General features: G+C 66.2%; 40 protein-coding genes and 1 tRNA gene (2 of these 41 running past the window's edge). 23 read left to right on the top strand and 18 right to left on the bottom strand.

Annotated features, from left to right (window positions below; translation table 11 throughout):
* The 3 genes from BMX37_RS09515 to BMX37_RS09505 all read right to left on the bottom strand — a co-directional run.
* Positions 1-1,289, bottom strand: partial view of a TonB-dependent siderophore receptor gene (locus BMX37_RS09515; RefSeq protein WP_244501507.1) — the 5' portion only. 880 nt of this gene lie to the left of the window's left edge; only the first 1,289 of its 2,169 coding nucleotides appear in the window; it begins with the start codon at positions 1,287-1,289; its stop codon lies beyond the left edge, outside the window.
* Positions 1,290-1,510: 221 nt separating this feature from the next.
* The gene (locus BMX37_RS09510) at positions 1,511-2,518 is read right to left on the bottom strand and encodes a cupin-like domain-containing protein (protein ID WP_244501506.1); all 1,008 of its coding nucleotides are present in this window, start codon (positions 2,516-2,518) and stop codon (positions 1,511-1,513) included.
* Positions 2,515-3,201, bottom strand: a complete 687-nt coding sequence (locus BMX37_RS09505) for a SapC family protein (RefSeq protein ID WP_093665500.1) — start codon at positions 3,199-3,201, stop codon at positions 2,515-2,517. The genes BMX37_RS09510 and BMX37_RS09505 overlap by 4 nt, the downstream gene beginning before the upstream one ends.
* A 236-nt stretch (positions 3,202-3,437) precedes the next feature.
* Here BMX37_RS09505 and BMX37_RS09500 point away from each other — a divergent pair, with 236 nt between their 5' ends.
* The 5 genes from BMX37_RS09500 (at position 3,438) to BMX37_RS09480 (ending at position 14,670) form a co-directional block, all read left to right on the top strand.
* Positions 3,438-6,482 carry a TonB-dependent receptor gene (locus tag BMX37_RS09500; RefSeq protein WP_093665499.1) on the top strand — a complete coding sequence of 1,015 codons (3,045 nt, stop codon included), beginning with the start codon at positions 3,438-3,440 and terminating at the stop codon, positions 6,480-6,482.
* Between the two features lie 68 nt (positions 6,483-6,550).
* Positions 6,551-8,092, top strand: a complete 1,542-nt coding sequence (locus BMX37_RS09495; protein ID WP_093665498.1) for a tryptophan halogenase family protein — start codon at positions 6,551-6,553, stop codon at positions 8,090-8,092.
* Between the two features lie 20 nt (positions 8,093-8,112).
* Positions 8,113-10,059, top strand: coding sequence for a sialate O-acetylesterase (locus tag BMX37_RS09490; RefSeq protein WP_093665497.1), 1,947 nt, complete (start codon positions 8,113-8,115; stop codon positions 10,057-10,059).
* 46 nt (positions 10,060-10,105) lie between these two features.
* On the top strand, positions 10,106-12,778 hold the full coding sequence (locus BMX37_RS09485; protein WP_093665496.1) for a glycoside hydrolase family 3 C-terminal domain-containing protein: 2,673 nt from the start codon (positions 10,106-10,108) through the stop codon (positions 12,776-12,778).
* Positions 12,779-12,792: 14 nt separating this feature from the next.
* Positions 12,793-14,670 (top strand): NPCBM/NEW2 domain-containing protein, encoded by a 1,878-nt coding sequence (locus BMX37_RS09480; protein ID WP_093665495.1) that lies wholly within the window; start codon positions 12,793-12,795, stop codon positions 14,668-14,670.
* A 14-nt stretch (positions 14,671-14,684) separates the two neighbouring features.
* Here BMX37_RS09480 and BMX37_RS09475 read toward each other — a convergent pair whose 3' ends face one another.
* The 5 genes from BMX37_RS09475 to BMX37_RS09455 all read right to left on the bottom strand — a co-directional run bounded on the left by BMX37_RS09475 (position 14,685) and on the right by BMX37_RS09455 (position 21,307).
* Complete coding sequence (locus BMX37_RS09475) at positions 14,685-16,256, bottom strand: glycoside hydrolase family 43 protein (RefSeq protein ID WP_244501505.1); 1,572 nt, start codon at positions 16,254-16,256, stop codon at positions 14,685-14,687.
* On the bottom strand, positions 16,253-17,287 hold the full coding sequence (locus BMX37_RS09470; RefSeq protein WP_244501527.1) for an alpha/beta hydrolase: 1,035 nt from the start codon (positions 17,285-17,287) through the stop codon (positions 16,253-16,255). The genes BMX37_RS09475 and BMX37_RS09470 overlap by 4 nt, the downstream gene beginning before the upstream one ends.
* 137 nt (positions 17,288-17,424) lie before the next feature.
* Positions 17,425-18,948, bottom strand: a complete 1,524-nt coding sequence (locus tag BMX37_RS09465) for an alpha-N-arabinofuranosidase (protein ID WP_244501526.1) — start codon at positions 18,946-18,948, stop codon at positions 17,425-17,427.
* 204 nt (positions 18,949-19,152) lie between these two features.
* The gene (locus tag BMX37_RS09460) at positions 19,153-20,589 is read right to left on the bottom strand and encodes a family 43 glycosylhydrolase (RefSeq protein WP_093665656.1); all 1,437 of its coding nucleotides are present in this window, start codon (positions 20,587-20,589) and stop codon (positions 19,153-19,155) included.
* A 37-nt stretch (positions 20,590-20,626) separates the two neighbouring features.
* Positions 20,627-21,307 carry an acetylxylan esterase gene (locus BMX37_RS09455; protein ID WP_244501504.1) on the bottom strand — a complete coding sequence of 227 codons (681 nt, stop codon included), beginning with the start codon at positions 21,305-21,307 and terminating at the stop codon, positions 20,627-20,629.
* A 398-nt stretch (positions 21,308-21,705) separates the two neighbouring features.
* On the opposite strand from BMX37_RS09455, the gene BMX37_RS09450 reads away from it, so the two are divergent.
* Together BMX37_RS09450 and BMX37_RS09445 are read left to right on the top strand one after the other, a co-directional pair.
* Positions 21,706-24,279: a glycoside hydrolase family 9 protein gene (locus BMX37_RS09450; protein ID WP_244501503.1), complete on the top strand. Its 2,574-nt coding sequence runs from the start codon at positions 21,706-21,708 to the stop codon at positions 24,277-24,279.
* The gene (locus tag BMX37_RS09445) at positions 24,276-25,922 is read left to right on the top strand and encodes a glycoside hydrolase family 43 protein (protein WP_425288450.1); all 1,647 of its coding nucleotides are present in this window, start codon (positions 24,276-24,278) and stop codon (positions 25,920-25,922) included. Before BMX37_RS09450 ends, BMX37_RS09445 begins: the two co-directional genes overlap by 4 nt.
* Positions 25,923-26,008: 86 nt before the next feature.
* On the opposite strand, the gene BMX37_RS09440 is transcribed toward BMX37_RS09445, so the two are convergent.
* Complete coding sequence (locus BMX37_RS09440; protein ID WP_093665492.1) at positions 26,009-27,433, bottom strand: sugar porter family MFS transporter; 1,425 nt, start codon at positions 27,431-27,433, stop codon at positions 26,009-26,011.
* Between the two features lie 293 nt (positions 27,434-27,726).
* A complete protein-coding gene (locus BMX37_RS09435) occupies positions 27,727-28,812 on the bottom strand; it encodes a LacI family DNA-binding transcriptional regulator (RefSeq protein ID WP_093665491.1) in 1,086 nt (361 codons plus the stop codon).
* 190 nt (positions 28,813-29,002) lie between these two features.
* Between BMX37_RS09435 and BMX37_RS09430 the strand changes: the two genes are divergently transcribed.
* Positions 29,003-30,133, top strand: a complete 1,131-nt coding sequence (locus tag BMX37_RS09430) for a glycoside hydrolase family 43 protein (protein WP_093665490.1) — start codon at positions 29,003-29,005, stop codon at positions 30,131-30,133.
* A gap of 166 nt (positions 30,134-30,299) precedes the next feature.
* The gene (locus BMX37_RS09425) at positions 30,300-32,387 is read left to right on the top strand and encodes a right-handed parallel beta-helix repeat-containing protein (RefSeq protein WP_212611424.1); all 2,088 of its coding nucleotides are present in this window, start codon (positions 30,300-30,302) and stop codon (positions 32,385-32,387) included.
* A gap of 109 nt (positions 32,388-32,496) precedes the next feature.
* Here the strand turns inward: BMX37_RS09425 and BMX37_RS09420 are convergent, their stop codons facing one another.
* Together BMX37_RS09420 and BMX37_RS09415 are read right to left on the bottom strand one after the other, a co-directional pair.
* A complete protein-coding gene (locus BMX37_RS09420; protein ID WP_244501502.1) occupies positions 32,497-33,642 on the bottom strand; it encodes an endo-1,4-beta-xylanase in 1,146 nt (381 codons plus the stop codon).
* Positions 33,643-33,751: 109 nt separating this feature from the next.
* Positions 33,752-37,276, bottom strand: a complete 3,525-nt coding sequence (locus tag BMX37_RS09415) for a TonB-dependent receptor (RefSeq protein WP_342027852.1) — start codon at positions 37,274-37,276, stop codon at positions 33,752-33,754.
* 229 nt (positions 37,277-37,505) lie between these two features.
* Between BMX37_RS09415 and BMX37_RS09410 the strand changes: the two genes are divergently transcribed.
* From BMX37_RS09410 to BMX37_RS09390, 5 genes are read left to right on the top strand one after another with little or no spacing between them, the layout of a single operon-like run.
* On the top strand, positions 37,506-39,020 hold the full coding sequence (locus BMX37_RS09410; protein WP_093665489.1) for a tryptophan halogenase family protein: 1,515 nt from the start codon (positions 37,506-37,508) through the stop codon (positions 39,018-39,020).
* Positions 39,021-39,022: 2 nt separating this feature from the next.
* Positions 39,023-40,510, top strand: a complete 1,488-nt coding sequence (locus BMX37_RS09405) for a tryptophan halogenase family protein (RefSeq protein ID WP_093665651.1) — start codon at positions 39,023-39,025, stop codon at positions 40,508-40,510.
* Positions 40,507-42,111 (top strand): tryptophan halogenase family protein, encoded by a 1,605-nt coding sequence (locus BMX37_RS09400; protein WP_093665488.1) that lies wholly within the window; start codon positions 40,507-40,509, stop codon positions 42,109-42,111. The genes BMX37_RS09405 and BMX37_RS09400 overlap by 4 nt, the downstream gene beginning before the upstream one ends.
* On the top strand, positions 42,108-43,640 hold the full coding sequence (locus BMX37_RS09395) for a tryptophan halogenase family protein (protein ID WP_093665487.1): 1,533 nt from the start codon (positions 42,108-42,110) through the stop codon (positions 43,638-43,640). The genes BMX37_RS09400 and BMX37_RS09395 overlap by 4 nt, the downstream gene beginning before the upstream one ends.
* Entirely contained in the window at positions 43,637-44,647 is a 1,011-nt protein-coding gene (locus tag BMX37_RS09390) for a cupin-like domain-containing protein (RefSeq protein WP_093665486.1), read from the top strand. The genes BMX37_RS09395 and BMX37_RS09390 overlap by 4 nt, the downstream gene beginning before the upstream one ends.
* 19 nt (positions 44,648-44,666) lie before the next feature.
* On the opposite strand, the gene BMX37_RS09385 is transcribed toward BMX37_RS09390, so the two are convergent.
* Complete coding sequence (locus tag BMX37_RS09385) at positions 44,667-45,701, bottom strand: cupin-like domain-containing protein (RefSeq protein ID WP_093665485.1); 1,035 nt, start codon at positions 45,699-45,701, stop codon at positions 44,667-44,669.
* Positions 45,702-46,347: 646 nt separating this feature from the next.
* Complete coding sequence (locus BMX37_RS18505; RefSeq protein WP_139198064.1) at positions 46,348-47,088, bottom strand: hypothetical protein; 741 nt, start codon at positions 47,086-47,088, stop codon at positions 46,348-46,350.
* Between the two features lie 405 nt (positions 47,089-47,493).
* Between BMX37_RS18505 and BMX37_RS09380 the strand changes: the two genes are divergently transcribed.
* The 5 genes from BMX37_RS09380 to BMX37_RS09365 all read left to right on the top strand — a co-directional run bounded on the left by BMX37_RS09380 (position 47,494) and on the right by BMX37_RS09365 (position 51,246).
* Positions 47,494-48,072: a recombinase family protein gene (locus tag BMX37_RS09380; protein ID WP_093665484.1), complete on the top strand. Its 579-nt coding sequence runs from the start codon at positions 47,494-47,496 to the stop codon at positions 48,070-48,072.
* A 936-nt stretch (positions 48,073-49,008) separates the two neighbouring features.
* Complete coding sequence (locus BMX37_RS18500) at positions 49,009-49,272, top strand: hypothetical protein (RefSeq protein WP_139198063.1); 264 nt, start codon at positions 49,009-49,011, stop codon at positions 49,270-49,272.
* Between the two features lie 22 nt (positions 49,273-49,294).
* A complete protein-coding gene (locus BMX37_RS09370; RefSeq protein ID WP_093665482.1) occupies positions 49,295-49,804 on the top strand; it encodes a hypothetical protein in 510 nt (169 codons plus the stop codon).
* Between the two features lie 182 nt (positions 49,805-49,986).
* A complete protein-coding gene (locus BMX37_RS18495) occupies positions 49,987-50,358 on the top strand; it encodes a hypothetical protein (RefSeq protein ID WP_139198062.1) in 372 nt (123 codons plus the stop codon).
* Positions 50,359-50,367: 9 nt separating this feature from the next.
* Positions 50,368-51,246, top strand: coding sequence for a hypothetical protein (locus BMX37_RS09365; protein WP_139198061.1), 879 nt, complete (start codon positions 50,368-50,370; stop codon positions 51,244-51,246).
* Positions 51,247-51,589: 343 nt separating this feature from the next.
* Here BMX37_RS09365 and BMX37_RS09360 read toward each other — a convergent pair whose 3' ends face one another.
* The 3 genes from BMX37_RS09360 to BMX37_RS09350 form a co-directional block, all read right to left on the bottom strand.
* Positions 51,590-53,155 carry a site-specific integrase gene (locus BMX37_RS09360; RefSeq protein ID WP_139198060.1) on the bottom strand — a complete coding sequence of 522 codons (1,566 nt, stop codon included), beginning with the start codon at positions 53,153-53,155 and terminating at the stop codon, positions 51,590-51,592.
* Between the two features lie 90 nt (positions 53,156-53,245).
* Positions 53,246-53,321 (bottom strand) — tRNA-Ala (locus tag BMX37_RS09355).
* Between the two features lie 98 nt (positions 53,322-53,419).
* Positions 53,420-53,740, bottom strand: a complete 321-nt coding sequence (locus tag BMX37_RS09350; protein WP_093665479.1) for a TIGR02300 family protein — start codon at positions 53,738-53,740, stop codon at positions 53,420-53,422.
* 112 nt (positions 53,741-53,852) lie between these two features.
* On the opposite strand from BMX37_RS09350, the gene aroA reads away from it, so the two are divergent.
* The 4 genes from aroA to BMX37_RS09330 are packed head-to-tail and all read left to right on the top strand — an operon-like array spanning position 53,853 to position 57,223.
* Positions 53,853-55,184, top strand: coding sequence for a 3-phosphoshikimate 1-carboxyvinyltransferase (gene aroA / locus BMX37_RS09345; protein ID WP_093665478.1), 1,332 nt, complete (start codon positions 53,853-53,855; stop codon positions 55,182-55,184).
* The gene (locus BMX37_RS09340; protein WP_244501501.1) at positions 55,178-56,158 is read left to right on the top strand and encodes a proline iminopeptidase-family hydrolase; all 981 of its coding nucleotides are present in this window, start codon (positions 55,178-55,180) and stop codon (positions 56,156-56,158) included. Before aroA ends, BMX37_RS09340 begins: the two co-directional genes overlap by 7 nt.
* On the top strand, positions 56,155-56,808 hold the full coding sequence (locus BMX37_RS09335) for a (d)CMP kinase (protein WP_093665477.1): 654 nt from the start codon (positions 56,155-56,157) through the stop codon (positions 56,806-56,808). The genes BMX37_RS09340 and BMX37_RS09335 overlap by 4 nt, the downstream gene beginning before the upstream one ends.
* A gap of 46 nt (positions 56,809-56,854) precedes the next feature.
* The gene (locus tag BMX37_RS09330; protein ID WP_093665476.1) at positions 56,855-57,223 is read left to right on the top strand and encodes a response regulator; all 369 of its coding nucleotides are present in this window, start codon (positions 56,855-56,857) and stop codon (positions 57,221-57,223) included.
* An 8-nt stretch (positions 57,224-57,231) separates the two neighbouring features.
* Here the strand turns inward: BMX37_RS09330 and BMX37_RS09325 are convergent, their stop codons facing one another.
* Positions 57,232-57,671, bottom strand: partial view of a M20 metallopeptidase family protein gene (locus BMX37_RS09325; RefSeq protein WP_093665475.1) — the 3' portion only. It continues 796 nt past the right edge of the window; the window shows 440 of its 1,236 coding nt (coding positions 797-1,236); its start codon lies off the right edge, out of view; it ends in the stop codon at positions 57,232-57,234.

Below are 57,671 nucleotides of genomic sequence, written 5' to 3'. Positions count from 1 at the left end.
TGACGTGCGCGAAGGCGGCTGGTGCCCGCAAACGGGTCAGGCACCGTTGCCGGCGTCTGGGGAACGGGCATGGTGCCATATACCGGCGCATAGCCGTTGAGCGGCGTGCCCGATCCGAAGGCATAGTCGCTATAGCCGTGCCCGACCTGACGATCGACCCCGAAGAGCAGCGTATGTTCCACGGGACCGGTGCTTACATGGCCGCGCAGCTGGGTGTCATAGGTCCACGCGTTGGAGTTTTCGCGGGTCGCATAGGATGACCGGCCGAACGTCTGCTGCGTCGGATCGGACGCGAGCAGGGTGCCGTTGGCGTACACCAGGCCCAGTTGCGACGTGCCATGTTCGTACCGGCCGGCGGACCGCAGCGCCCAGCCCCCGCCGAAATCATGGTTGAAGATGTAGCTGACCGCCGCCTGTTCGCGCTGGAACCGGTTGCCGGCCTCGCCCGCGTCGAACTTGGTCGACAGGCGGCCGTTGGGGTTGGTCAGGAAGGTACCGGACGCGGGGAACACGCCGTACGCGCCGTTGTCCGGATCGTGCGAATAGCGACCGATCAGGGTGAAGCTGGTCGCCGTGCCCGCGCCGGCCGTGACCGCTCCGCCGACCGTCTGGCGCACGCGCTTGCTGAAACGCTGTTGCGTGTCCGCGCCATTGGCGCTGCCGTACAGCCGCCACAGCACGTCGCCGCCCGCGCGGCCGCCGATATCGGCGTCGATGCGGTACAGGTCATAGGTGCCGTACGTCCCGGCGATCGCACCGTACATGTCGCGGTCCAGCGGCATCTTGCTGGACAGCGCGACCAGACCGCCCGGTCCGGACTGACCATACAGCACGGATGCCGGGCCCTTCAGCACCTCCACCCGGTCGAGCAGCGACACGTCGACCTGGGGCGCGAGATAGCTGGCGCCGCCGATCAGGCGCAGGCCGTCGAGGAACTGCGGCGCGTCGAAACCGCGCAGCTTGAACTGGTCATAGACCTCCGCGCTCGATCCACGCTGTTCCGTGGTGACGCCGGCGACGAAGCGCAGCACCTGGTTCAGGTTCTGGAGGCCCAGGCCGGCGATGTCGTCGGAGGTGACGACGCTGATCGACTGCGGCGTCTGCGCGACCGGAAGCTCGGTCTTCGTGCCCGATGTCGCCACGCCGCGATCGGACTGGCTGCCGACGACGATGACGTCGCGATTGTCCGCGTCACGATCCTGATCGCCGGGCGCGGTCTGGGCGGCCACCGGAGCGGCCAGGATCAGGCTGGCCATCAGGACTGAGCGGTGCAGGCAATCACGCGACACGTTGGGTTCCCCTTTTCGTTGCGGCGCCCCTAAGCGTGCTGCGAGTGATTATCAATAGCCTTTTGTTGATCCAGGTTTCGGCTTTTGCTCGGCCCCCGCGTTTCCCAAGGAACAAGGCGACCGCCGGATTGCGCTCGTCACCTGTCTTTCATCCGATAGCGATAACCCTTCGCCGCTCTGGCGGATCTTGCGCGCCACCAACCATCGCGTGACGCAGACGTCTACGCGCCGCGCAGCATCCGCATCACCATCGTCCGGATGCGGCCATAGGCAGCCTTGGACCCCGCCTCCAGCACCCCGTGTTTCTCCGGCGGCAGAAAGGCGAGCGGGTGCCCGTCGGGGCGGAAGACATAATGGTCGAACCAGGCCCGCCATGCTGCCCGCTCACCCGCCGGCCGATCGGCTATCGCGATCAGCGCCAGCATCATCGCGGCATAGGGTTGGTCGGGGCCGGCCGCGAATCCGTCCCACCAGTAATTGACCAGGATGTTGAAATCCCCGGTCGCCTCCACCTGATGCCACCATAATTTGGGCAGGTAGAGCGCGTCGCCCGCCTCCAGGTCGACCACCACCGCTCGCCCCCTCGCCTGCTCGAAGCGAGGGAAGCGCGGGTCGCCCGGCTCGCTACCCATCGCCAGGCTGATCGGCTGCCCCGCCAGCGTGTGGTCGATCGGCCCGACATACAGGTCGCGGATCGCGTCCGGCGGAAACAGGGTGAAGCGCCGCCGCCCAGCCGCGACGCACGCGACATTGTCCATGGTATCGTAATGACAGGCCACGATGGAGGGATGCCCGATCCAGATCCGCGGCCGCACATGCGGGGGCACGAAGGCGAGCCGAGTCGCCTGCTCGATGCCGGGCAGATACGTCTCCGAAGTCAGCGAACCCATATACATGCTGGGCCGATCCGGTTGCCCTGCGCTTTCCACGATGCGGGTCAGCGCGTCGCGGAACGGCATGGGCGTGCGGGTGAAGTTGAACCCCTCCAGCGCCTCGTCATAATGGTACCGGGCGCGCATCGCCGGATCGCCGACGAACACCTCCGCGTCACGACCCGCATCGTACCGGCGAAGCTGATCCACCACCCCGGCTACGTCACCGTCGGCAAGCAACGGCCAGTCGTGCGCGACGCCGCGCAGCACGACCGGCTCGCAGCGTTCCATGACCAGCGTGCGGAAGCTGTCCGGGTCCCTCAGCGCCTCCGCCGGCAGCTCCGCCGAGTCGATCACGCGCGCGGGTCCAGCAACCTGCTGTTGCGGATCCGACCCAGCGTCCGCAGGTGGCGGACGGACGCTGTTTGGGCGTAGGCCAGTTGCAGATCACCCTGCCGGAACATCGCCAATACCTCCTCGTCGGGGAGGGCATGCAGCGCGTCCAGGCTGATGGTGTACAGCCCCTCCAGCCGCAGCCGCTCGCCATCGTCGAAATCGAGCGACACATCGATCGGCTCCAATAAGCGGCGCGACAAAAGGCGCTGGATGATCGCGTCCGTCTCTGGGATGCCCTTTTCCAGGGTGTGGAGCGCCTGCTGCACCCGCTTCAGCGGCAACGCGGCGGAGCCGTCCGGCTCGAACAATGCCTGTCCGTCCGGGCCGGAAAAGACCGCATGCTCGCGATCGATCACGATGTTGCCATCCGCGACGAAGAACCCCTGCCGTTCCAGATCGGCCGGGCGGTAATCGGGCAGCGTGCCGTGCTCCGTCAGCAGGTTACGCCCCGGCTCCACCCCCATCACCACGCCCGCGTAGAACGCGCCCGTCTCGGGATGCTTGGTGAAGAGGATCGCGTAATAGGGCTGCGCCTTCAGGAACTCGTCGGCGACGATCTGCGCGAAGTGCCGGCCGCCATCGACGGCGCGGGAGACGCGCAGGCCCGCATGTGCCTCCTGATTCAGTATTTCCCAAGCAGGCATCGGACCTCCCCTCCCTCATACATACGGCGATCTTCACGGGTCCGAAGACCCGCCGCCGCTCGCATTCGAATTACGACCAGTGAGACAGCACTTGCAATGGCGAAAGGGCGACGTATTGTGAGCGCTACCGTCTCAGCGGATCGGACCCGAATCCGACTCACGCCTGCGACCAGAACATGTTTCGCCTGTCGTCCCCAAAAGAAGGGGCGGTTCGGCATTTTGAGAGGGGATGGTTGATGAACACGGCATTGCACCCTGCTGCCCGTCAGCGCCGGCGTCTTCGCGGCGCCTGCCTGCTTGCGAGCGCCACTAGCGTTGCGGCGCTGGTCTGGTCCGCGCCGGCGGCCGCGCAGCAGCAGGATCCGGGCAGCCTGCAGAACAGCACCACCAGCCAGCCGGCCGCGCCGCAGCCGGCGGTGCCGGCCACGGCCAACACCACCTCCGCCAGCGAAGCCGGCCAGCCGCAGGATACCGCCACCGCACCCGACGCGTCGCAGGGCAATTCGGTCGGCAGCGATTCGCCCGGCCAGGACATCATCGTCACCGGTCTGCGCGGCTCGCTGCAGCGCAACCTGGACATCAAGCGCACCTCGTCGGGTGTCGTGGACGTGATCTCCGCCGAGGATATCGGCAAGTTCCCCGATTCCAACGTCGCCGCATCGCTGCAGCGTCTGCCGGGCGTGTCGATCCAGCGCTCTGGCTCGCGCGGCGAGCCGACCGGCATCTCGGTCCGGGGCTTCGGCGGCGACTTCAACACGACGCTGTATGACGGCCGCCGCATCTCCACCGCCACTGGTGGTCGGCAGATCGATTTCAGCACCGTCGGCGTGGACTTCATCGGTCAGCTGAGCGTGTTCAAGACGCCGGACGTGTCGCTGGCGTCCAGCTCGATCGGCGCCACGGTGAACATCCAGTTCCCGAACCCGTTCGACCATCCCGGCTTCCGCGTCGCGGCGACCGGTTCCGGCTCGTACCAGGACCGCGCCAAGAATGTCGTGCCGACCGGCGGCCTGCTGATCAGCAGCACCTCCGCCAACGAGAAGTTCGGCGTGCTGGCCGACGTGATCTACACCCGCCGCGATACCGACACCAATCGCGTCTATGTGTCCGGTTGGCCGGGCGGCTTCTTCGCCCCGTGCCAGCTGACGCCATCGTGCACCGCCGCGCAGCTCGCGCCGGCGAACAAGACGCTGGCCGGCTGGTTCCCCCAGCAATATGGCGCCGAGCAGCAGCGCGTCGAGGACGAGCGCGTCGACGCCCGCGTGTCGTTGCAATACCACCCCACCGACGACCTGATGGTGACGCTGGACAACAACTTCTCGCGTCAGAACATCACCCAGGAAAACTACGCGTTCGGCGTCTGGTTCAACCAGAGCGACCTGCGCAACGTGAAGCTGGACGAGAACGGCACGGCGGTGAACTTCACCCAGGCCGGCTCGCCGACCGACTTCACCGCGGCGCTGAACAAGCAGATCCTGCAGACCAACCAGACCGGCCTGAACGTCAAATACGACGCCAACGAGCATCTGACGCTGGAGGCGGACGCCGCTTATGCGAAGAGCTGGCTGAACCCGGGCAACGTCATCGGCAGCCTGAACGGCGACATCGGCTATGGCGGCAATCTGGGCAACACGCTGAACTTCGCCATTTCCGGCGACAGCAAGGACGCGTTCCCGTCGATCTCCAACTACGGTCCGGCCGGCAATGCGGCGCAGTGGGCAAACCAGGCGGTCATCGGTTCGCACGTGACCGTCAACCAGACGCAGCACAATACCGATGAACTGTACCAGTTCCGCGGCAACGTCACGTGGAAGCAGGACGACCTGACGATCAAGGCCGGCGGCCAATATTACCAGGACACCTACGACTTCCGTAACCAGAGCACGTTCACCAACAACTTCTGGCAGGCCTATGCCGGCTATGGCGGTCCGTCGGGTCGTACCACCGGCATCTCGCCGCTGCCCGCCAGCCTGTATCAGGGTTCGATCAGCCTCAACGACTTCATCCCCGGCTTCAAGGGCACCCTGCCCCCGTCGGTGTTCAAGTTCAGCCCGGTCGCCTATCAGAACTATCTGAGCAGCCTGGGCAATCCGTACGCGCAGAACATTCCGGGCTTCAACTATCCCTCGCCGACCAGCGGCGACGGCCTGCTGGGCTTCCGCGGCGCCTTCGATGAGGCGGTTGATCCGGGCAGCATCCTGAACGTCCGGGAACGGACCTGGTCGCTGTACCTGAACGTCAACTTCAAGACGGAACTGGGCGGCCTGCCCTTCACGTTCAACGCGGGCGTGCGCAACGAGACGACCAACCTGCGCGCGATCGGTCAGGGCCGCCTGCCGACGTCGATCGTGACCAGCGCGGCCGATCCGACGCTGCTAAGCATCCCGACCTACACGCCGATCCAGGCGGTGACGAACAAGAGCTCATATTCCTATCTGCTGCCCAGCGTGGATGCGAAGCTGGAGCTGACGGACAATGTGATCCTGCGCTTCGACGCGTCACGTACGCTGACGCGGCCGGGCCTGAACCTGCTGACGCCGGTGTTGAACGTCGGCAACGGCCAGCGCGTCAACGCGCTGTCGGCGAGCGGCGGCAACCCCAATCTGCGTCCGTACTTGGCCGACAATTTCGACCTGGGCGCCGAATGGTATTACCAGCGCAACTCGTACCTGGCGGTGAACTTCTTCCTGAAGAACGTCAGCAACTTCGTCGTCGGCGGCGTCACGCGTCAGCCGATCAACGGAGTGATCGACCCGACCACCGGACAGCCGGCAAGCTTCGCCGTGTCGCAGCAGGTCAACGGGCCGGACGCCACGGTTCGCGGCGTCGAACTCGCCCTGCAACAGGTGTTCGGCGGCTCCGGCTTCGGCTTCCAGGCCAATGCCACCTTCGTGAACACCAACCGTCCGTACGACGACAAGGACATCTCGCAGAGCGGCTTCGCGGTCACGGGTCTCGCCAATTCGGCGAACTTCGTCGGCTTCTATGACAAGGCCGGCTTCCAGTTCCGCGCCGCGCTGAACTGGCGTGACAAGTATCTGCTCCAGTTCGGCCAGAACCAGAATACCGGTTCGTTCGGGTCGGAGCCGACGTTCGTCAACCAGAGCTTCCAGATCGACCTGACGAGCAGCTACGACATCAACAGCCACTTCAGCGTCTTCGCAGAGGCCCTGAACATCAACAACAACCAGCAGAGCACGCACGGCCGTTACAGCAACCAGTTGCTGGACGTGTTCGACTATGGCCGCCGCTACACCGTGGGTGCCCGCGTCCGCTTCTGACCCTTCTCCCCCTGAGCGGAGCATGACATAGTCATGCTCCGCCGTTTTTTCCTCGAACGTGCAGTGTCATGCAGCAGGTAAGGAACATCGTTATCGTCGGCGGCGGCACCGCCGGTTGGCTGACCGCCGGAGTCATCGCGGCGAAGCATCAGGGGCGTCGCCCGCACGGCTTCACCGTGACGCTGGTGGAGTCGCCCAACGTACCGACCATCGGCGTGGGCGAAGGCACATGGCCGACCTTGCGCACCACGCTGAAGCGCATGGGCGTGTCCGAGACAGAGTTCTTCCGCCAGTGCGACGCGGCCTTCAAACAGGGCGCGCGCTTCAACCGGTGGACCACCGGCGCGGCGGATGACGGATATTACCACCCGCTGATGCTGCCGCAGCAGTTCGGCCAGGTGAACCTCGCGCCGCATTGGCTGGCGGACGATGGCGACGAGGATTTCTGCGACACCGTCACCCCGCAGGGTCGCATCTGCGACGAAGGGCTCGGCCCCAAGACGATGGCCACGCCGGAGTTCGAGGGACAGGCCAATTACGCCTATCACCTAGACGCGGGCAAATTTTACCACTTCCTTCAGCGGCACTGCTGCGACACGCTGGGCGTCCGCCATGTCCTGGCCGATGTCACGCAGGTGCAGCTTGCCGAAAACGGCGACATCGCCGGCGTGGAGACGGCGCAGGCCGGCACGATCCACGGCGACCTGTTCATCGACTGCACTGGCTTTTCCGCCCTGCTGATCGGCGGCGCTATGCAGGTGCCGTTCAAACCGTGCAACGACGTGTTGTTCTGCGACACCGCGCTGGCGATGCAGGTGCCCTATGACACCCCCGCTGCGCCGATCGCGAGCCACACCATCTCGACGGCCCAGAGTGCGGGATGGATTTGGGACATCGGCCTGCCGACCAGGCGCGGCGTCGGCCATGTCTTTTCCAGCAGCCACATCGACGCCGACACCGCCGAGCAGCAGTTGCGCGCGCATGTCGGCGAAGCGGCGCGTGACCTGACCGTCCGGCGCATCCCGATCCGCGCCGGGCACCGGGAGCGGTTCTGGGTGCGCAACTGCGTCGCGGTCGGATTGGCCGCCGGCTTCCTGGAGCCGCTGGAGGCGTCGGCGATCGTGCTCATCGAGTTGTCGGCGAAGCTGATCGCCGAACAGATGCCCGCCTGTCGCGAGGTGATGGACACGGTGGCGGCACGCTTCAACGCCACCACCAGCTATCGCTGGGGCAGGATCATCGATTTCCTGAAGCTGCATTACGCGCTGACCAAGCGGACCGACACGGACTTCTGGCGCGACAATCTTCGCGCCGAGACGATGCCGGACCGGCTGCGCGCGCTAATGGAGTTGTGGCAGTACCAGTCGCCCTGGCTGCACGAGGAATTCGACCGCGCCGACGAGGTGTTCCCGTCCGCCAGCTACCAATATGTCCTGTACGGCATGGGTGCTCGGACGGCGGTGATGCCCGGCAGCCTGGACGAGGACATGGCCCTCGCCCGGCGCGCGCGGCGCGAGAACCAGGTGCAGACGCAGCGATTGCTGAGCAGCCTGCCCGGCCATCGCGAACTGATCGATCGGATCGTGCGACACGGCCTTCAGCCGATCTAGTGCCAAGGGAAAGCGGACATATGCGGATCGTCATCACGGGGCTGGGCCTGGGCGCCCTTGCGGCCATCGCAGCCATCCCCGCCCTTGCGGCGCCGCGGCTGGACGGCGTGGTAAGCGACCATGCGGTGATCCAGCGCGGCCAGCCCGTTACGCTGGCGGGAGAGGCGGCGGCGGGTGAGACGGTGATGATCACACTGGCGGGCCGCAGCGTATCCGCAAAGGCGGACCGCGACGGCCGCTTCACCGCCAGCCTGCCGGCACTGCCAGCCGGCGGCCCGTACGACCTGACGATCGCGGCGCCGAGCGGCGCGGCCGTGCTGCACGACATCCTGGTCGGCGACGTGTTCCTGTGTTCGGGCCAGAGCAACATGGAATTGCAGGTCTCGCAAGCGCAGGACCTGATCCCCGACGCACATCCCGTGCCCGACGACAAGCTGCGCCTGCTGACCGTCGCAAAGGTTTCCGCGGCATCGCCGGTCGCGCGCTTCGCGGAACAGCCCCGCTGGGCCGTTGCCGGTCCGGACACCGTGCCCAGCTTCTCCGCCGCATGTTTCTACATGGTCCAGGCGCTGCGCCGCACGGCCGGGGTGCCGATCGGCGCGATTCATTCCAGCTGGGGCGGTTCGCGGATCAGCGCCTGGATGAGCAACCCGGCGCTGCGCCAGTCGGGCATGGGCGATGCCGCCGACCTGTTGGCGTTGTACGCACGCGATCCCGCCGCCGCGAACCGCAAGGCCTCGACGATCTGGGAAGGGTGGTGGCGCGCCGGATCGGGCGACGCCGTCGGACGCGAGCCGTGGCAGCCGGACGCAGCGCTGGACTGGCGCCCGGTGCCCGCGATGACGAACTTCGAAACGTGGGGCGTGCCGGAGCTGGCCGATTACAACGGCATGATCTGGTACCAGCGCGAGGTGCAGCTGACCGCCGAACAGGCCAAGGGCGCGGCGACGCTGGTGCTGGGAACCGTCGACGACGCCGACCGCACGTGGGTCAACGGCGTCGGCATCGGCGGCAGCAGCCTGGCATCGCAGCCGCGGGTCTATGCGCTGCCGGCGGGCACGTTGAAGGCGGGGCGCAACGTCATCACGGTCAACGACGACGACGTGTACGCCTATGGCGGCATGACCGGGCCGGCGGACACCATGCGGCTGTCGTTCGCCGACGGGTCCAGCGTGCCGATCGGCACCGGCTGGCGCTACGCGATCGCCAAGCGCCTGGCGGGCGCCGCTCCGCGCGTGTCGTGGGACGACATCAACGGCGCGGGAACGCTGTACAATGCGATGATCGCACCGCTCGGCCAGACGCGGCTGGCGGGCATCGCCTGGTATCAGGGCGAATCCGACACCGCCATTCCTGGCTATGACAAGCGCCTGACCGCACTGATCGCGGATTGGCGACGCAGGTTCGGGACGCCGGGCACCGGCTTCGGGGTCGTCCAGCTCGCCAACTACGGCAGCCCGCAGATCGCGCCTGGCGAAAGCGGCTGGGGCGACGTGCGCGATGCGCAGCGGCGGGTGGCTGCTGCCGATCCGCATGCCGGAATCGCGGTCGCGCTCGACACGGGCGATCCGCTGGACATCCATCCGGGTGAAAAGCACGAGGTGGGCCAGCGCCTGGCCCGCGTGATGCGCGCGGCGGTATATGGCGAACAGATCGCCCCGTCCGGCCCGGCCATCGGCGACGCGCACGCCAACACGGATGGCAGCATCACCCTGCGCTTCACCGGCGTCACGGGGGCGCTGCACGCACGCGGATCGAACCAGGCGATCGGGTTCGAGCTGTGCGGCACCGGCCCCGGCACCTGCCGCTACGCCAACGCGCGCGCGGCGGGCAGCACGGTCATGTTGGCTGGCGACGGGCAGCCGGTGACGCGCGTGCGCTACGCCTGGGCCGATGCACCCGCCACCAACCTGGCCGACGAGGCCCCGTTGCCGATCGGCACGTTCGAAGTGGCCGTGACGCGATAGCATTCATCGGCGGACGGACGAGCCCGCCGCACAGGGAGGATTGACCATGGGGATGACCACAAGGGCCGCGGCGCTCGCCACGGCGGGTCTGGCGCTTGCCTTCACGCCGACGCTGGCACGCCAGCCGTCCGCGCCCGCACGGCAGCAGCTCGCGTCCGATCAGGCGGTGCGCATGGCGGAAACGCTGGTCGCGCGCATGACGTTGGACGAGAAACTGCCGCAGCTTTTGAACGTCGCGCCCGCCATCCCCCGGCTGGGCATCCCCGCCTATAACTGGTGGACGGAATCGCTGCACGGCGCGCTGGGGCCGCTGGCCACCACCAATTTCCCCGAACCGATCGGCCTGGCCGCCAGCTTCGATGCGCCGATCGTCCATGATGTCGCAGGTGCGATCAGCCAGGAGGTGCGCGGGCTGCACACGCTGGGGCGGCAGACCGGCAGGAACGGTCGCATCGGCACGGGCCTGGACACCTGGTCGCCCAACATCAACATCTTCCGCGATCCGCGCTGGGGGCGGGGACAGGAAACCTATGGCGAGGATCCGTTCCTGACCGCGACCATGGGCGTGGCGTTCGTCACGGGCGTGCAGGGCCCGGACCCCGACCGGCCACAGGTGATCGCGACGCCCAAGCATTTCGCAGTGCACAGCGGGCCGGAGGGCACGCGCCACGCGGCGAACGTCTACATCTCCGCGCACGATCTGGAGGACACGTACCTGCCCGCGTTCCGCGCGGCACTGGTCGACGGCCGGGCCGGGTCGGTGATGTGCGCCTATAACCGCATCGATGGCCAGCCGGCCTGCGCCAGCGACCTGCTGCTGAAGGAGCACCTACGCGGGGCCTGGGGGTTCAAGGGCTATGTCGTGTCCGACTGCGACGCGGTGAAGGACATCGCCGACAACCACAAATATGCCCCCGACAGCGCCGCGGCCGTCGCCGCCGCGATGCGCACCGGGGTCGACAACGAGTGCAACGGCGAGACGCTGTCCGACACCGCCGGGCTGGAGGCGCGGTACCGCGAGGCGCTGCGCCGCGACTTGATTACGGAGGCGGACGTTGACCAGAGCCTGGTCCGGCTGTTCGCCGCACGGTACCGCACGGGCGACCTGGCCGGCCTGTCCGGCGCGCCGGCCGCCCTGCCGACCAGCGTGGTGGGCGCGCCGGAGCATCGCCGCCTGGCGCTCGCCGCGGCAGAGCGGTCCATGGTGTTGTTGAAGAACAACGGCGTCCTGCCGCTGAAGCCCGGCGCAAAGGTCGCGGTGATCGGCCCGCTGGGCGACGCCACCCGCGTGCTGCGCGGCAACTACTCCTCGCCCCTGTCGGGTCAGCCGGTGTCGATACTGGAGGGGCTGCGCACCGCCATGGGTGCAAGCCAGGTCACACTTGTCCCGTTCGGGGAGTCGGTGACGGACGGCGACCGTGTGCCGACATCGGCGCTGCAGACGCCCGATGGAAAGCCGGGCCTGCTCGCCCGCTATTACAACCCCACGACGCCCCTTCCCCGCCAGTTCGCGCCGGGCACGCGCGAGAAGGTGGTGGCGACCGTCACCTATCAGAAGGAGCCGGTGGAAACCCGCATCGAACCCGATGTCGGCGATCGCAACCTGGACCTGGCCCGCGTCGCGGACGTGCACCACACCGAATGGACCGGCTTCCTGGTGCCGCCGGAAACCGGCACTTACCGTGTCGGCCTGTCGGGGTCGGGCGGTACGCTGACCCTGGACGGCACGATGATCTCCGACCGGCGCAAGACGCGCTGGAACGACCTGCCCGGCATGACCACGCTGAAGCTGAAGGGCGGACAGCGTTACGCCATTCGTGCGGAGGGCAGCGGCATCGATCTGGTGTGGAAGCGCGTGTCGGACGCGCCCGCCGCCGATCTGCGCCGCGCCGCCGCACAGGCGGACGTGCTGGTCGCGGTGGTGGGCCTGACCTCCGACCTGGAGGCGGAGGAGACCGGCGTGACGGTTCCCGGCTTCTCCGGCGGCGACAAGACCACGCTGGACCTGCCGGCCGATCAGCTCGCGATGCTGGATCAGGCACGCGCGACCGGCAAGCCGATCGTGCTGGTGTCGATGAATGGCAGCCCGATCAACCTGAGCTGGGCAAAGGACAATGCGGCGGCCGTGCTGGAGGCATGGTACCCCGGCGAAACCGGCGGCACCGCCGCGGCCAACATCCTGACCGGACGCACCAACCCGTCCGGGCGCCTGCCCCTGACCTTTTACCGCAGCGTCGCGGACCTGCCGCCGTTCGGTGACTATGCCGTGAACGGGCGGACTTATCGCTATTTCACCGGCACGCCGGTTTATCCGTTCGGATACGGGCTCAGCTACACCAGCTTCGGCTACACGACGCCCAGCGTCGCACCGCTGCGTGGCGGGGCGGAGAACGGCATCCGGGTGACGACGCGGCTGACCAATCAGGGCCAGCGTTTGGGTGAGGAGGTGGCGCAACTCTACCTGAACTTCCCGGATCGGCCCGGCGCCCCTCGCGTCGCGCTTCGCGGGTTCCAGCGCGTTTCGCTGCGGCCGGGTGAGAGCCGCACGCTGACCTTTACCCTGTCGCCGCGCGACCTCAGCTCCGTTGCACCAGACGGCGCGCGGTCTGTCGCGGCGGGCACGTACCGGGTGACGGTGGGATCCGGTCAGCCGGGCACCGGCGTTCCGGGCCAGTCGACAAGCTTCACCGCACGGCAGTCGGCGGAACTGCCCAAGTGAGGCGCGCATGGTTGATGCTGGGCGCGGCGCTGTGCTGTTCGGGCACGGCGATGGCGGCCGATCCGCTCGCCGCGACGGGCCGCTGGAGCGCGAACACCGACGGCCACGCACCCCTGCCCCCGATGGGCTGGAACTCGTGGAACGCGTTCAACAGCGACGTGGACGAGGAAAAGGTCCTCGCCTCCGCACAGGCGCTGGTGGACACGAAGCTGGCGACCCTCGGCTATCGCTACGTCAACATCGACGACGGCTGGTGGCTCAAACGCCGTCAGCCGGACGGGCGACTGATCATCCGCACCAGCCACTTTCCCTCGGCGAAGAGTGGCCGGAACCCCAGTTTCCGCCCGCTGACCGACCGGCTGCACGCGATGGGGCTGAAGGCGGGGCTGTATTCCGACATCGGCCGCAACAGTTGCGGCCAGATCTACACCCCCGACTTCAAGAACCAGCCAGAGGGCAGCGTCGCGGAGCGTGAGGTCGGGCTGTACGGCCATGTCGACCAGGACATCCGGCTGTTCTTCGCCGACTGGAACTTCGATTACCTGAAGGTCGACGGATGCGGCGTGCGCGGCCTGCCCGCCGACGCGCCGCGCGTCCGGTCCGGGCTGTACCGCGCCCTGCCGCCGCTGGTGGACATGCAGTCACTGGGCGGCACGGATGTCGCGGGCGTGCGGGCATTGTACCAGGACGTGCACGACGCGCTGCGGCGCCATGCCGGCAACCGCGACTATGTCTATTCGCTGTGCCTGTGGGGCGCGGGCGACGTGCGAAGCTGGGGCAAGGATGTCGGCAACAGTTCACGTACCAGCGACGATATCCAGCCGGTATGGGCACGCATGCTGACCAATTTCGACACGGTCACGCACCGCGCGCTCTATGCGCATCCCGGTTCGTGGAACGACCCGGACATGCTGTTCGTCGGCACCGGCGATTTCGACGAGGCGCATCTGACGGAGGCGCGATCGCACTTCGCCTTGTGGGCGATGGTCAACTCGCCCCTCATCATCGGCTATGATTTGCGCAAGCTGACGCCGGCGCTGCTGTCGGTCTTCGGCAATGCCGACATCGTCGCGCTGAACCAGGACGCGGCGGCCAACCAAGCGGTGCTGGCGTTCGATTCCGAGGAGGTGCAGATCCTGGTCAAGACGCTGGCCGACGGCAGCAAGGCGGTGGCTTTGTTCAACCGAACGGCATCCCCCACCCCGGTTGTGCTGACCGCGCAACAGCTGAAGATGCTACCGGATGCGGACGTCCGGCTGCGCGACCTGTGGACAAGCAAGGAGCAAAGCTTTCGCGGAGAAGTGGCGATGACCCTGGCGCCCCACGAGACCATGATCTTCAAGGCCAGCGGCAGCCGTCGTCTGGCAAAGGGGCTTTACCTTTCCGAACAGACCGGACGGGTCAACCCGGCGGTCGACGGCGTCGTGGTGCCGGAGGCGGATCCCACCATCTATCGCTCGGTCACGCCCTGGACGAAGACGCGCGGCACCGGCGACCACGCGCAATATGGCGGCTGGGGCGGCGCGGAGGTCGACCGGGCGCCCTATGGCAAGCTGATGCGGGTGGCGGGCACGGAGTTCGACACGGGGATCGGCGTGCTCGGCAATTCACGGCTGGAGGTGCGCAACGACCGCTTCCGGCGGTTCACGGCACGGGTCGGGATCAACGATTCCGGACAGCCCCGGTCCGGCACCACGGTGTTCCAGGTCTGGGGCGACGGACGTTTGCTCGCCACGTCGCAGCCGATGGCGTTCGGCCAGCCGGCCGCGCCGCTGGAGGCGAATGTCGATGGCGTGAAGATCGTCGAGCTGGTGGCCCGGTCGTCGGGGGCTCCCGCCGGTCCGCGCACCGCGCAACCGGCGATCTGGGCCGACGCGGCGCTGTCCGAATAACGCCCGCCCGCCGTCTAGCGCACCCGGTCGGGCGCGCCGGGCGGCAGGGCGGACAGGGTGAAGCGGTCCACGTCCAGCCAGCCCCGGCTGGACGTGGGCGCGTAGCAGAACAGCGCGAACTGCTCGCCCTGGAACGTGCCCGTCCGCCATGCGAAAGCGAGCGGGAAGTCGCCGCCGACGCCCGTCCACCGCCGCCCGTCCATGCTGTAGCTGACCCGCCCACGATCGGTGGTGAAGTCCATGTCGGTACGCAGCCACAAGGCCGTGCCCCGGGGCAAAGTCACCGTGTCGCGCAGGGTCGTACGCGGTCCCTGCTCCGTATCCTGCGTCACCTCCATCACCAGGGACGCCGTGCCACCGGAATCGCGCTGCACCGTCAGGTTGGCGCTGACTTGACCCAGCGTGCCGAAGCCGCAGCGATCGCCCGGCGCGACATGGCCGATGTCCAGCTTCACCTCCCCCCGGCTGGCCGGCCCCTGCCCCTTTTGCGTCAGCGTGTTGCGCGCGGACCAGAAGCCGGTCGCGACCGTAGGCTCCAGCCGCAGCCAGCCCGGCCGCTCCGCCAGCGACCAGCGCGTCGCGTCCGGATTGTGATTCCACTGCCATTGCAGGCCGAGCGTGGGGCGGGAAAAGGCGTCGGAGGACGCAGGTTCCTGAAACGGAAAGCCGGCGATCGGCTTGGTCGCGCGGCGCGGCACGCGGCCGGGCGCATCGGGGGTGCCCCAGACCGGCCAGTCGTCCCGCCAGAACACCGGGCTGATGTTCGTCATCCGCCCGACCGGGCCGCTGTCCTCCATGACGAAGCCGAACCAGCGGCCATCGGGCAGGTCGACCAGTGCGCCCTGATGCCCGCCGGTCCTGTCGTCGATCTGGTCGCGCGTTTCCCACGGCCCGAACAGGCTGCGCGACCGCGACACGCTCAACGCCAGCCGGGGCGGCAGGGCATTGAACAGGTAATAATAGGTGCCGCGCCGGACGATCTTCGACCCTTCCGCGCCCTTGATGTAGTGGATGCGCCGGGCGTCCGTCACATGGGCGAGCGCCGCGTCGAGCGTCAGCAGCGTGATCGTGCCGTCCGCGGTGCTCGCCGTCGCCAGATAGGCACGCCCGTCGGGTTCGATGAACAGCCCGGGATCGAACGCCTCCCGCTCCAGTTCGTGATAGCGCCACGGGCCGCGCACATCGCGGGCGTACCAGATGCGCGTCTTCTGACCCACGGGCGTGTTGGCGAGGTAGAAGGTGCCGGCGTGATAGCGCAGGCTGGATGCGAACAGGCCCTTTCGATACGCGGTCCCGCCCGACAGGTCATATTGCGGCAGGCCGTCCAGCCGATCCACCAGATGCGAGACGATCCGCCAGTTCACCAGATCGCGGCTGTGCAGGATGGTGATGCCGGGCGTGTTGGCGAAGGTGGTGCTGGCGAAATAGTAATCGCCGCCGACCCGAATGATGTCGGGGTCGGGATAGTCCGCGAACAGCACCGGATTGCGGAACGTGCCGTCGCCCTGGTCCGACCGCCATACCTGCGCACCGGCGATAGCGGCCGGCAGCAGGATGGCCGCCGCGGCGGCCAGCGCGCCCTTCACTTCGGAAAGACCAGCGCGCGCGAGAAGAAGGGGATCATGCTATCCTGTACCCGGCCCGCCACGCCGCTTGTGTGATCGCCGGGATAGACCTGGAAGCTGTTGGCGATGCCGTAGCGGTCCAGTGCGGCGTGCAGCTTCGCCGCATCGTCCTTCAACCCGTCGCGGTCGCCCACATCAATACCGATCGCGGCATAGCGGCGCAGATTGCCGACATACTGGTCCAGCATCGCGAGCGGCGCGTTGGCGGTCCAGCGCGCCAGCACGTCGGGCTGTGGCTGCCCGTCCTTCACCGGCAGGTCCAGGAACAGCGGCGGCGCCTTGGGATTGGGCGACCATGCCGCTGCCGTGGCGAGCTGCGCACGCAAGCCCCACGGCAGCGTGGCGCTGTCCGCCGGGGAGCGCAGCGCCGCCACCGCCTTCTCCGTCGTCGCGTCCGGCATGCCCAGCGCGCGCGTCGACAGGCAGCACGGGCTCATCATGTACAGCGCGCCGAAGACATCGACATGCTTCATGCCGATGCGGGCGGTGCCGTACCCGCCCATCGAATGCCCGGCGAGCCCGCGGCTGCGCCGATCCGCCAGCGTGCGGTAATGGCCATCGACATAGGCGACCAGATCGCGCGCCACGAACGTCTCGAAATCGCCGACCGTCACCGAACTGGAATAGAAGGAGCCGTCATGCGCGGTCTTGCTGTCGGGCAGGACCAGGATCATCTCGCGCGCGCCCTTGGCAAAGGCGCCCTCGATGGTCTGCGGCACATGGATCTCCCCGATCCACTGCTCGGCGCCGATCGAATATCCGTGCAGCGCGTACACCACGGGAAAGCGGCGGCGCGGGCTGCTGCGATAGCTGGGGGGCAGCACCACCAGAACCGCGCGGTCGGGACTCTCCTCCTCCAGATTGCCCTCGATCGCTGGCGAATGCACGGTGATGCGCTCGATCGTCACCGGTTTGGCACCGGCGACGGGCGCGGGTGCCGGAGTCGCGACCTGAGCGCTCGCGTCGCCCGACGCGATGGTGGCCAGCGCCATGGCCACAGCGGCAACGAAACCCTTCACCGGCATCCCCTCCCTCGTCATCTGCACAAACGGGGGGCGTCACGCGCGCGCCGCACCCCCGCTCGCTTGTCCGCCCCCTCCCGCCCGCGTCGACGGGAGGGGAGCATCGCTTATCGCAGGTCGAGCACCACGACCGATTTCGCCGGCAGCGTCACGCTCAGCGTGCCGTTCGCCACCTGCGCGGCGGTGAAGGGCTGCGGCGTCACGACATCGGGCTGGTCGAAGCTGTTGTGCGCATCCATCGCGGTGCCGGTGATGATCCGGCCCGCCGCCTGGCTGGCCTGCAGATTGCCCAGCGACACCGACAGCGGCACCGCGCGGTTGGGGTCCAGGTTGACCAGCGCGACATGGACCTGCCCCGCCGTGTCGCGCACTGCGGAGGCGCTGACGGAGGGCACCGCCACCTCGTCCTTGTGGTACCAGGGCGACGTCACCTCGATCGGCAGCGCGGTCGCGCCCTGCCACGACTTGTACAGGTCGAACACCCAATAGGTCGGCGTCTTCACCATGCGCGGCCCGTCGGTCAGCAGCATCGCCTGCAACACGTTCACCATCTGCGCGATGGCCGCCATCCGCACACGGTCCGAATGGTGCGCGAAGATGTTGAGGTTCAGGCCCGCGACCACCGCGTCGCGCAGCGAGTTCTGCTGTTCGAGGAAGCCGGGGTTCGTGCCGGGCGTCGGGTCATACCACGTGCCCCATTCGTCCACGGCCAGCATCACGCGCTTCGCCGGATCATATTTGTCCATGATCGCCGAATGCTTGGTGATGAACTCCTCCATCGCCAGCGTGTGCGACATGGTGGTCGCCCATTCCCGCTCGGGAAAGCCGAGTGCGGCGCCCTTGTCGTTCCAGTCCTTGTCGCGCGGACGGGTGTAATAGTGCAGCGCAAGCCCGTCGATGTTCTTGCCCGCGATGCGCATCAGCGCGTCGGTCCATTCATAGTTGGAGTCGCTGGGACCACTCGCGATCTTGAGCATCGGGCCATTCGCCGACTTCGCGAACTGCGCATAGCGGTTGGTCAGGTCGGCCGCGTATTCGGGCCGCATGTTGCCGCCACAGCCCCACAGCTCGTTGCCGATGCCGAGATACTGGATCTTCCACGGCGCGGCATGGCCGTTGCGCTGACGCTCCTTGGCCAGCTTGGTCGTGCCTTCGGGCGCGGTGATATATTCGACCCATTGCGCGGTCTCGGCCGGCGGGGCGCTGCCCAGATTGGCCGCCACATAGGTGCTGGCGCCCAGCCGGTCCATCAAACCGAAATATTCATGGGTGCCGAAGCTGTTGTCCTCGTTGACGCCGCCCCAGTTGGTGTTGACCTTGACCGGGCGGTCCTTCGTCGCGCCGATACCGTCACGCCAGTGATATTCGTCGGCGAAGCAACCGCCGGGCCAGCGCACCATCGGCACGTTGATCGCCTTCAGCGCGGCGAGCACGTCGCGGCGATACCCGGCATCGTTCGGGATGCGCGAGCTCTTGCCGACCCAGATGCCGCCATAGATGCCGTGGCCCAGATGCTCCGCGAACTGGCCGAACACGTCGCGGTGGATCGGCGCACCCGGCCGATCGGCGTGCAGCGTCGCGGTCGCGGCCTCGGTCGCGGGGGGGGCCGCATCCTGCGCCAGCGCCGGCATGGCGGGGATCAGGCCGGCCAGCACCAGCGGCGCCATCAGGCGCGGCAGGACCCGTGCGCGGCGGGCGGCCGGTTCGGCATGCGTGCCGACGGCGTGACGATTGAACAGGTTCATACTCTCCCTTTCGACTGCGCAAAGCCGCAGCCCCTTTGATTCGGCACGGTGCCTTTCCGTGCATTGCCCTACCCGCCGATACGCCGGCGGTCAGGGCGTCTTGAACGTCCAGCGCCCGGCGGGGCTGGCCGGATCGAACGGCACCAGCGATGGCGTGCTGGCGCCGATCGCGACCAAAGCGACCCCGCGTTTTCCGGCTTTCGGTGCGATACGATAGGTCCCGTCGGTCAGCTGGTCCACCTGCCACAATTGTTCCGGCGCACCGGTGAAGCCGGGCACCGTATCCACCTCCCCATCGGCGGTGGCGGCCAGCGCGCGTCCGGTGCCGGCGATCACGATCTTGTAGAAGGGCGCGCCGAAATAGCCGCCGGCGCCAGCCACCGGCGCGATCGTCCATAGCTGGTGCGGCCTGTTCATATAATCCGCCAGGTCGACGCGGATGCGCCCCTGCGGCCAGCCGGCCGAATCCTCCGCCAGCGTCTGGTTCGGGATCGGCGTGACCGGATCGGTCGGCTTCGCCATGAAGCTGCGCCGCGGGTCGAAGGGCACGCGCACGATGTCGGTCGCTAGGCTCAACGCGTAGCCGCTCCGCTCCGAGGCGATCTCATAGGTTCCCGGCGCGACATTCTCCCCAGCGACGGGCCAGCCGTCCTTCCACAGCAGGGGCTGGATCGCCAGCACGCTGCGCCCGCTGCGGTCCAGGTCGGCCTCATAATGCATCGAGAACTTCTCGACGCCGCCGTCCAGCTGGATCAGGCCGAAATGGCCGGGGCCGAAATTGCGACCCCGCGCGCTAACCACCATCTTGCCGCCCCCGCGCAGCAGCGGCGTGCCCATGTGATCGACATAGGGGCCCAGCGGGCTGCGCGAACGGCCGACGCGGATGTGATAGGTCGAATTGGGCCCGTCGCAGCATGTGCCGTGCGTGCCGAGCAGATAGTAATAGCCGTCGCGATACACCATCGCCGACGCTTCCATGTCGATCGCGACATCGACGGGCCGGTTGCCGGCGACCCTAAGGCCGGTCTTCGGGTCCAGCTCCACGATCCGGATCGGGCCGAAATAGGTGCCGTAGGTCAGCCACAGCCGCCCCTCGACGTAGAGGAACGCGGGGTCGATCGCGTCGGCCGTCTCCACCCCGTCGCTAAACGCTACCACGCCGACATCGTGGAACTTGAAACGCGGCGACTTGGGATCCAGCGACAGGGTCCACATGATCTTGACCTGGCTGGCGTGCCCGCCCGACATGCCGCCCCCGCCGACCGCATAGGCGACATAGTAGCGCTCACCGATCTTGATGACGTCCGGCGCGACGCCGCCGCCGGGCCGCTCCCCACCGCCGCGCCAGGTCCAGCCATCTTCGGAGATCAGGCCGCCGCCGCGCGTTCCGAAGGTGAAATACTTGCCGTCGGACAGGACCACGGTCGAGGGATCGTGGATAAAGGTTTCCCCCTCCAATTGCGCCGCGGCGGGCGACGCCCCGCCAAGGAGCAGGATGCCGAGGGCGGTGGCGGCCAGGCGCTTCATGGTGCCTCCTTGATGCACGGCAGCGGGGTTGCGGCGATCAGCGGACATCGGTCTTCACGTCGGTGATCGGCCGGCCGTCTTCGTCCAGGAACCGGACGCAGAAGTCGCTGAGGCCAGGTCCGTTGATGACCGCGCCGCGCAGCACGTTGCGCCCCTTGCGCAGCGTCACACGGTCGGACAGCACATCGTCCATGACCATGCGGCGGTCGTTGAACAGCCCGGCGGTTTCCCTGCCGTTCAGCCACCAGATCGACGCGGAGTTGGACCCCACCGCCAGGCGGACGTTGCGCATCTCGCGCGGGCTGTCGATCACCGTCACCGCCCAGAAGATGACGCCATAGGTCGGCTTGTTCAGCGCCTGCGCGAAGTTGAACAGCTTTACGTCGAAACTGCGCGAGTCCAGCGCATGCCAGCGTAGCGGTTCGGCCGCACTGACCACCTGTCCGTCGCGGGGCACGGCGGTGAACTGGCCGGGGAAATAGGGGGTCGTGAGTGTCTGCCGCACATAAGTGGCGGTGAAGCCGGCGTTGCTGCGATTAGGTTTGTTGATGGGCTCCAGCAGCAGCCAGCGGCGCAGGAAACCGTCGCTGTCGGGTGTGGTCGGCCCGGACGAGGCCGGATCGAAGAAGGCGGACAAGCCGGGTACGGAACCCTGCCCCGCCGCTGCCGGACCGCTCGTCGCCACCTGTGCGGGGGAGGTGGCGGACAGGCCCAGCATGCCCGCCGCGATTATCGGCACAACGCACTGGAATGGGTGTCGCTGGCGCATTTCGGCGGGACGGACGGGAGCGGCTTTCGACAGACCGGGGCGAAGGGACGCGACACTCTTCAAGAGCATCGATCCGGGTATCCCATGACGGCGATCGACCGACGGCAACAACATCGCCTTCCCCTCCACGATCTGTCGGCAGCCTTTCGGGTCCGGAGCCCCGGCCCGGCCATGCTGCTCATGTGACGTTTGCGCCAGTCTAGGCACGTGAGCGTTACCACGTCAACGCGTCGGGGACGCTTTGCCACATGCCAGCATCTTGCGGCCAACTGACGCCTCGTCGTCACGCAGCTGGTCGCACTGGCACATCAAGATGTTAGCGCTATAGTGACGGCAACAACAGGCGCATGCAGCGTCGAACGATCCAGGAGATGATGACGATGATCGCACGCCTTTCCGGTGTCATCGCGGCGCTGCTCGCCGGCGCCGCACCGGCCCTGGCCCAGACGGCCGCAGCACCGATGACGTTGAACGGGTCCGGCTATTACGAGGCGCCGGCGGCGAACGTGATGGTCTTTTCCAACTGGTATGACGGCCTGTTCGCCGACTCCAAGATCAGCGGCGTGGAGATCGTGCAGCAGGGCGCGCGGATCGCCACCAATGGCGATGTCCGCCTGTCCTCGACGCCGGGTCAGTGGGACGCGACGGCACGCTTCGTCGATCGGAAGGTGGATGCCGCCACGGGCGCGATCACCGTCACGCTCGAATATCCGGACTATCACTGGCAATATCGCATCCGGTCGGAGGCGCACGGCGGCGCGGTCGCGGTGTCCGTGCTGCTGGACGCGCCGGTTCCGGCGGCTCTGGCCGGAAAGGCGGGGTTCAACCTGGAATTCCTGCCCGCCGCCTATTTCCACCACAGCTACATGGCGGACGGGACCAGCGGCGCGTTTCCGCTCTACCCCGCCGACGCCATGATCGCGACGGCGCAGCGCAACCCGGCCAGCGGGCGGGCCGAGGGTCCCGGTGCGGAGCCGACCGCGATTGCCAAGGGCAGCCGTTTCGTCCTGGCGCCGGAGGACCCGGCGCGCCGCGTGACGATCCGCTCCACCGAGCCGATGCAGTTGTTCGACGGGCGCAACCAGGCGCAGAACGGCTGGTTCGTGCTGCGCTCTCTGTTGCCGGCCGGGCGTACGGGCAAGGTGCTGGAATGGACCGTTCAGCCCAACAGCGTGCCCGGATGGCTGCGCGCGCCGGTGATCGCGCATTCGCAGCTCGGCTACACCCCGGACGCGCGCAAGGTCGCGACGATCGAGCTGGACCGCAACGACCGCCGCGCGCTGTCCGCGCGCCTGCTGCGCGTCGGTGAGGACGGGACCATGATCCCGGTCGCCACGGCGCCGGCGAAGCGGTGGGGCGATTACCTGCGCTACAGCTATCTCCAGCTGGATTTCAGCCAGGTTCGCCAGCCCGGCACCTATGTGCTGGAATATGGCCAGACGCGCACCGCGCCGTTCCGGATCGCGGCCGATGCCTATGCCGGCGCGTGGCACCCGACGCTGGACGTGTATTTCCCGGTCGCCATGGACCATATGTTCGTCAACGAGGCGTACCGCGTCTGGCATGGCGACGCGCACCGCGACGATGCGCGTCAGGCTCCGGTCAACCACGAGCATATCGACCTGTACGCGCAGGGTCCGACGACGGACACGAAGTTCAAGTCGGGCGAGCACATCCCCGGCCTGGCCGTCGGCGGATGGTTCGATGCGGGCGATTACGACATCCGCACCCAGTCGCAATATCAGGTGGTGCGATCGCTGGTGGACAGCTGGGAACGCTGGCGCCCGATGCGGGACACGACCGCGATCGACTGGACCCGGCGCAAGACGGAGATCCACGTGCCCGACGGCACGCCCGACCTGTTGCAGCAGATCCGCCACGGCACGCTGCAACTGGTGGCGCAGTTCGATGCGGTCGGCCATGCCATCCACGGCATCGTCGAACCCGATGTGGCGCAATACACCCATTTGGGCGATGCATCGACGAAGACGGACGGGCTGATCTACGACCCGTCGCTGAAGCTGGGTGAGGAGCGCAACGGGCGCAGCGGCACGCCCGACGACCGCTGGGCCTTCACGACCAAGGCGTCCGCGCTGAACTATGGCTCGATCGCCGGACTGGCGGCGGCCTCGCGCGCGCTGGCGCAGGTCGACCCGGCCTTGTCGAAAAAGGCGCTGGCGATCGCAACCCGAACCTGGGCGCAGGAGCAGTCGCACGCGCCCGACCTGTTCCAGCACGGCAACACCACCGGCGGCCCGCTGGATGCGGAGCGGTTTTCCGCGGCGGTGGAACTGCTCCGCGCGACCCGCGATCCCCGCTATGCCGATGCCGTGCAGCAGGCGTGGCCGACTATCGAGAAAAGCTTCGCGTTCACGCTGCGCGATGCCGTGGCCGCGATCCCGTTCATGCCGGCCAGCTATCGGCAGGGCATGATCCCTGCGGTCCGCGCCTATGCCGCGTCGGCGAACACCGCAGCCGCGGCGAACCCGTTCGGCGTGCCGATCACCACGGGCGGCTGGGCGGGCAGCGGCACCGTGCTGGGATATGCGATGAACGCCTACACGCTGCACAAGGCGTTCCCGGACATCATGCCGGCGGATGCCGTGTTCCGCGGGCTGGAGTTCCTGGTCGGCAACCATCCGGGGTCCGACATCTCGTTCGTGTCGGGCGTGGGAACGGTGTCCAAGGAGGTCGCCTATGGCAACAACCGCGCCGACTTCTCCTTCATCGCCGGGGGCGTGGTGCCGGGTGTCCTGATCATCAAGCCGGACCTGCCGGAGAACCATGAGGATTGGCCGTTCTTCTGGGGCGAGAACGAATATGTCATTCCGGAGGGCGCGATGTGGATCGAGCTGGCCCATGCCGCGCAGGAGCTTGCCGGCGGGTCGGTGCCGGCAATCGCCGCGGACCAGCGCAAGTGACGGCTCCAGCGCGCATCGCCGTCGCACTGGCCGCGCTGTCGCTCGGCACTGCCGCCGTCGCCAGCGATCCGCCCCGCTTCAGCCGCTTCAGCTATGACGGGCATACCCAGGAACGGGTGGCGGTCGGACCGGGCCAGTACCGCAACCCGATCGTGTCGGGCTATTATCCCGATCCGTCGGTGACGCGCGTGGGCGACGACTACTACCTCGTCCTGTCGTCGTTCGCACACTATCCGGGACTGCCGATCTTTCGGTCGAAGGACCTGGTGAACTGGACGCAGATCGGCAACGCGATCGATCGGCCGGGGCAGCTGGATTTCACCGGCATGCGCACGTCGCAGGCGGTGTTCGCGCCGGACATCTCGTACCATGACGGCGTCTTTTACATCGCCAACACCTGCGTCGAGTGCAAAGGCAATTTCGTCATCACCGCCACCGACCCGGCGGGGCCGTGGTCCGACCCGGTGTGGCTGCCGTTCGAGGGGATCGATCCGTCGATCTACTGGGAGGGTGACAAGGCCTATATCGTCAACAACCGCGCCCCGAACGAGACGCCCCGGTATGACGGCCACCGGGCGATCTGGATCCAGGAATATGACTGGCGCGCCGGCAAGATGGTGGGCGAAAGCACCCAGCTGATCAACGGCGGCGTGGACATATCGAAGCAGCCGGTCTGGATCGAGGGGCCGCACATCCTGCGCAAGGATGGCTGGTACTATCTGACCGCCGCCGAGGGGGGCACCAGCGTCAATCATTCGCAGGTGGTATTCCGGTCGCGGACGCTGCGTGGCCCCTACGCCCCCTTCCCCGGCAACCCAATCCTGACGCAGCGCGACCTGAACCCCGCGCGACCGCATCCCGTCACCTCGTCAGGCCATGCAAAGCTGGTGCAGACTCAGAATGGCGACTGGTGGGCGACGTTCCTGGCGGTGCGGCCCTATCAGGGCGATTACTACAATATCGGGCGCGAGACGTTCCTGCTGCCGGTGACATGGAAGGATGGCTGGCCGATCATCCTGCCCAAGGGCCGATCGATCCCGTTCGTCGGCGCGCGGCCACGCCTGCCGGTCGGAGCGCGCGGGCCGGTCCCGACCCGTGGCGACTTCGGCTATGTCGACGAGTTCGACGGCGACCGGTTGGGCATGCAGTGGGTCGGCATACGCACGCCCAAGGCGCCGTTTTACCGGCTGGACCATGGCGACCTGATCCTCGATCGGGGGACGCCGCTGGGCGACCTTTCCGGCGTCCCCGCCTTTGTCGCGCGGCGGCAACAGCATCACATAGCGACCATGTCGACCACCGTCCGCTTCGAGCCCGACCGCGACGGCGACCGCGCGGGATTGGCCGCCGTGCAGAGCGACGCCAACTACCTGTTCTTCGGCGTCACGCGCGTGGCGGGGAAACCGGTCATCGCGCTGTTCACGGCGGATCAGGGCAAGGAGCGTCTGGTCGCCAGCGCCCCGGCAACCCGCGGCCCGGTCACCCTGACGATCCGCGCCGATGGCGGCTCCATGGCCTTCGACTATCAACAGGCGGGCGGGCGACACGTGCTGGCGCGCAATGTCGATGCCCGATTCCTGAGCACGAAAAGCGCCGGCGGCTTCGTCGGTACGCTGGTCGGGCCCTACGCCTGGAGGCAGTAGCCGCAGCGTCCGCGCCGCAAGCAAAAGGCCCTCCGGTTCGGGTGAACCGGAGGGCCTTTTCGTATCGCGACGCGACCGGGGGGGCGTCAGCCCTGCATGTCCTCCAGTTCGCGTCCGCGCGTCTCGTTGACCAGCGCCTTCACGAAGAAGAACGACACCGCCGCAAAGAAGGCATAGCCGAAATAAGTCACGCTGAGCCCCGGCGAGACGACCAGCGCCGGGAAGCTGACCGAGATCGCCGCGTTGGCGATCCACTGGGCAAAGCCGGACACCGCCAGCCCCGACCCGCGGATCTGGTTCGGGAACATCTCGCCCAGCATCACCCACATGACCGGGCCCCAGCTGGCGTTGAAGAAGACCACGTACAGATTGGCCGCGACCAGCGCGATGATGCCGTTGTTGCCCGGCAGGCTGACCGCGCCCGACGCATCCGTCACCGCCGTCGAAAAGGCGTAGGCGACGGTCGCCAGCGTGACCGCCATGCCGGCCGATCCGATCAGCAACAGCGGCTTGCGCCCGACCCTGTCGACCACGGCGATCGTCAGCAGGCACGCGCCAATCGACAACACGCCCGACAGGATGTTGGTCTGCAACGCGTAATCTTCCGAAAATCCGACTGCTTCCCACAGGGTCGCACCGTAATAGAAGACGACGTTGATGCCGACGAGCTGTTGGAAGATGGCCAGTCCGACGCCCGCCCACAGGATCGGGCGGATACGGCCCGTCGCCTTGTCGCGCAGGTCCGACAGCTTGGGCTTGTGGTGGTCGGCGGCGAGCGACTGGCGGATCTCCACCACCTTGCGGTCGGCCTCCGCCTTGCCGAACAGGCGGGTCAGCACGGCGTGCGCCTCCTGCTCGCGCGCCTTCGCCACCAGGAAGCGCGGGCTTTCCGGAATGATCGTCAGCGCTGCCAGATAGATCGCGGCGGGCACCGCCTGCAGCCAGAACATCCAGCGCCACGCCGGAAAGTCCAGCCAGAACGGCGCGGTCGAGCCGCCGGCATAGCGCGCCAGTGCGAAGTTGGCGACGAACGCGCCAGTCAGGCCGGTGATGATCATCACCTGCTGCACGCTGGTCAGGCGGCCGCGGATCGACGCAGGCGCGACCTCCGCGATGTAAACCGGCGAGATCACGCTCGCCGCGCCGACGCCCAGGCCGCCGATGATGCGTGCCAGGATGAAGATGGTGGAGCCGGTCGCGGCCCCGGCGATGATGGCGCTGACCAGGAACAGGGCCGCCGCCAGCATCATGACGCTGCGACGCCCGATCGCGTCGGCCAGCCGGCCCGCGCCGAACGCGCCCAGGGCCGATCCGACCAGGATCGCGCCGACATTGATGCCGATGCCCAGCCGGCCGAGGTCGAATGCCGCCTCCAGCCCCTTTTGCGTGCCGTTGATCACGCCGGAGTCGTAGCCGAACATGAAACCGCCGATCGTCGCCACCGCCACGATCGCGGCAATGAAGCCGTGGTTGACGGTGGATGGCCCCGCCCTGCTCGCCCTATCGGTCATGCCTCTCTCCCAATCGCCGGTCGTGCCGGCGTTATGATGCTTCAGTGCTTTTTGCTTATGCCGCTCGGGCGCACATCGCCCCGCACGAGCGGCCATCCAGCCTGGCGTCCGGCCGTGTTCCGACCGCTAACGCGACAGGGTGCCGCGCCCGTGCCGCTGATCCGGCCCGCCGCGATGCGGAGCTTCGGCGCGAATATCGATGCTGATGCCGTGACACGCGCGCCCTCCGCATGGCCGCGACGTTTCGCTGTCGCAATCCAATGCTGATATCGCTATCAATTTACACCAGCGCGTCAAGTGTTGCGCGCACGGGGCCTTTGACGGGGTGCGGCATCGGATTGGCGGCGTACAAGGATGTAATCGAGGACCCGGTCGGTCGCGACGCTCTCGTCCTCCGACTGGCGGCGCACGATCCCGACCAGCAGTTCCACCGCCGCCCGCGCCATGTCGGCGATGGGTTGATGGATCGTGGTCAGCTCCGGCCAGATCGCCGTTGACAGCGCGGTGTCGTCGAAGCCGCAGACGGTCAGGTCGCCCGGCACGTCCAGCCCGCGACGATGCGCCACCGCGACCGTCGCCGCCGCCATGTCGTCGTTGGAGGAAAAGATCGCGGTCGGCGGCTCGTCCAGTTCCAGCAGCTGTTCCGCGGCGTCCAGCCCGGATCGATAGGTGAACAGGCCATCCACGATCAGTGCCGGGTCGACCGGGATACCCGCCTCCTCCAACGCCTCGCGATAGCCTTGCGCCCGCTGCGCGCTGGCCGACAAGGTGGGATCGCCCGCGATGAAGCCGATGCGGCGATGCCCCAGCGACATGATGTGGCGGGTCATCACGGCCGACGCTTCCCGGTCGTTGACGCGGATGGACAGCACGTCGCTGGGCGGCAGGCTGGTCGCCACTGATACCGCGGGAACCCGCGCCTCCGCGAACAACGCGAGCAGCGCCGGCGCCTCGCACAAGGGCGGCGGCAGGATGACGCCGTCGATGCGCCCGTCGATCAGGTGGCGCGCGACCTCCGCCTCATGATCGCCGACCTCGCATTTCTCGACCACGATCTGCACATTGTCGCGGCTGGCCTGGTCCAGGCTGCCGATCAGGAATTCGCTCAGGAACCCGGCGCTGGGGTTGCTGTGCAGCAATCCGATGCGGACCTGCCCCGCCCCCGCCAAGCTGCGCGCCGCCGGATTGGGCGCATAGTTCAACGCGGCGATCGCGGCATTGACCGCTTCCCGCGTCGTTTCGCGCACATGCTTTTCGTTGTTGATGACGCGCGACACCGTCATTGCGGACACGCCGGCATGCCTGGCAACATCGCTGATGGTCGGCGCCGATCCCGAACGGCGAGGTGAGCGCGACGGCGCTGTTTCGGTAGATACCATTGCGATGGAGGCAGGTCTCGTGGTGGTAAAGCGCAGACATGGACGCAACAGAGCGGCGGAGCAATAGTTGGTAACAAACCAATGGCCCGCTTGCTTCGGGATGCCGGTACCAATATGGTAGCGCTATCCCCGAATGTTCGGCGGTAATCGAGCCTCGCAGAAGGCCGTCATTTAGGAAGGATCCCGCGCGATGCGCCGCACTCTTGTCCTCTCGCTGGCCGGATCGGTTCTTGTCGCCTCCGGCGCCATCGCCCTGGCCCAGAACGCCCCCACCGCCAAGCGGACCACCCCTGCCAAGCGCGAGCCGCTGAGCCCGGACGGCAAGCGCTATCTGTCGCAGCCGCTGGTGACCAGCATCTACACCGCCGACCCGTCCGCGCACGTGTTCAACGGCAAGATCTACGTCTATCCCAGCCACGACGTGCCAACGGATATCCCCGACGACGATCTGGGCAACGAATACGCGATGCACGATTACCGCGTGCTGTCGATGGACCGCATCGGCGGCCCGGTGAAGGTGGGCGGCGTCGCACTGGACGTGAAGCAGGTCCCCTGGGCGTCGCAGCAGATGTGGGCGCCCGACGCCGCCTACAAGAACGGCACCTATTACCTGTACTTCCCGGCACGCGACAAGCAGCTGGACAAGAACAAGCTGGGCACGTTCCGCATCGGCGTCGCCACGTCCAAGAGCCCGACCGGCCCGTTCAAGGCGGAGCCCAGACCGATCGCGGGCAGCTTCTCCATGGACCCGGCCGTGTACACCGACACGGACGGCACCAGCTACATGTACTTCGGCGGTATCTGGGGCGGGCAGCTGCAACGGTGGAAGAACGGCACGTTCGACCCCAACGGATCGGACACCGACCTGCACCAGGACGATCAGCCTGCCTTGTCGGGCAAGGTGGTCCGCATGAACCCGGACATGAAGACCTTTGCCGAGACGCCGCGCGACGCGGTGATCCTCGACGAACAGGGCAAGCCCGTGCTGGGCGGCGATCACGACCGTCGCTTCTTCGAGGCGTCCTGGGTCTTCAAGCGCGGCGCGAAATATTACTACACCTACTCGACCGGCGACACGCACTTCCTGAACTACGCGATCGGCGACAATCCCTATGGTCCCTTCACCTACAAGGGTCACATCCTGAAGCCGGTACAGGGTTGGACGAGCCACCATTCGATCATCGAATGGAACAACAAGTGGTGGCTATTCTACGCCGACACGCAGCTCAGCAACCGCAACCACTTGCGCAACGTCAAGGTGACGGAGCTGAAGTTCGCGGCCGACGGGTCGATCCCGACCATCGACCCCTTCATCGACTGACGACCACTACGGCAGACGTTGCGATCGTGATCGAGCGATCGCAACGTCTTTGCAAATGCGGTGGAGTGCTCAGATGACCGGCGCCACCCTCTCCCCGAACAACATCGTTGAAAGCTGACCGCCGCCCAACCGGCGTGCCGACCTTTCCGCGTCCGGAGCAGGCACCATGATGGTTTTGCGACACACGGGCTGGTCCACCCTGCTGCTGGCCGCCACCCCGGCCGCGGCACAGATCGGACCCCAGCCCGTGCTGCCGGTGACACCGCCGCCGACGCCGCCCGCCCACTACACCATCGTCATCCCCGAACGCCCCGATCCGGTGGCGACCGTGCTGCACGTTGCCACGAACGGGGACGATCGCGGCGACGGATCGGCGGCGCATCCCTTCGTCACGTTGGAGCGGGCGCAGGCCGCCGTTCGCCGGTTGAACCGCGATGGCGACGTGACGGTCCGCATCGCCGACGGCACCTATCGCCTGAGCAGCCCGCTGCGCTTCACGGCGGACGATGGCGGGCAGAATGGCCACACCGTACGCTGGGAGGGTGCGGACGGCGTCTATCCCGTCCTGTCGGGCGGCGTGCCCGTGACCGGATGGCGGCTGGCGGATAGGGCCAAGGGCATCTGGTCCGCCGCAGTGCCGCGTGGTGCCGATCCGCGCCAGATGACGATCGACGGACACCTCGCGCCGCGCGCTAGCGTGGAGGTCCCGCGTACCGCCGTCGACTTCCAGCCATGGGGCCTGGCGATCAAGGACCCGGCGTGGCGCACGCTTGCCAGCCTGCCCGCCCAGCACCGCATCGAGATGGAGGGCATGAGCTGGTTCACCCACCGGCATGCCATGGTCGACCATATCGAAGGCGACCGGATCGTGATGCAACAGCCCGGCTGGCGCAACAACCTGGTCGGTTATGACACGTTCGCTCGCCCGATCTCTGCGGAGGCGGTGCGGCTGTTCCTGGTCAACTCGCTCGCCTTTCTGCGGGAGGGTGGCCAATGGTATGTCGATGCCGATGCCGGCGTCCTATACTACAAGCCGCGCGCCAGAGAGGACATGCGCCGGGTCGAAGCGGTCCTGCCGCGACTGGAGCGCCTGATCTCCATCAGCGGCAGCTACGACCGGCCGGTGCGCGACCTGCAGTTCCGCCGCCTTTCCTTCCGGCACACCAGCTGGCTGCAACCCTCCGGACCGCAGGGCTATGCCAGCCAGCAGAGCGGGTCGTATCTGGCCGGCGAGCTGACCAACTATCCCACCGACCCGATCCGCGATTGCAGCTGGGGCTGCCCCCAGTTCGAGACGATGCGCAACCGGTGGAGCCAGCAACCCGCCGCGGTGCAGGTCGCCGCCGCGACGCGCGTGGTGTTCGACGACGACCGCTTCTCCCAGCTGGGACAGGTTGCGCTGGGTATCGGCAACAATCCCGACGCCAACGACAGCGGCGTTGGACTGGGCACATCGGCGATCGAGGTGACGCGCAGCAGCTTTTCCGACCTGGCCGGCGGCGCGATCATGATCGGTGGGGTGCAGCCGGATGCGCATCACCCCTCCCGCCCCGAAATGGGGCTGCGCGACATACTGATCCGCAACAACCGCATCAGCGGCGTGTCGCGCGATTACAAGGAGCAGTCGGCGATCCTGGTGACCTATGCATCCGGCACAGTCATCATGAACAACGACGTGTCCGATGCCCCCTATGACGGCATCGATGTCGGCTGGGGGTGGGGCGCCAACGATCCGGGCGGCAGTGCGGAATATTGGCGGCGGCAGCGCGGTTACTACGACCAGCCCGGCAACCGGGTCTATGACACGCCGACAACACTGCGCGATACGGTCGTCATGGGCAATCGCGTGTCGAAGGTGAAGCAATGGTTCCCGGACGGGGGCGCCATCTACCACCTGTCGGCCGATCCGGGTGCGCTGATCGCGAACAACTACATCGCGGACGTGGCGGGCGCGGGCGGCATCGCCATCTATCTGGATGAAGGCACGCGGTATGTGACCGTGCGCAACAACGTCGTGGACCGGGTCGGCGGCGTCTGGCTGAACCTAAACTCACAGGACCATCTCGCGCCCAAGCGCACCGCGACGGACAATGTGGCGGACGGCAACTGGTACAATTCGGGCCGGTTGCAGGGCGCGTGGACCGACTACATGAACAACCGGGCCGCCGACAACGTCGCGGTCAGCGGTGACGCCTGGCCCGCCGCCGCCCGTCGCGTCATCGAGGAAAGCGGGGTCCAGCCGGAGAAGCGGTGACGGACGTGACGGCGGGCGCTCGGTCATTGATCGGCGTCCGCCAGGCAGGCGGCAGATCGGCATCAGCCGCCGATGTCTCGGCAACTCGGCCGGACAGCTCCACTGCCCGCTAAGGCGCCGATCGCCGCGCGGAACGGCGCGGTGCCGCCGCCAGCGCCGCCGCGACGGCGGCCCGCAGCGGCTTGGCATGGTAGTCGGCATCATAGGGACAGGGCCGACGCGGAGCCTTGTCGGGACGCGGCTCGAACCCCTCGATCCAGCTGAAGCGGTCGGTCAGGCCCCATGCCAGCACGTCGCGGAGTTGCGGCTGCGCCAGCGTTACGTCCAGATAGGCGCGCGCATAGTTCGCCACCGCGCGGTCGCGCGCGACCGGATCGGCAGGCAGGCCGTTGTCGCGCACATCGAATTCGGTGATCAGCAGGCCGTACCCCATGGCGGACACCGCATCCAGGAACCGCCGCCACTCACTCTGATAGGCCAGCACGCTGCCGCGCGTGTCGGGGCCGGCGGTGATGATGTGCGACTGCACCCCCAGCGCATCGACCGGCGTGCCGCGTCGGCGAAATCCTTCCAGCAGGCGAAGCACGCCCGCCCGGTGCGCCGCGTTGCCCGGTTCCCAACTCATATAGTCGTTATAGACCAGCTCGGCGTGGGGCGCCGACGCACGCGCCGTGTGGAAGGCGAGGTCCAGCGTCGCCTCCACGCTGCCCATCGCCTGGCTGAGCGCCGTATCCTCCAGCTTGCCGGTTTCCGGCGTCACCGCCTCGTTCACCACATCGTAGCTGGTGATCCGCCGGCCATAGCGCCGCGTAACGGACTCGACCCGCTCCGTCAGCAGCCGCGCGGCCTCCGTCGCCGGCCGCGCGCCGAAGTCATGCGCCTCCACCCAGCGCGGCATCCACTTGCGGCGATGCCAGACCAGGTTGTGGCCGCGCATGATCATGCGGTTGCGCTCCGCCGTCGACAGCATCCGGTCGAACGCGGCGAAGTCGAGACGATCCGGGGCAGGCTGCATATGCTGCCACTTCATCTCGTTCTCCGCGACAAGCAGCCCGCAATCCGTCCGCAACAAGGCGGCATAGGCGGGATTGTCGAAGGAAGCGCCCTTCGGATTGGAAGACAGGGCGGACCCGAAGCGTAGGCCTTTCGCCCGCGCGATCCTGTCCAATCCCTGCCCGTCTGCCGCCAGGGCGGGAACGGGACACATCGCCGCCGCAGCGAGCATCCCGATGGTCTCACGCCGTGTCGGCATCATATCCGCCCTCCTCCATCATCCGCTCACGCGGGGCCCGTCGCAACGGGTGGAGGGGACGGCACGCAAGCGCCGCCCCCCTTCCCGATGCATGAACCAAGTCGCCCCCCGATCAGTAGTTCGCGCGTAGAATGATCGAGTAACGGCGATCGTTGGTGAAGTAGGATCGCGGCGCGAGGTCGTTCGATCCCGACTTGTACGCCTGCAACAGCTTGGTCGTCGTGTTGGTCAGGTTCACACCCTGGACGCCCAGCTTGATGTACTTGTTCAGGTTGATGAACGCCGATGCGTCAAGCTGCCCGGTCGCGTCGTTGAAGATCGACGTATACGGGAAGATCACGTCCGCCGCAGTGAGCAGGAAGCGCGACCGCCAATTGTACGCCGCACGCAACGAGATCGGCCCCTTTTCGTAGAACACCGTCGCGTTGACGTTGTGCTTTGACAGTCCCTCCAGCGGCAGATTGCCCTTCGCCACCGTCGAGGTCGAGGACGGCGTTCCACCGTTCAGGAACGAGTTCGGCAAGCCAGAGCTCTGGATGAACGTATAGTTGCCGTTGAAGCCCAACCCGCTGAGGAAGCCCGGCAGGAAGTCGAACGTCTGCTGGTACGACGCCTCGAACCCCTTGATCTTGCCCTTGCCATCATAGTTCGCCGGACCACGCGCCAGGATGCTCTGCGTGATGCCGTTGTTGGTCAGCGTGCGGTTGACCAGCGACTGATAGAAGAAGCCATCGACCGTCTTGTAGAAGCCGTCGATCGAAATCTGGCCAACGCGTCCGAAATACCATTCCAGCGTCGCATCGAACTGCCACGCGGTCGCCGGCTTCAGATCGGGGTTGCCCGCGTTGATGGTGACCACGCCCGAACCCGGCTCCAGCGTGTAGGTCACATAGGGCCGGATATTGGCGAAATCCGGACGCGTCAGCACCTTCGACCCTGCCAGGCGGAAGATCAGATCCCGCGACAGGCCGAACTTCAGGTTCGCGCTGGGCAGGAAATAGCCATAGCTGTTCTTGAACGACGCCGGCTGCGACGCGTAGCCATCGACCGCGAAGTTGCGCAGGCGGGTATATTCCGTCTCGCCCAGGTTACAGACGCCGCTGGGCTGGACGGTCTGTTTCGTTCCATCCGGCAACTCGCGCACGGTGGTCACGCACCGCGTCGCATAAAGGTCCTGCACACCCAGGTCGGCGCGGTTGGGCAACGCCGTCGCCGTGCGCGAATAGATGTCGCTGTGGACGTACCGCACGCCCACATTGCCCGACAGGCGGATATTGCCGAACAGCGGGTCGTTGTTGCCGAACTGAAGCATGGCGTAGGCGGCCGTGTCCTCCTGACGGACATTGGCCACTTCCGACGGCAGGAAGTCGGTACCAGCGATCGCTCCTGCCCGCTGTCCTGCGGCCAGGAAGCGGTTGCTCGCCCCGGCGCCGTTGGTGTTCCGCCAGATATCGTTCTGCGCCTGGAAGAAGCTGGTCGCGCCCGAGTAGTTGCCGATCAGGTCGCCATTGTAGAAATAGGCGCTGGGCGGAGCCGCAGTCTTCCCACGGTAAAAGTTATCGAAGCTGTACAGCGAGGACTGGCTGGTATCGCCCTGGTTGAACGTCACCGGCGCGCCCGACCAGATCTCGCTGATCGCGCCCCAATTATAGGCGGTGTAACGCACGTCCTGCGACCGTTCAGCATAGCGCGCGCCGAACTTCACGCGCTGCAGGAAATTGCCGTCGTCGAACTTGTACGCGAAGTCGCCCTTCAGCTGATATTCGGACCCCTTGCTGTGTTCGATATGGTCCATCGCCGCGCGCCAGAACTGGAAGTCGCGGCTCTGGAAATATTGCGAGTCGCTTGCCGCCGCCATCGCGGGGTTCGGCGCCGCCCAGTTGGCGGCCAGCGTCAGGGGCTTGTGCGGGATCACGACCGGCAACTTGCCCGTCAGGTCCAGTTCCTCGTCCGCGAAGGTCGACCCGAAGACGCTCAGGTCGACGACGTCATGCCGCGCATAGGTGTAATCGGCGTCCAGCGCGATCGACCAATGATCGTCCGGATTGATCTTCAGGTTCAGGCCCGCATCCTTGACGAGGTTCTCGTCATAGACCTGCCGCCGCGACAGCGACTGCTGCATGCCGCCGGTCGGGACCGTTGTCGTGGGGGTGCCGCTCGACGCGGTGCGCCAGCCCGATCCCGGCGACGTGATGAAGCCGCTCTGGAACAGGCCACTGTCGTCATAGGCGTAATTGGGGAACGCCCCGCCCGCCGGGTTGTAGCCGTTGCCACGCTGGTCCGTGCCGAACACGAACTGGCCGGAGCCGTTCAACTGACACTCCGCGCGCGTGGTGGCGTTGTTGGCGCCGTTCAGCGGGCCATTGCCGTTCTGCTGGCAACCCGCCGGATAGGTGCTGTACTCGGACAGGTCCGGCGCGGTTTCGAACGTGTGCTCGCCCCAGGCATTGCTGGAATGCGTGCGCAGGAACTGCGCGGTCAGCGTCGTGCGCTCGTCGTTGCTCTGCCATTGCAGCGCCAGCGCCTGGCCATCGCGCTTGCGGTCGTAATCCTGGCTGCGATACTGGCCGCCGATCGGCGCATAGGCCACGCCGAGCGGATCGGCAAAGCCGTCCGCCCCGGCCACGCCGGTGTTGCCGCAAACGTTCGCCGGGTTGGGGAAGGAGTTGCCGCCCACACCCGTCACGTTGCCCGGACGCAGCGTGAAGCTATCGGCGCTGCCCGGAAGCTGGTTACGGCAGGTGACGGTGGTGTTGGTGCCGACGCCGGTGGCCGCCTGGACGCCGTCCCGGGTCTGGAAGTTGGTGACCTGGATGCCATCCGCACGGCTCTTCAGGCGCGAATAGGACCCGTTGACCAGTACACCGATGGTACCGATCCCGGTGTTCCAAGTATCACTGAGCAACAGCGACCCGGTCGGCGCCCACTTCTTCGCGAAGTCGCCGTAATTCGCCTCGATGCCACCACCGACATGGAAGCCTTTGTTGTCGAGCGGCTTGCGCGTGTTCAGGTTGACCGTTCCGGCAAGGCCACCCTCGGTCAGGTCGGCTGTCGCGTTCTTGTAAACCTCGACCGATCCGAGCAGTTCGGACGGCACATCGGCGAAGTTGATCGCCTGCCCACCGATGCCCGCAGAAAAGGTGTCGCGTCCGTTGAATTCGGACCGGACGAAATTCAGGCCGCGGACGTTCACGCCCGACCCTTCGACCGAGAAGTGATCCGGGTCGTTGTTGCCGGCGAAGCGGTTGATCGACACGCCCGGCACGCGTTGCAGCGCCTCCGTCACCGAACGGTCGGGAAGCGCGCCGATGTCCTGCGCGGTGATCGCGTCGACGACCGTGTCGGAATTCCGCTTGATGTTCTGCGCGTTGGCCAGGCTCTGCCGGATGCCGGTCACGACGACGTCGTTGCCGGTATCCTCCTCGGCCGGGGCCTGCGGAGTCGTCTGCTCACCGGGGGTATTGGTGGAGGTGGCGGAGCCGGCGGTATTCTGGCCGCTGACCGCGCCGGTCTGCGCGTAGCTGGGTGCACTCAACGCGAACACGCACATGGCGGTCGCAGAAACACCGAACCGCATCGCCCGCTTGCTCTTCACGGAGTCAGCGGCGCGCGCGTCCAAAATGCCATCGATGGACATCAATCCCCTCCACATGTTTCCAGCACCTTGTCGCGAATGGCCGCGCGGTGCCTTTGCGTGATGATTATGTCCGCCTCGGGCGTATCGCAAGAAAATTTGATCGCGCTAACAACTATTTATTCAACTGCGTCTTGTCGGGCACAGAGCGGCCTAGCCAACCCGCGATCACCTGATATGAACCCGGGGCAGCGCACGGCCACGAAGCCGCGCGCCGAGAGGAAGTGGGCCGATGGCGGAGCCGGATCTGCAGCGTGTCGTGGTGGTCGGGGGCGGCACGTCCGGCTGGATGACCGCCGCCGCGCTCGTCCGCCTGCTGCCGCATCGCTGCCAGGTGCATCTGGTCGAATCGGAGGCGATCGGCATCGTCGGCGTTGGCGAGGCCACGTTGCCGCACATCCGCGCGTTCAACGAACGGCTCGGGATCGCGGAGGCCGAGTTCATGGCCGCCACCCGCGCGACGTTCAAGCTGGGCATCGAGTTTCGCGACTGGGCACGCATCGGGGACAGCTACATCCACCCGTTCGGCACCTTCGGACGCGGCAGCGGCGACGTCCAGTTCCACCATTACTATGCCAGGCTGCTGCACGCGGGCGTACAGATGCCGCCGATCGAGGCGTTCTCGATGGCCTGCACGCTGGCGCGCACGAACCGCTTCGCCTTGCCCTCGAACGACGGGCGCCAGATCACCTCGACCTTCGGCTATGCCTATCAATTCGATGCCGTGGCGTTCGCGCCTTATCTGCGTCGCTTTGCGGAACAACTCGGCGCCGGTCGCACGGAGGGTCGGATCGTCGACGTGCGGCGCGACGGCGAAAGCGGCGATGTCTCCGCGCTGGTCCTGGAGGACGGCCGCACGGTCGAGGGGGACCTGTTCGTCGACTGTTCCGGCTTCGCGTCCCTCCTGATCGGCAAGACATTGGGGGAGCCTTTCCAGGACTGGTCGCGCTGGTTGCCCGCGGACCGCGCGGTGGCGATGCCGTGCCGAACGGCGACGGCCGTGACCCCCTATACCAGCGCGATCGCCATGCCGGCGGGGTGGCGCTGGCGCATCCCGTTGCAGCACCGCACCGGCAATGGATACGTCTTCGCCAGCGATTTCGTGTCGGATCAGCAGGCGATGGACGCGCTGCGCGGTGCGGTCGAGGGTGTCGCGCTGGCCGAACCGCGCGTCCTGCGCTTTAAGGCCGGCCGTCGCGAGCGGAGCTGGGTGAACAACGTCATCGCGGTGGGGCTGTCGGGCGGGTTCCTGGAGCCGCTAGAATCGACCAGCATCTATCTGGTGCAACAGGCGATCACGGCGTTGATCGAGCTGTTCCCCGAACGACACGTCTCGGACGTGGATCGGGACGAGTTCAATCGCATCGTGGACATGGAATATGATCGGGTGCGCGATTTCCTGATCCTGCATTACCACGCCACCCAGCGCGACGATTCCGAGTTCTGGAACTACGTGCGCACCATGCCCATCCCGGACAGCCTGGCCGAGAAGATGGACCTGTTCCGCCGCCGCGGCCGGGTCGTGAAATACCGCGAAGGCGCCTTCCTGGATGCAAGCTGGGTGTCCGTGTATCTGGGTCAGCGTGTGCTGCCCGCCGGCCATGATCCCCGCGCAGAGACGCCAAGTGCCGATAGCCTGATCGCCGGGATGAAGGCGCTGGAGGCGGAGATCCGTGCCGCTGCCGTCGCGATGCCGGACCACCTCGCTTATCTCGACCGCTATTGCCCGATGTCGGCGGCCGCGTGACGATGCTCGACGATCCGCTGCGCAGCGTGGCCGTGGTCGGTGGCGGCATCGTCGCCTGGTCCGCCGCCGTGGCGATCAGGCGTCGCCTGCCCGGTGTGCGGGTGACGCTGGTGGCCACGCCGCCGTCCCCGGATGCGCTGGCCGATCGCATGGCCTGCACCCTGCCCTCCGCCATCGGATTTCACGACGACCTGGGGCTGGGCGAGGATGACGCCGTGGTTCGGGCGGGCAGCGGGTGGCGGCTGGGCACACGGTTCGACGGCTGGGCGCAGGGAAGCCCGCCCTATGTCCATGCCTATGGCGCCTATGGACAGCCGTTCGGCACGGCATCCTTCCACCACCACTGGGTACGCGCAGCGCGTGGTGGCACGGCCGCCCCATTCGACGAACACGCACCGTCCGCCATGCTCGCCCGCGCGGGACGCATCGCGCCGCCGGACATGGAGCCGGGTTCGCCATTCGCAGGGGTGCAGGCCGGGTTGGTGCTCGACCTCCCGCGTTACGAGCAGATGCTGCGCGCGTTCGGTCGCCACCTCGGGCTGGAGGTACGCGATGGCGAAGTGAGAGAGGTGCGGCTGAGAGGCGCGGACGGTTTCATCGACGCCCTCCTGCTGGGCGACGGCGGCATGGTAGAGGCCGACCTGTTCGTCGACGCGACCGGGCCGACCGCGACCTTGCGCACCGCCATCGACGCCGAGTGGGAAGACTGGAGCGCGTGGCTGCGCTGCGACCGCATCATGCAGGCAGAGGTGCCCGCCGGGGCCGTGTCGCCGCTCGACCATGTCACGGCGCTGGCCGCGGGGTGGCAGTGGCGGGTCGACGCACCGGGGCGGGTTCTGCACGGCATCTGCTATGCCAGCGCCGACCTTGGCGATGCGGAAGCGGCCGATCGTCTGACCGAGGCGGGCGGAGTCTCGACGGCGGAAACGATATGCTTTCGGCAGGGCACGCGCACCGATCCATGGGTACGGAACTGCGTCGCGATCGGCGATGCGGCGACGGTGATCGAGCCGCTGGAATGGACCAACCTCCACCTCGCCCACAGCGCGATCGACCGGATCATCGCGATGATGCCGGGCCGCGCCTGTCATCCGCTGGAGACTGCGGACTATAATCGACAGACCCAGGCCGAAACCACGCGCGTCCGCGACTTCGTCCTGTGCCATTATGCCGTCGCGCGGCGGCCGGAGCCGTTCTGGCAGATCGCCGCCGATCTGCCGCCCAGCCTAGAGCGGACCCTTCGCCTGTTCGCGGAACGGGGTCGCCTGCCCTTCTTCGAGGAGGAGACCTTTACCCGCGACAGCTGGCTGGCCGTTCTGCTCGGCCAGGGCATGCTGCCGCGACAGGTGGACCCGCTGATCGACGGCACGCCGCCCGACCGGTCCGACGCCGCCATGGCCGCATACCGCGCAGCCATCGCGCGGTCGGTCGCCCACTTCCCCACTGCCGCTGACCATATGGCGGCCCAATCGAGACGAATTGTTCGATGAACGAGCACACCATCCGCAACGTGGTCATTGTCGGCGGGGGCACTGCCGGCTGGATGGCCGCCGCTGCCCTTTCCCGGTTCCTCAACAACGGCGTGACGCGCATCACCCTGGTCGAATCGGAGGAGATCGCCACGGTCGGCGTCGGAGAGGCGACTATCCCCCCGCTCCTCACCTTCAACCGCATGCTTGGCATCGACGAGAACCAGTTCATCCGGGAAACCGGCGGCACGTACAAGCTTGGCATCGAGTTCGCCGGATGGGGCGATATCGGCGAACGCTATTTCCACCCGTTCGGCGCGCATGGCCACGACCTGGGCGGCGTGCACTTCCACCAGCTCTACCTGCGCGAACGCAGGCGGCGAGTGATGCAGGACATCTCCGCCTGGTCGATGAGCGCGGTCGCGGCACAGGCCGGCAAGTTCGCCCGCCCGGCCGAGGGGGCGCAGTCGGCGGTCAAGGAGCTGATGTACGCGTACCATTTCGACGCCGGGCTCTATGCGCGTTTCCTGCGGCGCTATGCCGAGGACAATGGCGTGCAGCGGATCGAGGGCAAGGTCGTCGACGTGACCGTGCGGCCCGACGACGGCCATGTCACCGCCGTGACGCTGGAGGGCGGCCGGTCCGTCGAGGGCGAGTTGTTCATCGACTGCTCCGGGTTCCGCGGCCTGCTGATCGAGGAAGCGCTCGCCACGGGGTACGAGGATTGGCGACACTGGCTGCCCTGCGACCGGGCGGTCGCAGTGCCCAGCCGGTATCATGGCGACCCGGACCCGTTCACCCGCGCGACCGCACGTGGTGCCGGCTGGCAATGGCGCATTCCCCTGCAACACCGGATGGGCAACGGCCTGGTCTATTGCAGCGAATTCATGACGGCCGATGCGGCGGAGCGCGAGTTGCTCGGCAATCTGGAGGGGGAGCCGATCGCCGACCCGCGCCATCTGTCCTTCACGACCGGACGGCGCAAGCTGGCGTGGAACCGCAACGTCGTCGCGCTCGGCCTGTCGTCCGGTTTTGTGGAACCGCTGGAGTCGACGTCGATCCACCTGATCCAGTCGGGTATCGCCCGGCTGGTCGCGCTGTTCCCCGACCGTCGCTTCAACCCGGTCGAGCGCGACGAATACAACCGTCAGATGCGCGACCTGTACGAGGACGTGCGCGATTTCGTGATCCTGCATTACAAGGCGACACGAAGGACGGACACGCCGTTCTGGGACCGGTGCCGCACCATGTCGGTGCCCGACAGCCTGCAACGCAAGATCGACCTGTTCCGGGCGAAGGGGCGCATCTTCCGCGACGCGGCGGAACTGTTCGCGACGACCAGCTGGGTGTCGGTCTGCCTGGGCCAGCACGTCGTGCCGGAGGAGCACGAGCCCGCCGCCGACGCGCTGGACGAGGACAAGGTCGCCGCCGCGATGGAACAGATGCGGCAGGGCTATCTGCAGGTGGAGGCGCAACTGCCCGGACATGGCGACTTCCTGCGCCATACCGGCGCGGGCCCGGCCAACGCACCGCAACCGGCCCCTACGCCCGTGCCAGCGGGGGAGCCGCAATTCTCCTTCGCGTCCGAGACTCCGTTCAACTTCTCGGCCACGCCGCTGTGAGACGGGATGCCATCCGCCGTGTCGTGATCGTGGGCGGCGGCACGGCGGGATGGATGGCCGCCGCCGCGATCTCCCGCGTGCTGGGCGAGATGCCCGGCCTGTCCATCGAGCTCGTCGAATCCGAAGAGATCGGCACCGTGGGCGTCGGCGAGGCGACCATTCCCCAGATCGTCCTCTTCAACCAGATGCTCGGCATCGACGAAGCGGAGTTCGTGCGCGAAACACGCGCGACGTACAAGCTGGGCATCGAGTTCGTCGACTGGCTGAGGCCGGGGCACCGCTACGTCCACCCCTTCGGCTTTTACGGCCTCGACATGAAGGGGATCGAGTTCCACCATTTCTGGCTCAAGGGCCAGGCGCTGGGACAGCACGCGCCGCTCGACGATTATTCGTTGTGCATCGTCGGGGGGCTGCAAGGGCGGTTCGCGCATCCCCGGCCCGATCAGCCCGGCTCGCCCCTGTCCAAGATCGGATACGCGTTCCAGTTCGATGCCGGCCTCTACGCACGGTTCCTGCGGCGCCGGGCGGAGGGCCATGGCGTGGTCCGGACCGAGGGGCGCATCGTCGATGTCGAGCGCGATGGGACCACGGGTCATGTCGCCGCCGTGCTGCTGCAATCCGGACAGCGGGTGGAAGGCGATCTGTTCCTCGACTGTTCGGGCTTCAAGGGCCTGTTGATCGAGGGCGCGATGGAGGCCGGGTTCGAGGATTGGACACGCTGGCTGCCCTGCGACCGTGCCGTGGCGGTGCCGTGCGAGAATGGCGGCGACCGCCAGCCGCTGACCCGATCGACCGCGCGCGGAGCGGGCTGGCAATGGCGCATTCCGTTGCAGCACCGGATCGGCAACGGTTACGTCTACGCGTCCCAGCATATCTCCGACGACGAGGCCACGGCCACGCTGCTCGTCCATCTGGACGGCACGCCGCTCGCGGAGCCACGTCAGCTGCGTTTCACGGCGGGTCATCGCCGCAGCGCCTGGGTCGGCAACGTCGTCGCCCTGGGCCTGGCCGGTGGCTTCCTGGAGCCGCTGGAATCGACCAGCATCCACCTGGTCCAGTCCGCCATCGCCCGCCTGCTGACCTATTGGCCGAACCGCCGTTTCGACCAGCGGGAGATCGACCGGTTCAACGCCGCGCATGTCGCCGATTACGTCGACATCCGCGACTTCCTGCTGCTGCATTACCGCGCCACGGAGCGGGACGACACGCCGTTCTGGACCTATTGCCGAACGCTGGAGCCGCCGCCCGGGCTGGCCGAAAAGCTTGCCATCTTCCGCGCCAATGGCCGCATCTTCCGCAACCATGACGAGCTGTTCACGGAGACGAGCTGGCTGTCGGTCATGGTCGGACAGGGCGTGCTGCCCGGCGACTATCATCCCGCCGCGGACCTGCTGTCGGATGACGAGACGCTGTCCCGCCTCCACCACATCCGCCAGGTGGTGGCCGACACGGCATCCATCATGCCGATGCAGGACGATTATCTCGGCCAGATAGGCTGCACCCTTCATCATGCCGGCATCAGGTCATGACCTACGCACCCATCGCAGAGATCGCGAACATCGACCGCCGCGCCTTCGAGCAGGAGGTGCGCCCCGCCGCGCAGCCGGTGGTGCTGCGCGGCTTCGCGGCCGGCTGGCCGGCGGTGCAGGCGGCGCGCCAGTCCATCGACAGCGCGATCGCCTATCTCAAGCGCTTCAGCCACGATCGCCCGGTATCGGCCATTCTGGGCGAGCCGGAGATCAAGGGCCGCTTCTTCTACAATGACGACCTGACGGGCTTCAATTTCGTGCGCGGCCAGTCTCCGCTCGTGCCGTTCCTCGACCGTCTGCTGCGCGACCGGGATCACGCGCGCCCTTATGCCATGGCGGTCCAGTCCGTCCCGCTGCCCGAGCTTCTGCCCGGCTTCGCGGAGCAGAACGCGACCGACCTGCTACCGCCATCGGTGGTGCCGCGCATGTGGCTGGGCAATGCGATCCGCGTCGCCACGCATTACGACCTGATGGAAAATATCGGCGTGGTCGTCGTCGGGCGGCGGCGATTCACGCTGTTTCCGCCCGAGCAGATTGCGAACCTGTACATGGGGCCGCTGGAACTGACGCCGGCGGGAACCCCGATCAGCCTGGTCGATCCCGACGAACCCGATCTGGACCGCTTCCCCTTGTTCGCGAAAGCGGCGGAGGTCGGCCGGTCCGCCACGCTGGAGCAGGGCGACGCGATCTACATACCCTTTCACTGGTGGCATGCCGTGGAGTCGCTCGACCCGGTCAACGCCTTCATGAACTATTGGTGGAACCCGGCGCCGTCCGGCATGGGCAATCCGTACGACGCGCTGCTCCACGCGCTGGTCGCGATCGGCTCGCTGCCTGACGATCAGCGCGAGGCGTATCGATCCGTGTTCGATCACCTCGTCTTCCGGAGCAACGGCGATCCCGTCGCGCATCTGCCGGCGGACGCGAAGGGGGTTTTGGGCACGCCGGACCGCACCACGGCGGCACGGATGCGCGCGACGCTGGTCGACAGCTTCACCCGATCCTGAAGCGCATGTCGCAGGGCGCCTAGACCTGCCCGCCCAGCATCCTGATGAGGAAGGCGCGCAGCCGCTCGGTCCGCTGCCGGCTCGCGCTGCCTAATATGCCCCGCGCGCTGTCCGGCAGGTGCGCGGCGACGTTGCCGGTGTCGTCGCCAAAGACATAATGGTCGAACCAGGCCCGCCACGCCGCCTTTTCGGGCGCGGGCAGGTCGCGGATGCTCATCAGCGCGTGCACCAATGCACCGAAGGGGGAAGTCGTCGCCTCCGTGCTCCACCAATAGTTCACCAGCACGTTCAGCCGGTCGAACGCACGCACGTGATGCCACCAGATCGCCGGCACGAAGATCGCGTCGCCAGGCTCCAGCTCCGCGACCTGCGCATGCCGTAACGCCTCCTTGAAGCGCGGATAGCGCGTCAGGTCGGGCGCGTCGGGGTCGACCATGCTGGACGGCGGCCCCGCCATCGTCTGATCCAGCGGGCCGATATACAGGTTGGCGAGCTGGTCCGGCGGAAACAGAAGGAATCGCCGGCGCCCGTGCACGACACAGGCGATGTTGCTCGACTGGTCGTAATGGGTCGCGACCCGCGTGGCGTTGCCGATCCACAGGCGCGCCGGCGCATCGCCGGTCGGCAGGTTCAGCGCGTTGTCGCGGTCCCACCCCGGCAGGTGCTCCGGCGCGGTCGCCGCATTGGCGTACAGCGCGTGCGGCTGCGCCACATCCTGTTCGGCGAAGCGCAGCAACTCGCCCAGCAATTGGCCGAGCGGCACCTGCTGGCGATGGAAATTGAAGCCGGACAGGTCGCTGTTGTAGAAAAAACGGCCCTCGATCTCGGGCGCGCCGATCATCACATCCAGCGGCCGTCCGCCGCCGAAGCCCGCAAGATATTCGGCCATCGCGCGGTCCCCGCCCCGACCGGCTTGCACCGCCGCCCAATGCCGGACCTGTCCCCGCAGGACGACCGGCCGATAGTCGGGCGCAACCTCGCGCGCGAAGGTGTCGGGGTCCACGGCGGGGCGCTCCACCACGCGATCGAGGTTGACGAGGGGATCATGCGCCATGGCTGGCGGTTCTAGGCCATCCGCCGGGCGTTCACCATCCGCCGGGGTCATACGATTTACGTCGCGGCGCATTGCGGCGGCCGAAACGAGAGCCGCGCGCCGGTTCATAGCGTTGGGTCACCTCGCACCCTCGCAGCGTAAGCTTCCTAGCGGTGGATGAAGACGATCAACGAGCGTCGTGAAAGACTGCGTCTATGTCCCGGGTGCTATAGGCGCTTTTCACAAACTCTCGCGCGCTTAGCGTCCTTTTCAGCACCAGAGCGCTCAGCTTTTCATCTTAAGAGGCGATCGGTAAGCGTAGCGGCCAGCCCATCGGACAAAAGAATGAGACGGCTAAGAGTGTATGCTGCGCCACGCACCGCGTCACATTCGGCGTGCATGCTGCGAGAGCATCGGCTTGGCCGGCAGTCCAGATCAGCGTGGACAATATTGGTAAGCGAGGCTTCCCGCACCCTGACCTCAAGCCGCAGCAGAAGCGCGAGACTTCCTACGCTTGGAGAAACCTCTCACCAGCATCATATGCTTGAGAGGGGAACCCGACCTATAGCAGGTTCAGGACGGAATGGTGGAGCCGAGGGGGATCGGCTCGCAAACTCGTAAGCATTGACAAACAAAGGATATTCTCCTGAGCGTCGGAACCATTGTATTAGGCTTTTGTACTATCCGAGGCAAGCCCATCATCCCCGTAATAATCTCGCAAATGGTGGTAGGCCGTAAGGATGTCCCGATTGAGGTACACTCGATTTGGGCCGAAAAAGACAGCAACCTCGTCAGGAAACGGACATCCAAGCTGAACCCCGTCGATCATCGCTCCTGCGTCTGGACCGCGAGATATCCCATATCGTACCCGTGAAGGACCGACTTGCACCTTTTTCGAGGTTACATGACAAGCCGCGTCGCGGGCTGACGGAATGACGTCGAGCAAGTTCGTATCGCCTCTCTCATCGGAGATTGTAGTAGGCATACCGGCAACTCTCGCCTTGTAGAGAAGATCTTTTAGGTGAATTAGGACGCTGGTAATAGCACTTCGGAACAGCGGATCGCGATAACGATCCGGGCGCAGTATGCCGGTATCAGCTATTTGGCGAACCTCGCTTAAAGACCCAGCTATCTGACCAGCCTCATCCCAGTCGTCTCTATGGGTACGGGGAGGATTGCCCGCTATCTTCTCTCCGCGTAATAGAGATAAGACATCGACTCCACGAAAGGTACAATCGTTTGTCCAGACGAAGGCATCTATAATTTCTTCTTCAGTTAATCTTGATAAGGACTCTTTCGCCTCGACGAACGTAGCGTCGCTAAGCGGTATTATACGAAACAATCCGCCAAATTCATCTGGCACTTTTCGATAAGCCTTAGCCCTCACTTCGTCGGCAGGCAGCTTCATTTGTCTCTCCCCCGAATGCAACGGCCACCTTATGCACACGGCCTTCCATGTCGAGTCGCAAACGGCACTAATCCGCCTACGGCCTGAAAATGGTAGAGATTTGCGAGAGGGTCTCTTCCGATAGAACCTAAGGCGATCTCCCCCATAGCCGCCCCTCCCCAATCACGATTATGACACGCCTGCCCGACCTGCATTATCGCGCGTGGTTCTCCATCCCTGCATGGCGTGTCACTACTGCCAAGCCCCAGCCCAGCCGGATCGATGGCGGGACTACGGCGCTTGCTGACAGCGTGTATTGATATCGACCGGTTACGATACAAGCTGGATCATTGTATCGGAATATAGGTTGACATGGAATCGATACGCTTCACATAGCGATGCACGTTACCGATACAGGAGGCCGGAATGGCTCGCACTTTTGCTTACTGTCGCGTCAGCACTGCCGATCAGACGACGGACAATCAGGTTCGGGAGATTGAAGGCGCTGGCTTCACGGTCGATGCCAAGCGTATCGTAGCTGAGACGGTATCAGGTTCCGTTGCCTCTATGGAACGCAAGGGCTTCGCCAAGCTGGTAGATCGATTGGAAGCCGGTGATATTCTGATCGTGACCAAGCTCGATCGGTTAGGCCGCAATGCGATGGACGTTCGCAGCACCGTCGATAGCCTCGCCAAAGAGGGGGTGAAGGTTCATTGTCTCGCCCTCGGCGGCGTCGATCTGACTAGTCCCGCTGGCAAGATGACCATGGGCGTTATCGCTGCCGTCGCTGAGTTTGAACGGGACCTGCTAGTAGAGCGGACGCAAGCCGGTCTGACCCGTGCGAAAGCCGAGGGAAAAACGCTTGGCAGGCCATCGGCGCTCACTGCCGAGCAGCAGGCCACGATCCGCCAGCGCCGTAGCGAGGGAGTTTCCCTTGGCGCTCTCGCTACCGAGTACGATGTATCCCGCGCTGCCATTCAACGGGTCGAGAAGCGGGCGGCTTGAAGGCCCGCGTATGCGCCCGGAAACGGCCCGCCAGAATTGATATGGAAGGCGTCGGGTACTCACCCTGCCCGATCACCGGGAAGGCGCTGTACGGGGCTTATTCTTGCACCGGACGAAGCCGGAAACATTTCGGACCCCTCTGGCACAACTCGTCCATCGTTTCAGGACCGTATAGCAATAGCAATCATCGCCCTCACGCCCGGTCCTTTCTAGTACCGTATTGCAATATTATCCATTCATTATCGCTAGCGTCCGTTTAGCCGGAGCAGGTCTGACAGTACCTAACTGTAGATACCATAGGGCCGCAAGGCCTAGCTTTAGAGCGATGGGCTGTGACGACTATCTTTAGTTGGCACAGGGTATCGGACGCCGGCAATACAAGCCACGCTTAATCATACTCAGGATCATGCGGCTGTTTTGCTCTCCCATAGTGCCAGAACGAATTAAACAATTCGGATATCTATCTGGCCCGGGGGGACGCCGGATACAGCCAACAACTTACCATATCTAGGATCATACTATACCAGTATAGATCATGGGTACTCTACGGCCACAATCAATGCAATCCATGCACAATCCTACAGCTTTCAGATTAGTCCAGCTATGAACCTGTCGATTATGGCTTTCTCGATAGAGATATAGCTAGGCTAATCTGAGAGGTGTAAGAACGTCGAGCCTACAAGGTTCCGTTCCGTGGTTAGCTATGTCGACGATATGCTAACCGCCTCTCTCCATACGCATTGCTCATTAAACCAATGAAGCCCATCGGCCCTGAGCAATTGCTAGCCTGCTGACTGTAGCATTGCCCGTAGTTGGCAGTCGGCAGGCGTACCACTTCCATAGTCACAATACCCTTGTCCCGTTTTGCTTACGTGCAAGCGGGCGATCTTTCTGTAACATTTGACAATATTACTCCCTCCTTTCGAAGGATAACCCATGTCCGCTACCCATGTTGACGTTACCCGCCTGAACGATCCCCGCATTGCTGCTCATGTCGGGCAGGTTGATGGCCGTATCCGTAGCGGCTTCCGCCTCGCCCTCGACGTGCTGAACATTCCACTGCCCGAATATGCAGTCCGTAAGCCCGCTGGCCGACCATCTATCGCCAAGCTGATGGCCGCTGCTGATGCCGATACCGGAACTATCCATAACTATCGCGATGAAAAGCTAGGCGTCGGCGCTTTCGCTCCCCGTCGCTAATCCACCCATACAAGGAAAAGCCATGACCAACTCTGAAACCCTTGCTGCTATTGCCACTGAGATTGAAAGTCTTGGCGCCGACTTGCTGAAGGTAAATTCGACTATAGACTTAATCGGCAAGCCTGCCATTGATGCGGCTAACAAGCTCGACCGGGCATTGAAGGATGCGAAGGAACGGTTCGCTACCGCGCTTGCTGACGAACAGGTAGAGGCCCGCAATCTACGGCTTGCCCGCTTCTCAGATATCCGCGTCGAGGTTCGGCCCGGCGAAAGCCTGATCGATACGGCATTCAGCATTCACTACATGCAAGACGCATGGGATATGTCCGTGAACGCGACCATTCCCAAGCCGCATTCCTGCAATGGTTTCGCTGCCCTTGCCGATGATGCTTACGAGTATCTGGTTACGAAGAAACCGGAAGCTATCCCGGCTGAGATTATGGCGCTGGCACCCGGCAAGCCGCAGGAAGCGTTCGCGATCTACTTGCAAGGAAAGGCCCGTGGGTTCTTCAAGGGCGCTGTTGCAGCGTAATGTCTGATCCGCATGACTGGGGAACGGGAGAGGCACCAAAGCCTAGCCGTTCATTCCCAGCCAATTACAGGCCACGTTGGCACGTTGAACCGCGTACGTTTGATGACCTGTTGCTGAGGGCAGGCCCATACGCCGCCGCTACCAAAGCCTTTGTCGAATGGGGAGCGGTCACTGCATGGCACATGAGCGGCAAGGCCGATGCAGCCCTAGCCGCCGCCTTCATCCCCGGTGAAGCTGCCAGCCTGTCCGCGCTGCTAGTCCGCGCCGCAGAGGAACGGGAGGCAGGATGGCCTAGCCTTGGGGGCCGTCTGGTATCGCCTGCACTCTACGACCTGCCAGACGATGCGCAACGCATAGCCCGCCGCATGGCCGGTGACATTCGGGCGCTGTGGGAGACGGCGGGCCGTCCGCATTTCGATACACCCCGTTTCAAGGACGCTTACCGCTGGCTGGTCGCTTGCGTCCGCTCAGGGTCGATCCCGCCCGTCCTGACGATTGGCGAGGTTCCGCCGCTCCCGGCTCCCGCCCCGTCCAAGTTCACTCGCAATTCCTAAGGAAATCACATGACCGCTCTAACTCCCCGTCAGGCCATCAAGGTCAAGGCGGCTCTTTCGCTGATCGCTGTACACGGTCACAATCCCCGCACTGTACAGCAGGCAGCTACGGCTGAATTGGCGAAGGGCTATCCTGCCAACATCGCCTACAAGAATGCCATTGACGGCTTCATTGCGCGTGTCCCTGCAATGGGAAACACTCTGCATCTTGCCGTTGATCTGATCCACAACAGCGATGAAGCCACGGTTGCACTCTATGACAAGGTGCTGACGGACTACAATAACAGCGGTGATGAAAGCCATCTCGACAGCCTCGCTCCCATGATCCTTGAGGATGCGAAAGCGCTGGCGATCAGCAAGGGCGAAGTGACCGAGGCCGATGCCGCCAACTGGACCATTGACGATGCCCTAGGCAGCACGTCCGAAGCCTACGCCGCAACGCCCGATGTTCCCGACGCCACCACCCTCGCACCGGGGCAGACGGCAAATAGCTCGTTCGCCTTCAACGGCCTTCCCAGCCCCGCCGCACAGGCTCCCGCAGCGCCCGCTCCGGTAGCGTCCACGTCCCCGCGAGGGGCGGGGCCGCAGCCGCCTCAGGCACCGGCGACGGGTCCACAGTGGGTCATGGGTCCAACCGGCTATACCCTCGTCAATCAGGCTCCCAGCGGCCCACAGGCAGGGCGGAGCATGACCGGCTATGATCCCCACCGGGGCGGGCAGGACGCCACCGGCATTCGGGTCGCTCAGACCGGGGAAGCTGCCCGACGCTCCCACGGCACGCCGGTAGGAGACTTGGGCTATATGCAGACGGCAACCGGCATCCGCATCGCACCGACCGGAGAGGCGGCGCGCCGTGAGGCTGGCGTCCCGCTCGGCTATGATGCCTAACAGGCACCCCGTCTAATTTGCCGCAGGAGAGCCGCTGAGAGGCGATAGACAATCCCGGCCACAGATACCCGACCGCTTCCACATGAGTCCTGACGGGCTTCGCTGGGGCCGGACGGGTATCTGTATGTTTGGTTTTGCTGAGCGGGCTGGGGACTCCCTCCGCTCAAACCATGCTGGACGAACCTCGGCCCTATCCGGTCCTCGTCACGGCCTACCCGAAGGCGTCACCGCTTTTCTCAACCTACTGCTAGGCTGGCGTCCGTCCGATCATCCCTTGCCAACTACGTTGGCTCCATACCGGTCACCCGAAGGATCGCGAGGCCACAGACGGGACGGTCGTTGGCTATGTCGATGCCGCGTTTAGTCGAGACGATTTGGTCATGTCAAGCCCCGACACGCGGTAGGATGCCATCGCTTCCGCTAAGCTGTGAAGATCATAGCCGCTGCCGTAATCGTCGGCCACATCTTTACCGGCATGCCCCATGATCTGCCTTTGAATACCCTCTGGCATTCTAGCCCGACGGCTGTAGTCCTTAAAGGTATGACGAAATGAGTGAAAGACCTTCCTCTTGTCCGCAATGCCACAGACAGTGCGCATGTAGGGGCTAAACCATTCGCCCCACTTAGCAGTCAGACGGCCATAGATATTAGGCACAAGGTCCGGGAATACCCTGCCCTGTTGATCCTTTAGCTCCTGGACGTACACAATGAAGCCCAGCCGCTCTAGCTCAGGATGCAAGGGCACTAGCCGCTCACTGGCAGCATTCTTGATCCGGTTCGCCTGCCCCCGGTCGTCGGTAGCCTCAGTAATATGCAGGAACCAACCCGCAAGCATCTTACCGTCTTGATCTGGATACTCACGGCGCTGCACGTCCGTTACGCGAAGCTGCCCCATTTCTTCCAGCCTCGCCCCGGTGAATAGCCCGAGCAGCGGGAGCCAATATGCGGCCTCGCCCTTCCCGCCCTTGGGACGCTCCCCGTTGGCATAGACTGGGCTGGCGAAAATGGCCTGTAGCTCGTCCAACGCGAAGGGAAGCCGCTTGCCCTTCCCGCTGTCGGCAACCTTGACGCTGATGCCCTCAGCTACGTTCGCTGGCGCTAGATCGTTCTGGTACGCCCAGCCGAGCAGGGTCCGCAGCCGGGATAGCTTCATGTTCGTATTGGCGACGGACTGCCCCTCAGCGAGCAGCTTGTCTTTGAACGCCAGCACGTCCTGCCTCGTGATCCGCTCGACCGGCTTGCGCTCAGTCCGGGCATAGAACCACTCGGCTACGGCCCGATGTGTATCCTTGCCCTTCTGGACCACACCGCGCTCCGTCGCCCAGCGATCCAAAACCTTGCCGTCCAGATACAGGCCCGAGTCGGTAGCCGGCCGGCACTCTACGGCTTGATTTTGATTTGCTGACGCGCCATTCTGTCCGTAGCGGGCATGAAGACTGGCAATCAAAGCCCCGGCTGTCTCCCGCTCATGCTCCACGGCCAGCTTCCCGGCCCGGACGATATCGGACACGGGCGCATCCGGTTCGATCCCGGCTGCGACGGCATCCATGATCGGGCTTAGCCGCTCAATTTCCATGTCAGAGGCGAACAGGGCATCGGCCAGATTGTCGGATTGCTCTTGCTCGGCTTCCCACCGGCTCCGCTCGCGGTCCAATGCAGCGGCGGACTTGGGAGGCGCTGGCTTGGCAACGGGCTTCGCAGCCGTGTCACGATCCCGCTCAGCTTGCCGCAGCAGGGCATGAGCCGCTTTCGTCATGTCGGGTATCACGGCCTTGGCGGCGTCCCGGTCCTTTAGACCTAGCGAACGCTTTATCTCCCGCTTCCCAGCCATGAAGGGACGCAGGTCCGCAGGTATCCCCATGCGGAAATAATAGACGCCATTGGGCGCTCGGTGGAGGTAGGAACACATAGGGTGTCGTCCTTGTACCTTTGTACTAGACGCCTGTAAAAACCCTATGTTTCCCAATACTTTGCCGTGTTTTCAACGGCCTAGTACGAATGGTGGAGCCGAGGGGGATCGAACCCCTGACCTTCGCAATGCCATTGCGACGCTCTCCCAGCTGAGCTACGGCCCCATCCGTCGGGAAGGCGCGTCCCCTAACCGGGGTGTGCGCCGTTGGCAAGCGGCCTTTTCGTGACCGCTTGCCGATTTTCAATCAACCGCGTGGACGGATCAATGCTCGTCGTCGTTGCTCGGCGCCTCGACGCCGAGATCGTCGTCGCCACCCAGATCGACCTCGTCGTCGGCCGAGGGCTCTTCGTCCTCGTCGGCGATCGCCAGATCCTCATCGTCCCCTTCCAGATCGCGGTCGGGCTTTTGCGAATCGGCCTTCACCGCCTCGAACGCGAGCGGCTGCTTGGACTTCAGGATCGGCTCCGGCTCCCAGCCATAACCGCAGTTGATGCAGGTGACGGGATCGTCCTTCTGCAGGTCATAGAAACGCGTCGCGCATTTTGGGCACGTGCGCTTCGTGCCCCATTCCGGCTGGATCATGCCGCCTAAAGCCTTTCGGGTCGGTTCTGGAGAGAGGGGCAATGCCCTTCCCCCGCGAATTGGGGCGCGCCTTGCCATAGCGCAAGGGCGCTGTCAAAAGCTCGCCCTGCCCATGCACGATGCCAGCCCCCAGCCCCTGACCGCCACCACCGGCGGCCCGCTCCGCGGCACCATTGCGGTGCCCGGCGACAAGTCGATCAGCCACCGCGCCCTGATGCTGTCCGCACTAGCGGTCGGCACCAGCCATATCACCGGCCTGCTGGAGGGGGAGGATGTCCTCGCCACCGCCGCCGCGATGCGCGCGATGGGCGCGCGGGCGGAGCGATCGGGGCCCGGGGAATGGCAGGTCGACGGCGTCGGCGTCGGCGGCCTGCTGCAACCGGCCGGCGCCCTGGACATGGGCAATTCGGGCACCTCCACCCGCCTGCTGATGGGATTGGTCGCCAGCCACGCGATCACCGCGACGTTCACCGGCGACGCGTCGCTGTCGGGTCGGCCGATGGGGCGTGTCATCGCACCCCTGTCGCAGATGGGCGCGGACATCACCGCCAGCCCCGGCGGCACGCTGCCATTGATGGTGCGCGGCATCGCGCCGGCCGTGCCGATCACCTACACCCTGCCGGTCGCCTCCGCCCAGGTGAAGTCGGCGGTGCTGCTCGCCGGCCTCAACACGCCTGGCGTCACCACCGTGATCGAACCGGTGGCGACGCGCGACCATAGCGAGCGCATGCTGGCCGGCTTCGGTGCGGAGCTATCGGTGGAACAGAGCGACGCCGGCCGCGTCATCCGGCTGACCGGCCAGGCGGAACTGCGGCCGCAATCGATCGCGGTACCGGGAGACCCCTCCTCCGCCGCGTTCTTTGCGGTCGCGGCCAGCATCGTGCCGGGCAGCGACGTGGTGATCCGCAACGTCGGCCTCAATCCGACCCGCGCCGGGCTGTTCCGGTTACTCAGGCGGATGGGTGCGTCGATCGAGGAGATGGACGCGCGCATCGTCGGTGGCGAGCCGGTGGCCGACCTGCGCGTGCGCCACACGGACCTGATCGCCTGCGACCCCGATCCCGCCGACGCACCGTCGATGATCGACGAGTTTCCGGTGCTGTTCATCGCCGCCGCGCTGGCGACCGGCACCAGCCGCATCACCGGGATCGAGGAGTTGCGCGTCAAGGAATCGGATCGCATCACGACCATGGTGGCGGGCCTGCGCGCGATCGGCGTGACGCTGGAGGAACTGCCCGACGGTCTGGTGATCGAGGGCCGCGGCGGCGAGCCCTTTGCCGGCGGTGCCACCATCGCATCGCGCCTGGATCACCGCATCGCGATGAGCTTCGCCGTCGCGGGCCTGCATGCCGGCCGGCCGATCACCGTCGACGACCGGGCGCCGATCGCGACCAGCTTTCCCAACTTCCTCGATCTGCTCCGCTCGCTCGGCGCATCGTGCTGATCGGGCGCAGGCACCTGCTCGCCGGCCTCGCCGCCGGCTGGGCGCTGCCTGCCTGGGCGCAGCGGCGCGGACCGGGGCCGGCGGCCTATCCCGATCCGGCGCAGGAATGGCGCGTGCCGGTGCCGGGCGGCCGCCTGTATGTTCGCTCCAACGGGCCGCTGACCGGCGCGCGCCCGCCGCTGGTGCTGATCCATGGCGGGCCCGGCGGCACGCACGATTATCTGCTCGACGCGCTGGCGCTCAGCGACCAGCGTGCCGTGATCCTGTACGACCAATTGGGAACCGGGCGGTCAGACTGGCCGGACGATCGCCGCACCTGGACGGTGCCGGCATTCACCGACGAGCTGGATGAAATCCGCAAGGCGCTGGGCATCGCGCGCTGGCACGTGTTGGGGCACAGCTGGGGCGGCACGGTGGCGCTGGAATATGGCGCCCGCCGACCGGAGGCGCTCGCGGGCCTGATCCTGGCCAGCCCGCTGATCTCCACCAGAAGCTGGATCGCCGACGCGGACACCCTGCGCCGCGAGTTGCCGGCGACAACGCAGGCCGATCTGGCCAGCTGCGACGTCGCGCCCGAGCCAGCCCAGCGTTGCGCGGCGGGCACCCGCGCCTTCTACGCGGCCTTCAACGGACGGGAACCGGCACCGGAGGCGGAGCGCCGCTATGCACGCGGCGGTCGCGGTGGCAACGGCGCGATGTATCGCGGCATGTGGGGCAGCAGCGAGTTCGTCGCGGCCGGCACCCTGAAGGACTATGACGGGGAACCGCTGCTCGCACGGCTGGACGGCTTACGCACGCTGTTCCTGGGCGGGCAATATGATGAGGCGCGCGCCGCCACGCTCGCCGGGTTCGCGGCACGGGTTCCCGGCGCGGAGCTGGCGACTGTGCCAGGGGCGGCGCACAACATCTTCGGCGACCGCCCGGCAGAGACGATCGGCATCCTGCGCGGATGGCTGGAAAGGCACGATGCATGATTATCGCGGTCGATGGACCCGCCGCCAGCGGCAAGGGGACGGTGGCGAAGGCGCTGGCCAGGCATTACAACCTGCCGCATCTGGACACCGGGCTGCTGTACCGGGCCGTGGCGGCCACGGTTCGCCGCATGGAGCTGGACCCCGCGGAAGAAGCGGACGCGGTCGCCGCATGCGATTTCGATGAGCTGACCCTGGCCGATCCCGTGCTGCGCAGCGACGAGGTGGGGCAGCTGGCATCGATCGTGTCGGCGCATCCTCTGGTTCGCGCCGCCCTGCTCGCCCGGCAGAAGCGGTTCGCGCATCAGGACGGCGGTGCCGTGCTGGACGGCCGCGACATCGGCACGGTGATCGCGCCCGATGCGGATGCGAAGCTGTTCGTGAAGGCCACGCCGCAAATCCGCGCCCGCCGTCGTCATGCCGAACTTCAGGGCCATGGCTCCACGGTCAGCTTCGACAAGGTGCTGGCCGACATCCGCGCTCGCGACGCGCGCGATTCCGGGCGGTCGGCCGCGCCGCTGGTAATGGCGGAAGACGCCGCACTGCTCGACAGCAGCTTCCTGTCGATCGAGGCGTCGGTGGCAAAGGCGATCGCATTGGTGGAGCAGCAGCGCGGCAGGACGGGCCAGGATCGCGGCGAATCCGGCGGCTGATGCGCTTTTCGCGGAACGAGGGCTTCGCCCAAGCCGTTGAAAGCACATGCCTCGCAATCCGCGTTCTGTCCTCGTCGTGGAAGACGACTTTCTGCTGCTGCTGAACGCGCGGCTGCTGTTCGAGAATGCCGGCTGTCAGGTTCATGCCGCCGCATCTGCGGACGAGGCGCTGTCCTTGCTGGAACAGGACGGCGACATCGGCATGTTGGCGACCGATATCGCGATGCCCGGCGGCATGGATGGCATCGGCTTGGCGCATGAGGTGCAGCGCCGCTGGCCGGACATCAAGCTGTTCGTCATCACCGGGGCGAGCGATCCCGACGCGCTAAACCTGCCGGCCGGTGCACAGCTTCTGCGGAAGCCCTATACCGCCGCGCAGCTGACCCGTCTGGTGGCCAACCGCGCGGCGGCGTAAACCGCCGCTCAGTCGAATCCGTTCGCCAGGTACCGCTCCGCCACCGCGCAATGCATGGCGATTCCGCGTGCCATGACTTTCTCCTCGACGGTCATGCGCGTGTTATGCAGCGGCGGGTTCGTCGCGGGGTCGGTGCCGGCCGGGGCGGCCCCGATGAACGCCATCGCACCGGGAACCTCGCGCAGCACGTAGGAGAAGTCCTCCCCGCCCATCATGGGCGAACGCATGACGCTGAACCCCTCTGCCCCGCCCAAGGCCTCCGCACAGCCGCGCATCACCGCGACCGCACGCGGATCGTTCATGGTCACTGGATAGCCGTCGTCGATCCACGCCTCGGCCCGGGCGCCGTGCGCGACGGCGATGTTGGTGACGATCCGCTCGAACGCGTCGAACATCAGCGCGCTGGTCGGCTCCGACAGTGTGCGAAGGGTGCCGAGCAGCTCGCAGG

This window comes from Sphingomonas gellani (assembly GCF_900110035.1).
GTDB classification, from domain to species: Bacteria; Pseudomonadota; Alphaproteobacteria; order Sphingomonadales; family Sphingomonadaceae; genus Sphingomonas; species Sphingomonas gellani.
The sequence above is the reverse complement of the archived record's forward strand: the minus strand, read 5'-3'. Positions and strand labels throughout refer to the sequence as shown.

Excerpts from the sequence above, each read along its gene's own strand:
- BMX37_RS09505 (WP_093665500.1), bottom strand. The coding sequence starts at position 3,201 with ATGCCTGCTTGGGAAATACTGAATCAGGAGGCACATGCGGGCCTGCGC.
- BMX37_RS09500 (WP_093665499.1), top strand. The coding sequence starts at position 3,438 with ATGAACACGGCATTGCACCCTGCTGCCCGTCAGCGCCGGCGTCTTCGC.
- BMX37_RS09495 (WP_093665498.1), top strand. The coding sequence starts at position 6,551 with ATGCAGCAGGTAAGGAACATCGTTATCGTCGGCGGCGGCACCGCCGGT.
- BMX37_RS09490 (WP_093665497.1), top strand. The coding sequence starts at position 8,113 with ATGCGGATCGTCATCACGGGGCTGGGCCTGGGCGCCCTTGCGGCCATC.
- BMX37_RS09485 (WP_093665496.1), top strand. The coding sequence starts at position 10,106 with ATGGGGATGACCACAAGGGCCGCGGCGCTCGCCACGGCGGGTCTGGCG.
- BMX37_RS09480 (WP_093665495.1), top strand. The coding sequence starts at position 12,793 with ATGCTGGGCGCGGCGCTGTGCTGTTCGGGCACGGCGATGGCGGCCGAT.
- BMX37_RS09470 (WP_244501527.1), bottom strand. The coding sequence starts at position 17,287 with ATGGCGCTGGCCACCATCGCGTCGGGCGACGCGAGCGCTCAGGTCGCG.
- BMX37_RS09465 (WP_244501526.1), bottom strand. The coding sequence starts at position 18,948 with ATGCCGGCGCTGGCGCAGGATGCGGCCCCCCCCGCGACCGAGGCCGCG.
- BMX37_RS09460 (WP_093665656.1), bottom strand. The coding sequence starts at position 20,589 with ATGAAGCGCCTGGCCGCCACCGCCCTCGGCATCCTGCTCCTTGGCGGG.
- BMX37_RS09455 (WP_244501504.1), bottom strand. The coding sequence starts at position 21,307 with ATGCTGGGCCTGTCCGCCACCTCCCCCGCACAGGTGGCGACGAGCGGT.
- BMX37_RS09450 (WP_244501503.1), top strand. The coding sequence starts at position 21,706 with ATGCAGCGTCGAACGATCCAGGAGATGATGACGATGATCGCACGCCTT.
- BMX37_RS09440 (WP_093665492.1), bottom strand. The coding sequence starts at position 27,433 with ATGACCGATAGGGCGAGCAGGGCGGGGCCATCCACCGTCAACCACGGC.
- BMX37_RS09435 (WP_093665491.1), bottom strand. The coding sequence starts at position 28,812 with ATGGTATCTACCGAAACAGCGCCGTCGCGCTCACCTCGCCGTTCGGGA.
- BMX37_RS09430 (WP_093665490.1), top strand. The coding sequence starts at position 29,003 with ATGCGCCGCACTCTTGTCCTCTCGCTGGCCGGATCGGTTCTTGTCGCC.
- BMX37_RS09425 (WP_212611424.1), top strand. The coding sequence starts at position 30,300 with ATGATGGTTTTGCGACACACGGGCTGGTCCACCCTGCTGCTGGCCGCC.
- BMX37_RS09420 (WP_244501502.1), bottom strand. The coding sequence starts at position 33,642 with ATGATGCCGACACGGCGTGAGACCATCGGGATGCTCGCTGCGGCGGCG.
- BMX37_RS09415 (WP_342027852.1), bottom strand. The coding sequence starts at position 37,276 with ATGTCCATCGATGGCATTTTGGACGCGCGCGCCGCTGACTCCGTGAAG.
- BMX37_RS09410 (WP_093665489.1), top strand. The coding sequence starts at position 37,506 with ATGGCGGAGCCGGATCTGCAGCGTGTCGTGGTGGTCGGGGGCGGCACG.
- BMX37_RS09405 (WP_093665651.1), top strand. The coding sequence starts at position 39,023 with ATGCTCGACGATCCGCTGCGCAGCGTGGCCGTGGTCGGTGGCGGCATC.
- BMX37_RS09400 (WP_093665488.1), top strand. The coding sequence starts at position 40,507 with ATGAACGAGCACACCATCCGCAACGTGGTCATTGTCGGCGGGGGCACT.
- BMX37_RS09390 (WP_093665486.1), top strand. The coding sequence starts at position 43,637 with ATGACCTACGCACCCATCGCAGAGATCGCGAACATCGACCGCCGCGCC.
- BMX37_RS09385 (WP_093665485.1), bottom strand. The coding sequence starts at position 45,701 with ATGGCGCATGATCCCCTCGTCAACCTCGATCGCGTGGTGGAGCGCCCC.
- BMX37_RS18505 (WP_139198064.1), bottom strand. The coding sequence starts at position 47,088 with ATGAAGCTGCCTGCCGACGAAGTGAGGGCTAAGGCTTATCGAAAAGTG.
- BMX37_RS09380 (WP_093665484.1), top strand. The coding sequence starts at position 47,494 with ATGGCTCGCACTTTTGCTTACTGTCGCGTCAGCACTGCCGATCAGACG.
- BMX37_RS18500 (WP_139198063.1), top strand. The coding sequence starts at position 49,009 with ATGTCCGCTACCCATGTTGACGTTACCCGCCTGAACGATCCCCGCATT.
- BMX37_RS09370 (WP_093665482.1), top strand. The coding sequence starts at position 49,295 with ATGACCAACTCTGAAACCCTTGCTGCTATTGCCACTGAGATTGAAAGT.
- BMX37_RS18495 (WP_139198062.1), top strand. The coding sequence starts at position 49,987 with ATGAGCGGCAAGGCCGATGCAGCCCTAGCCGCCGCCTTCATCCCCGGT.
- BMX37_RS09365 (WP_139198061.1), top strand. The coding sequence starts at position 50,368 with ATGACCGCTCTAACTCCCCGTCAGGCCATCAAGGTCAAGGCGGCTCTT.
- BMX37_RS09360 (WP_139198060.1), bottom strand. The coding sequence starts at position 53,155 with ATGTGTTCCTACCTCCACCGAGCGCCCAATGGCGTCTATTATTTCCGC.
- BMX37_RS09350 (WP_093665479.1), bottom strand. The coding sequence starts at position 53,740 with ATGATCCAGCCGGAATGGGGCACGAAGCGCACGTGCCCAAAATGCGCG.
- aroA (WP_093665478.1), top strand. The coding sequence starts at position 53,853 with ATGCACGATGCCAGCCCCCAGCCCCTGACCGCCACCACCGGCGGCCCG.
- BMX37_RS09335 (WP_093665477.1), top strand. The coding sequence starts at position 56,155 with ATGATTATCGCGGTCGATGGACCCGCCGCCAGCGGCAAGGGGACGGTG.
- BMX37_RS09330 (WP_093665476.1), top strand. The coding sequence starts at position 56,855 with ATGCCTCGCAATCCGCGTTCTGTCCTCGTCGTGGAAGACGACTTTCTG.